Annotated in this window: 43 protein-coding genes and 1 pseudogene (2 of these 44 running past the window's edge); 17 read left to right on the top strand and 27 right to left on the bottom strand. The window is 66.7% G+C overall.

Annotated features, from left to right (window positions below; genetic code table 11):
* The 3 genes in view from OKA11_RS02065 to OKA11_RS02055 are tightly spaced (at most 37 nt apart) and all read left to right on the top strand, a layout consistent with a single transcriptional unit that may run on beyond the window.
* On the top strand, positions 1-4 hold the end of the coding sequence (locus tag OKA11_RS02065) for an ornithine cyclodeaminase family protein (RefSeq protein ID WP_267218568.1). 1,001 nt of this gene lie to the left of the window's left edge; 4 of the gene's 1,005 nt are visible here — the last part of the coding sequence; the start codon falls outside the window, past its left edge; the stop codon is at positions 2-4.
* 37 nt (positions 5-41) lie between these two features.
* Positions 42-1,052 carry a dihydrodipicolinate synthase family protein gene (locus tag OKA11_RS02060; RefSeq protein WP_267218567.1) on the top strand — a complete coding sequence of 337 codons (1,011 nt, stop codon included), beginning with the start codon at positions 42-44 and terminating at the stop codon, positions 1,050-1,052.
* Positions 1,053-1,063: 11 nt separating this feature from the next.
* Positions 1,064-2,560, top strand: a complete 1,497-nt coding sequence (locus OKA11_RS02055) for an NAD-dependent succinate-semialdehyde dehydrogenase (RefSeq protein WP_267218566.1) — start codon at positions 1,064-1,066, stop codon at positions 2,558-2,560.
* Between the two features lie 37 nt (positions 2,561-2,597).
* Here OKA11_RS02055 and OKA11_RS02050 read toward each other — a convergent pair whose 3' ends face one another.
* Genes OKA11_RS02050 through OKA11_RS02040 form a run of 3 tightly spaced genes read right to left on the bottom strand, consistent with a single transcriptional unit; the run spans position 2,598 to position 8,910 of the window.
* Positions 2,598-4,886, bottom strand: a complete 2,289-nt coding sequence (locus OKA11_RS02050; RefSeq protein WP_267218565.1) for a beta-glucosidase family protein — start codon at positions 4,884-4,886, stop codon at positions 2,598-2,600.
* Positions 4,883-6,436 (bottom strand): tryptophan halogenase family protein, encoded by a 1,554-nt coding sequence (locus OKA11_RS02045; protein WP_267218564.1) that lies wholly within the window; start codon positions 6,434-6,436, stop codon positions 4,883-4,885. Before OKA11_RS02045 ends, OKA11_RS02050 begins: the two co-directional genes overlap by 4 nt.
* A 23-nt stretch (positions 6,437-6,459) precedes the next feature.
* Positions 6,460-8,910, bottom strand: coding sequence for a TonB-dependent receptor (locus OKA11_RS02040; protein WP_267218563.1), 2,451 nt, complete (start codon positions 8,908-8,910; stop codon positions 6,460-6,462).
* 199 nt (positions 8,911-9,109) lie between these two features.
* Between OKA11_RS02040 and OKA11_RS02035 the strand changes: the two genes are divergently transcribed.
* Together OKA11_RS02035 and OKA11_RS02030 are read left to right on the top strand one after the other, a co-directional pair.
* The gene (locus tag OKA11_RS02035) at positions 9,110-10,390 is read left to right on the top strand and encodes an MFS transporter (protein WP_267218562.1); all 1,281 of its coding nucleotides are present in this window, start codon (positions 9,110-9,112) and stop codon (positions 10,388-10,390) included.
* Positions 10,387-11,418 carry a LacI family DNA-binding transcriptional regulator gene (locus tag OKA11_RS02030; RefSeq protein ID WP_267218561.1) on the top strand — a complete coding sequence of 344 codons (1,032 nt, stop codon included), beginning with the start codon at positions 10,387-10,389 and terminating at the stop codon, positions 11,416-11,418. The genes OKA11_RS02035 and OKA11_RS02030 overlap by 4 nt, the downstream gene beginning before the upstream one ends.
* A gap of 88 nt (positions 11,419-11,506) precedes the next feature.
* Here OKA11_RS02030 and OKA11_RS02025 read toward each other — a convergent pair whose 3' ends face one another.
* Positions 11,507-13,450 carry a rhamnogalacturonan lyase gene (locus OKA11_RS02025; RefSeq protein ID WP_267218560.1) on the bottom strand — a complete coding sequence of 648 codons (1,944 nt, stop codon included), beginning with the start codon at positions 13,448-13,450 and terminating at the stop codon, positions 11,507-11,509.
* Positions 13,451-13,821: 371 nt separating this feature from the next.
* Here OKA11_RS02025 and OKA11_RS02020 point away from each other — a divergent pair, with 371 nt between their 5' ends.
* The 4 genes and pseudogenes from OKA11_RS02020 to OKA11_RS02005 form a co-directional block, all read left to right on the top strand.
* Entirely contained in the window at positions 13,822-14,673 is an 852-nt protein-coding gene (locus OKA11_RS02020) for a PAS domain-containing protein (RefSeq protein ID WP_267218559.1), read from the top strand.
* The gene (locus OKA11_RS02015) at positions 14,616-15,245 is read left to right on the top strand and encodes a sensor histidine kinase (protein ID WP_267218558.1); all 630 of its coding nucleotides are present in this window, start codon (positions 14,616-14,618) and stop codon (positions 15,243-15,245) included. Before OKA11_RS02020 ends, OKA11_RS02015 begins: the two co-directional genes overlap by 58 nt.
* 223 nt (positions 15,246-15,468) lie before the next feature.
* The gene (locus tag OKA11_RS02010) at positions 15,469-15,834 is read left to right on the top strand and encodes a hypothetical protein (protein ID WP_267218557.1); all 366 of its coding nucleotides are present in this window, start codon (positions 15,469-15,471) and stop codon (positions 15,832-15,834) included.
* Between the two features lie 312 nt (positions 15,835-16,146).
* Positions 16,147-17,433: pseudogene (locus tag OKA11_RS02005) on the top strand (MFS transporter); the annotation flags it as partial.
* A gap of 59 nt (positions 17,434-17,492) precedes the next feature.
* Here OKA11_RS02005 and OKA11_RS02000 read toward each other — a convergent pair.
* Genes OKA11_RS02000 through OKA11_RS01990 form a run of 3 tightly spaced genes read right to left on the bottom strand, consistent with a single transcriptional unit; the run spans position 17,493 to position 22,166 of the window.
* Positions 17,493-18,485, bottom strand: coding sequence for a phospholipase C/P1 nuclease family protein (locus OKA11_RS02000; protein ID WP_267218556.1), 993 nt, complete (start codon positions 18,483-18,485; stop codon positions 17,493-17,495).
* Positions 18,486-18,511: 26 nt separating this feature from the next.
* A complete protein-coding gene (locus tag OKA11_RS01995; RefSeq protein WP_267218555.1) occupies positions 18,512-19,675 on the bottom strand; it encodes a YdcF family protein in 1,164 nt (387 codons plus the stop codon).
* A gap of 13 nt (positions 19,676-19,688) precedes the next feature.
* Positions 19,689-22,166 (bottom strand): TonB-dependent receptor, encoded by a 2,478-nt coding sequence (locus tag OKA11_RS01990; protein WP_267218554.1) that lies wholly within the window; start codon positions 22,164-22,166, stop codon positions 19,689-19,691.
* Between the two features lie 121 nt (positions 22,167-22,287).
* Here OKA11_RS01990 and OKA11_RS01985 point away from each other — a divergent pair, with 121 nt between their 5' ends.
* The 3 genes from OKA11_RS01985 (at position 22,288) to OKA11_RS01975 (ending at position 27,682) form a co-directional block, all read left to right on the top strand.
* Positions 22,288-23,400: an ROK family transcriptional regulator gene (locus OKA11_RS01985; protein ID WP_267218553.1), complete on the top strand. Its 1,113-nt coding sequence runs from the start codon at positions 22,288-22,290 to the stop codon at positions 23,398-23,400.
* A 327-nt stretch (positions 23,401-23,727) separates the two neighbouring features.
* A complete protein-coding gene (locus OKA11_RS01980; RefSeq protein WP_267218552.1) occupies positions 23,728-26,796 on the top strand; it encodes a TonB-dependent receptor in 3,069 nt (1,022 codons plus the stop codon).
* A 265-nt stretch (positions 26,797-27,061) separates the two neighbouring features.
* Positions 27,062-27,682: a copper resistance protein B gene (locus OKA11_RS01975; RefSeq protein WP_267218551.1), complete on the top strand. Its 621-nt coding sequence runs from the start codon at positions 27,062-27,064 to the stop codon at positions 27,680-27,682.
* Positions 27,683-27,815: 133 nt separating this feature from the next.
* On the opposite strand, the gene OKA11_RS01970 is transcribed toward OKA11_RS01975, so the two are convergent.
* The 9 genes from OKA11_RS01970 to OKA11_RS01930 form a co-directional block, all read right to left on the bottom strand.
* The gene (locus OKA11_RS01970; protein WP_207080363.1) at positions 27,816-28,304 is read right to left on the bottom strand and encodes an Lrp/AsnC family transcriptional regulator; all 489 of its coding nucleotides are present in this window, start codon (positions 28,302-28,304) and stop codon (positions 27,816-27,818) included.
* Positions 28,305-28,330: 26 nt separating this feature from the next.
* Positions 28,331-29,746, bottom strand: coding sequence for an aminotransferase class III-fold pyridoxal phosphate-dependent enzyme (locus OKA11_RS01965; protein ID WP_267218549.1), 1,416 nt, complete (start codon positions 29,744-29,746; stop codon positions 28,331-28,333).
* A 111-nt stretch (positions 29,747-29,857) separates the two neighbouring features.
* Positions 29,858-30,931, bottom strand: coding sequence for a tartrate dehydrogenase (locus OKA11_RS01960; protein WP_267218548.1), 1,074 nt, complete (start codon positions 30,929-30,931; stop codon positions 29,858-29,860).
* A gap of 33 nt (positions 30,932-30,964) precedes the next feature.
* A complete protein-coding gene (locus OKA11_RS01955; protein WP_288805422.1) occupies positions 30,965-32,431 on the bottom strand; it encodes an NAD-dependent succinate-semialdehyde dehydrogenase in 1,467 nt (488 codons plus the stop codon).
* Positions 32,431-33,282 carry a GNAT family N-acetyltransferase gene (locus tag OKA11_RS01950; protein ID WP_267218547.1) on the bottom strand — a complete coding sequence of 284 codons (852 nt, stop codon included), beginning with the start codon at positions 33,280-33,282 and terminating at the stop codon, positions 32,431-32,433. The genes OKA11_RS01955 and OKA11_RS01950 overlap by 1 nt, the downstream gene beginning before the upstream one ends.
* 257 nt (positions 33,283-33,539) lie before the next feature.
* Entirely contained in the window at positions 33,540-35,375 is a 1,836-nt protein-coding gene (locus tag OKA11_RS01945) for an ABC transporter ATP-binding protein (RefSeq protein WP_267218546.1), read from the bottom strand.
* Positions 35,372-36,193 (bottom strand): ABC transporter permease, encoded by an 822-nt coding sequence (locus OKA11_RS01940; RefSeq protein WP_267218545.1) that lies wholly within the window; start codon positions 36,191-36,193, stop codon positions 35,372-35,374. Before OKA11_RS01940 ends, OKA11_RS01945 begins: the two co-directional genes overlap by 4 nt.
* Positions 36,193-37,188, bottom strand: a complete 996-nt coding sequence (locus tag OKA11_RS01935) for an ABC transporter permease (RefSeq protein ID WP_267218544.1) — start codon at positions 37,186-37,188, stop codon at positions 36,193-36,195. Before OKA11_RS01935 ends, OKA11_RS01940 begins: the two co-directional genes overlap by 1 nt.
* Complete coding sequence (locus tag OKA11_RS01930) at positions 37,188-38,723, bottom strand: ABC transporter substrate-binding protein (RefSeq protein WP_267218543.1); 1,536 nt, start codon at positions 38,721-38,723, stop codon at positions 37,188-37,190. The genes OKA11_RS01935 and OKA11_RS01930 overlap by 1 nt, the downstream gene beginning before the upstream one ends.
* Positions 38,724-39,186: 463 nt before the next feature.
* Here OKA11_RS01930 and OKA11_RS01925 point away from each other — a divergent pair, with 463 nt between their 5' ends.
* Positions 39,187-40,377, top strand: a complete 1,191-nt coding sequence (locus OKA11_RS01925; protein ID WP_267218542.1) for a DUF1624 domain-containing protein — start codon at positions 39,187-39,189, stop codon at positions 40,375-40,377.
* A 155-nt stretch (positions 40,378-40,532) separates the two neighbouring features.
* On the opposite strand, the gene OKA11_RS01920 is transcribed toward OKA11_RS01925, so the two are convergent.
* The 3 genes from OKA11_RS01920 to OKA11_RS01910 all read right to left on the bottom strand — a co-directional run bounded on the left by OKA11_RS01920 (position 40,533) and on the right by OKA11_RS01910 (position 43,338).
* The gene (locus OKA11_RS01920) at positions 40,533-41,243 is read right to left on the bottom strand and encodes a cupin domain-containing protein (RefSeq protein ID WP_267218541.1); all 711 of its coding nucleotides are present in this window, start codon (positions 41,241-41,243) and stop codon (positions 40,533-40,535) included.
* Positions 41,240-41,908, bottom strand: a complete 669-nt coding sequence (locus OKA11_RS01915; protein WP_267218540.1) for a haloacid dehalogenase type II — start codon at positions 41,906-41,908, stop codon at positions 41,240-41,242. Before OKA11_RS01915 ends, OKA11_RS01920 begins: the two co-directional genes overlap by 4 nt.
* A gap of 152 nt (positions 41,909-42,060) precedes the next feature.
* The gene (locus OKA11_RS01910; RefSeq protein ID WP_267218539.1) at positions 42,061-43,338 is read right to left on the bottom strand and encodes an NAD(P)/FAD-dependent oxidoreductase; all 1,278 of its coding nucleotides are present in this window, start codon (positions 43,336-43,338) and stop codon (positions 42,061-42,063) included.
* A gap of 229 nt (positions 43,339-43,567) precedes the next feature.
* Between OKA11_RS01910 and OKA11_RS01905 the strand changes: the two genes are divergently transcribed.
* A complete protein-coding gene (locus tag OKA11_RS01905) occupies positions 43,568-44,740 on the top strand; it encodes a M20 aminoacylase family protein (RefSeq protein WP_267218538.1) in 1,173 nt (390 codons plus the stop codon).
* A gap of 41 nt (positions 44,741-44,781) precedes the next feature.
* On the opposite strand, the gene OKA11_RS01900 is transcribed toward OKA11_RS01905, so the two are convergent.
* Positions 44,782-45,168 (bottom strand): RidA family protein, encoded by a 387-nt coding sequence (locus OKA11_RS01900; protein ID WP_267218537.1) that lies wholly within the window; start codon positions 45,166-45,168, stop codon positions 44,782-44,784.
* A gap of 39 nt (positions 45,169-45,207) precedes the next feature.
* Here OKA11_RS01900 and OKA11_RS01895 point away from each other — a divergent pair, with 39 nt between their 5' ends.
* Entirely contained in the window at positions 45,208-46,251 is a 1,044-nt protein-coding gene (locus OKA11_RS01895; protein WP_267218536.1) for a threonine ammonia-lyase, read from the top strand.
* Here OKA11_RS01895 and OKA11_RS01890 read toward each other — a convergent pair.
* The 6 genes from OKA11_RS01890 to OKA11_RS01865 form a co-directional block, all read right to left on the bottom strand.
* The gene (locus OKA11_RS01890; protein WP_267218535.1) at positions 46,245-47,174 is read right to left on the bottom strand and encodes a 2-hydroxyacid dehydrogenase; all 930 of its coding nucleotides are present in this window, start codon (positions 47,172-47,174) and stop codon (positions 46,245-46,247) included. The two genes, OKA11_RS01895 and OKA11_RS01890, sit on opposite strands and share 7 nt — an antisense overlap.
* 156 nt (positions 47,175-47,330) lie before the next feature.
* Positions 47,331-49,478 carry a TonB-dependent siderophore receptor gene (locus tag OKA11_RS01885; protein ID WP_267218534.1) on the bottom strand — a complete coding sequence of 716 codons (2,148 nt, stop codon included), beginning with the start codon at positions 49,476-49,478 and terminating at the stop codon, positions 47,331-47,333.
* Between the two features lie 519 nt (positions 49,479-49,997).
* Positions 49,998-50,621, bottom strand: a complete 624-nt coding sequence (locus OKA11_RS01880) for a hypothetical protein (protein ID WP_267218533.1) — start codon at positions 50,619-50,621, stop codon at positions 49,998-50,000.
* A 1-nt stretch (position 50,622) separates the two neighbouring features.
* The gene (locus OKA11_RS01875) at positions 50,623-51,294 is read right to left on the bottom strand and encodes a HupE/UreJ family protein (RefSeq protein WP_267218619.1); all 672 of its coding nucleotides are present in this window, start codon (positions 51,292-51,294) and stop codon (positions 50,623-50,625) included.
* Positions 51,295-51,359: 65 nt separating this feature from the next.
* Positions 51,360-51,743, bottom strand: a complete 384-nt coding sequence (locus OKA11_RS01870; protein ID WP_267218532.1) for a hypothetical protein — start codon at positions 51,741-51,743, stop codon at positions 51,360-51,362.
* 31 nt (positions 51,744-51,774) lie between these two features.
* Positions 51,775-52,530, bottom strand: a complete 756-nt coding sequence (locus OKA11_RS01865) for a DUF4198 domain-containing protein (protein WP_267218531.1) — start codon at positions 52,528-52,530, stop codon at positions 51,775-51,777.
* Positions 52,531-52,857: 327 nt separating this feature from the next.
* On the opposite strand from OKA11_RS01865, the gene OKA11_RS01860 reads away from it, so the two are divergent.
* The gene (locus OKA11_RS01860) at positions 52,858-54,312 is read left to right on the top strand and encodes an aldehyde dehydrogenase family protein (RefSeq protein ID WP_267218530.1); all 1,455 of its coding nucleotides are present in this window, start codon (positions 52,858-52,860) and stop codon (positions 54,310-54,312) included.
* A 190-nt stretch (positions 54,313-54,502) separates the two neighbouring features.
* Entirely contained in the window at positions 54,503-57,328 is a 2,826-nt protein-coding gene (locus OKA11_RS01855; RefSeq protein ID WP_267218529.1) for a bifunctional diguanylate cyclase/phosphodiesterase, read from the top strand.
* A gap of 47 nt (positions 57,329-57,375) precedes the next feature.
* Here OKA11_RS01855 and OKA11_RS01850 read toward each other — a convergent pair whose 3' ends face one another.
* Positions 57,376-57,671, bottom strand: the 3' end of a protein-coding gene (locus tag OKA11_RS01850; protein ID WP_267218528.1) for an SDR family NAD(P)-dependent oxidoreductase. Its footprint extends 502 nt past the window's final position; 296 of the gene's 798 nt are visible here — the last part of the coding sequence; the start codon falls outside the window, past its right edge; it ends in the stop codon at positions 57,376-57,378.

The following is a 57,671-nucleotide window of genomic DNA, read 5'->3' as shown; positions in this document are numbered from 1 at the left end:
GTGATCGCCCTATTCTCTAATACCTTCGGAGAGTTCGCAGCATGCCCGTCTACACCAAGTCCGAAGCCCGTGCCTGGGCGCGCGAGAAGATGCTGGGGGTCGCCAATGTCGTGATCCCGACCGTGACCGGCGATTTCACCGCCCTCAACGAACAGGCTGCCCGCCACGATGTCGAGACGACGATCGCGCACGGCTTCGTGGGGGCGCTTGCCTGTTCCGAAGTGGTGATGTCGATGGCGGAGTACCGGCGTTTCGTCGAGGTGATGGTGGAGCAGGCGGCGGGACGGATCTTTGTGGTCCACCACGCGGTGTTCAATACGCTGGAGGAAAACATCGTCGCCGCGCGGCTTGCGGCGGAGGCGGGCGCGGAGCTCGTCCTGCTCGGCTATCCGCCGTGCTTCTATCCCCAGTCGCTGGAAGAGGTCTACGCCTATACCAAGGCGTTCTGCGATGCGACCGACCTTGCCGTGATGCTGTTCCCGATTCCGACCTGGGGTTTCGGCCGGTTCAGCCCGATCGACATGCCGGTCGATCTCCTGCGCCGCCTCGTCGACGATTGCCCCAATGTCGTGGCGATCAAGGCCGAGGGCGGCATGCCGCATATCATGGGACCGATCGAGGTGCACCGCGCCTTTCATGACGAGGTGGTGATCTCCTTCCCGATGGAGCACGAATTCATCCCGCTCGCCCAGCTGATCGACGTGCCCTTCTGCGGTACCAATTTCTCGGCCTTCTTCGGGCCGGTCCTGCCGCGCGTGTTCGCCATGATTCGCGAGCGCCGCTTCGACGAGGCGACGGCGGAATTTCACCGCATCGATCCTGCCCGCAAGGCGTTCGCCAGCGTGCCGCAGGCCGGAGGCGGCCTGATCAACCGCTTGTTGTGGAAGTACGAGGGCTGGCTGCAGGGCTACAACGGCGGCCCGCTGCGCCATCCCACCGGCCGGGTCTACCAGCGCGACATGGCGGCGCTGCGGCGCGGCCAGGAAGCGGCCGGGCTCGATCCCACCCCCGATGCCGACGCGCTGTTTTTCGTCGGTCGCAACCCCGCCTGAAAGGACGCGCCATGGAACACCCCGAAACCTTGCCCCTGGCTGATCCCGATCTGCTGCGCCAGGCGATGCTGATCGGCGGCGCCTGGCTGCCCGCCGACAGCGGCGAGACCATCGATGTCCGCAATCCCGCCAATGGCGCGCTTATCGCCCGTGTCCCGAAAGCCGGGGCGGCGGAAACCCGGCGCGCGGTGGCAGCGGCAGAGCAGGCCTTGCCCGCATGGCGGGCGATGCTGGCCAGGGAGCGCGGCGCCATCCTGCGCCGCTTCCATGACCTGATGCTGCGCCATATCGACGATCTCGCGCTGCTCATCACTTCGGAGCAGGGCAAGCCGCTGACTGAGGCGCGCGGCGAGGTGCTGTACGCCGCGAGCTTTGCCGAATGGTTCGCCGAGGAAGCCAAGCGCGTGGATGGCGAGATCATCCCGCAGAACCTCGAAGGGCGCCGGATCCTGGTGCAGAAGGCGCCGGTCGGGGTCTTTGCCGCGATCACGCCCTGGAATTTCCCGGCGGCCATGATCACCCGCAAGGCCGCGCCCGGCTGGGCGGCGGGCTGCACCGGGGTGATCAAGCCCGCGAGCCAGACGCCGCTGACCGCGCTGGCGCTCGGCGTGCTGGCCGAGCGCGCGGGGCTGCCGGCCGGGGTCTGCAATGTCGTCACCGGGGCGGCCGGGGCGATCGGCGGCGAACTGACGGCCAATCCGGCGGTGCGCAAGCTCTCGTTCACCGGGTCGACCGAGATCGGCGCGCTGCTGCTGGCGCAGTGCGCGCCGGGCATCAAGCGGACCAGCATGGAACTGGGCGGCAATGCGCCGTTCATCGTGTTCGACGATGCCGATCTCGAGGCGGCGGTGGCTGCGGCGATGATCGCGAAGTTCCGCAACAGCGGCCAGTCCTGCATCGGCGCCAACCGGTTTCTCGTGCAGGACGGCATCTACGACGCCTTTGCCGAGCGGCTGGCCGCCGAGACCGCCAGGCTCGTCGTTGCCCCCGGAACCGTGCCCGGCAGCGCGATCGGCCCGCTGATCGACGCGGCGGCGGTTGCCAAAGTGGAGGAACATGTCGGCGACGCTCTGGCACGCGGCGCGCAGCTTGCTTGCGGCGGGCATCGTCATGCGCTGGGCGGCACGTTCTTCGCGCCGACGGTGCTGAAAGACGTGCCGCGTGAGGCGGCGATATTTGCCGAGGAAACCTTCGGTCCGGTCGCCCCGCTCTTCCGGTTCACGTCGGAGGAGGAGGCGGTGGCGCTGGCCAACGACACGCCCTTCGGCCTTGCCGCCTATGTCTGCGCGCACGACATGGGGCGCATCTTCCGCGTGGTGGAAGGGCTGGAGTTCGGCATGGTCGGCGTCAACGAGGGGCTGATCTCCACCGAAGTCGCGCCGTTCGGCGGCGTCAAGGCCTCCGGCCTCGGGCGCGAGGGGGCGGCGGTCGGCATCGAGGAGTACCTCGAGATGAAATATGTGGCGCTCGGCGGCATCCGGGCAGACGCGCCCGCCGCGAGCGCTTGACCACCCGGCGACAGGTCAAGCGCAAGGCAGGTTGCTGTTACGGTCTTACGCTTCGGGCATCGAGGCGGGCGGTCGCGGTCAGCGCGGCATCGCCGGCGAAATGACCGATCCGCAGCGGATAGGCCCCGGCATCCACGCTCCAGCTTTCGGTGCCGTCGCCGGCGCGCTGGAAGCGGGCGATGACGCGCGGATCGACCGTCATCGTCACGTGGCGGGTTTCGCCCGGGGCCAGCCGGACTTTCTCGAAACCGGCAAGGCGGTAGGCGCGGGTGCCGGCGGCACTGGCCGCCTCGACATAGAGTTGCGGCACGTCGGCGCCTTCGCGCTGGCCGCTGTTGGTGACATCGAATTCGACCGTGAGCCCGGCGCCGTCGGTGACCTTGAGATTGGCATAGCCGAAACGGGTATAGGTGAGGCCGAAGCCGAACGGGAACAGCGGTTTCCGGTTCCGCGCCGCATACCAGCGATAGCCGACATCGGCGCCCTCGCCGTAGTCGACCGAGAAGGGCGCGACGCCGCCGCTCATGCCGTAGACGGTCTTGTCACCGGCATCCCGGCGTGCGTCGGCGGCGCGCAGTTCGGCAAGGCCGAGCGGCTCGGGGCGGGGCGCCTGCGCGGGACTGGCGGGGAAGGTGATCGGCAGGCGGCCGGAGGGATCGACTTTGCCGAACAGGATATTGGCGATCGCTTCGCCGCCGCGCTGGCCGGGATACCAGGCCAGCAGGACCGCAGGCACGCGGCTTAGCCAGGGCATCGGCACCGGGCCGCCGGTTTCCAGTACCACCAGCGTCTTGCGGTTGGCGGCGGCGACCGCCTCGATCAATCCATCCTGGTTGTCCGGCAGGGCCATGCTTTCGGGGTCCTGCGCTTCGGTGCGCCAGGCCCAGGCGAAGACCACGGCGATGTCCGCGCCGCGCGCCGCCTGCGCCGCGGCCTTGGGATCGCTGCCGTCGACATAGGTCACCGCGGCACCGGGGGCGAGCGCCTTGATGGCCTTGAGCGGCGAGGAGGCGTGCCAGGTGATCCGCGCGAAGGAGGCGGCGGCGCCTTTGGTGAGCGGGATCTCCACCGGTGCGCCGCCGACCGAGCGGACCTGCGACGAGCCGCCGCCGGACAGCACGCCGACGTCGGCATGGGCACCGATCAGCACGATCCGTTTCGCGGTGCGCGCCAGCGGCAGCAGGTCGCCTTGGTTGCGCAGCAGCACGATGCCTTCCTCGGCGGCGCGCTGGGCAACCTCGGCATGGGCGGCATAGTCGATCGGCTGCGCGGTTTCCGGCACGGGGTTGTCCATCAGGCCGCTGTCGATGACCCCGAACAGGATGCGCCGGACCATGTCGTCAAGCCGGGTCATCGGAATGCGGCCGGCCTTCACCGCTTCGGCGAAGCGGGCGTCGAAGAACATGCGGTCGTCCAGTTCCTGCCCGGAATCCTGGTCCAGCCCGTTGATCGCGGCCTTCTCGGTGGAATGGACCGCGCCCCAGTCGGACATGACCCAGCCCTTGTAGCCCCAGTCCCGCTTCAGCACGCGGTTCAGCAGCCAGTCGTTCTCGCAGGCGTAATCGCCGTTGACCTTGTTGTAGGCGCACATGACCGAGCCGGGCTGGCCGCACTCGATGCCGATCTCGAAGGCCAGCAGGTCGCTTTCGCGCAGCGCCGCCGGATCGATGCGGGCATCCAGTACGGTGCGGCCGGTCTCCTGCGAATTGAGCGCGAAATGCTTGATGGTGGAGACGATGTGGTTGCTCTGTACGCCCTTGATATGGGCGCCCACCATGATGCCCGCGAGCAGCGGGTCTTCGCCGAGATATTCGAAATTGCGCCCGTTCCAGGGATCGCGGGTGAGGTTGACGCCGCCTGCCAGCAGCACGTTGAAGGTCTTGGCGCGCGCTTCCGCCCCGATCATCGCGCCGCCTTCGTAGGCGAGGTGGGGGTTGAAGGTGGCGGCGGTGGCGATGCTGGCGGGCAGGGCGGTGGCGACGTCGCCCTTGCGCTGCTCGATCTGGTTGGCGACGCCGAGGCTGGCGTCACTCTCGCGCAGGGTCGGGATGCCGAGACGGGGGATGCCGGGAATGTGCCCGGCAGAAGGGATCATCGCGATCGGCGGCACGGGTTTGGCCAGAGGCGGGAAGAAGCCGTGGATCAGTTGCAGCTTCTCGTCCAGCGTCATGCCCCTGACCAGCGCATCGGCGCGGGCTTCCGCCGATTGGCTGGAGGCGGTCTGCGTCGGGACGGGGGCCTGCACGGGGGCCTGGGCCTGCACGGGGGCGCTGAGGCCGGTACCGAGGGTGAGGGCGGTCAGCAGGGCGGCAATCTTCACGGTCATCGGGAAACCTTGGCTGGAGCGGTGCCCATGCGGGCGTGATAGTGGTTCAGCAGGCTGCGGTGGTCGGGCAGGGCGCCCAGCGCGCCGGTCTGCGCGGCCCGGACCCGGGCGAACGCCTCATGGGCCTCGCGGGCACCGGGATAACGGCGCTCGCCCGCCGCAAGCCGGGTCTCGAAACCCATGCCGTAGAGGATGTAGTGGTAGCTTGGCGGCAGGAAGGTCTCGAGGTCGACGACAAAATCGAACCGCGAGGGCGGGCGGCGGCGCCACTGCGCGAGCATGTCCTGCAGGTCCTGCGGGATCGAGGCGGGATCGGCATTGTCGCGCCAGTAGGCGGTGTCGGTGCGGCGGGTGATGCAGTAGTGAAGCTTGAGGAAGTGCACGATCCGCTCGAAACGGCCGGTCATGAGCCGGTTGAAGCTGCGGGCGGCGGCCTCCCGGGCGCTCCGGTCCGCGGGCACGAGGAAGTCGCCGATCATCTTCAGCGCGGCCTCGATCAGCATGATCCCGGTCGATTCCAGCGGCTCGAAGAACCCGGCGGACAGGCCCAGGGCCACGCAGTTGCCGATCCACTGGGTTTCGCGGTAGCCGGTCTCGAAACGAAGCGCGCGCGGAGCGAGGGCGGCGCCTTGGGGGCCGAGGTAGCGGCGCAAGGTCGCCTCGGCGTCCTCGTCCGAACAATGACGGCTGGAGTAGACATAGCCGATGCCGCGCCGCTCGCTGAGGCCGATGTCCCAGGTCCAGCCCGCGTCCTGCGCGGTGGCCAGCGTATAGGGGCGCACCGGGGCGTCGGGGCAATCGTAGGGCAGTTGCAGGGCCAGTGCCCGGTCGTTGAACAGGTAGTCCGCGCAGGAGGTGAGGCCGGCCCCCAGTGTCTTGCCGATGAGCAGGGCGGAAAAGCCGGAGCAATCGAGGAAGAATCCGCCCGCGACGCGGCGGCCGTCCGTCAGCATCAGCGCCGCGATGTCGCCATCGGGCGCGCGTTCGGTGGTTGCCACCGTGCCCTCGATCCGGGTGACGCCGGCGGCGATGGAAATGTCGCGCAGATAGTCGGCAAAGCGGGCCGCGTCGAAGTGGTACGCGTAGTTCATCGGCCCCGAGAAATCGGGATCGCCGGGCCGCTTGGGCCCGCGGCCCGCGCGGATCAGCCGTTCCTGCACGGTCACCGCGTCGGCCCATGAAGGGCGGGCGGGGTCGGCGGCGGCGATCCAGTGCGGCAGCAGCGCCTCGTCCTCGCCGCCCACCGGCATGTTGAAGGGGTGGAAGTAGCTGTCGGCACCCGTGGCCCAGCCTTCGAACAGCACGCCCTGCTTGAAGGTGGCATCGGCGCGGGTGAGGAATTCCGCCTCGCCGATGCCGAGGCCCGCCAGCGTGGTGCGGATGGTGGGAAACGTGCCCTCGCCCACGCCGATGATGCCGATTTGGCTGGATTCCACCAGCACGACGTCGCGCATGCCCAGCGTGCGGGAAAGGTAGGCGGCGGCAAGCCATCCGGCCGTGCCGCCGCCCAGGATGACGACGCGACCGGAAGAGGGATAGTCGCGCGTCATGGTCCTGTCCTTTCAGCGGCCGGTCAGAAGCTGGCGCGGGCGCGCAGGCCCCAGGTCCGCGGCGGCTGCAGGTTCGAGAGGAACACCGGATCGTAACGCGGCGCACCGAAGGCGCCGGCACCGGTACGGATGTGCCCGTTCTCGATGTTCTGCACGAAAGCCTCGACCGCATACTTCTCGTCCGCCGTGGTGAAGCGGATCGAGGCGTCGGAGCGGAAATAGGCCTTCTGCTTGTCCCACGAGGTGCCGTTGGTGCCGCGATCGGGCATGTTGTCGTCCGGATCGTTGGCATTCACGAAGGGATTGGCATCGCCGTTGAAGTAGCTCAGCCAGCTGCGGGTCTCGTAGTGGGTGGTGACGCGCGGGGTGATCCGGGCGCCGCTCGCCAGCACGAAGTCATGCTCGTAGCTTGCGGTTGCCGAGAAGCGCGGGGCATGGGCCAGTTCGTTGCCCTGGAGCTGCACGATCGAGGACTGCTTGCTGCCGTCGTAGAGGCGGCCGTCGACGCTTTCGAGATCCTCCAGCCTGGTCTTCTGCAGGGTGGCGGAGACGTTCAGGCGGTCGTTGTCGGACAACGCCGCGCTCATTTCCGCTTCCAGCCCGTAAGCCTTCGCGCCCTTGGCGTTCTGGGTGATCATCTGGCTGCGGATGACGTTGCCGTCATCGTCGCGGAAGGTGACCGCCTGGTTCACCTGGTATCCCTTGAAGTCGGAATAGTAGGCGGCCAGGTTCAGCGTCAGGCGGCGGTCGAACATGCGGGTCTTGAGGCCGACTTCGTAGTTGGTCAGCGTTTCGGGATCGGTGAGGCCCGCATTGTCCTGGATGTTGCCCGACTTGAAGCCGGTCGAGATGCTGGCGTAGCCCAGCGTGTCGGCGGCGATGTCGGCATCGACGCGGGCAAGGTAGGTCAGCTTGTTCCACTTGCCCTTCACGTCGTTGCTGGAGATCGCGTAGCCGGGCAGCAGGTCGACCAGCTCGGCCGCGGTCGCATCGGGATAGGCACCGAAGATGCCGCCCTGGCAGGCATCCGCCGGCAGGGTGTCAGGGCAATGGTCGAACATGACGTTGCGGCCGCCGACGTCCTTCTTCTTGTCCGAGGTGTAGCGCAGGCCGCCGGTCACGCGCAGCCAGTCGGCGGCGTGCCACACGGCCTGACCGAAGGCGGCGCGGCTGTCGATCTGGCGATTGGCCTGGATGAAGCTGCCCGCCCAGCTGAAGGTGCCGTCGCGGTAGCCGTTGCGCTGGTCGATGTCGAAGCGGATCTTGTTCTTTTCGTGGCTGTAGTAGGCGCCCAGGATCCAGTCGATGGCATTGTCGCCCGAGGACTTGAGCTGGAGCTCGTGGCTCTGGAAGTCGTAGCGCGACCAGACCGTGGCGTTCTCGTTGAAGGCGCCGAGCGGCAGGTCGTTGCCGCTGGCGTCCACGTCGCCGGTGGGCGGCAGGGCGCCGGCATCGGCATCGGTGCGGGTGCTGCCGCCGATGCGCGACCAGCCGGCGATGTAGCTGAGCTGGATGCCATCGGTGATGTCGTAATTCATGGTGCTGCGCGCCGCCACCGAATAGCGGTCGGTATCGGGCGCCGTATCGCTGAGCGTGGACCACCGCTTGGTGCCTGCGCGCGGCGTCTGGAGCAGGCCGATCACCGGGGCGCCATCGTCCCAGAAGGCTTCGCCCGAAAGGTTCCAGCTGAAGCGTTCGCTCGGCTGCCAGAGCATCGAGACGCGGCCCGAGCGCTGATCGGCGGCATAGTACTTCTTGCCGGAGGTGACGAAGGCCGACTTGTTGATGCCGGCCACATCGGGGGCGGGCTGATAGTCGGCATAACCGTCATGCCGGTCGCTGACGAAGGCGACGCGGAAGGCCAGCGTATCCGTCACGGGGATGTTGATCGCGCCGCGCACGCCGAACCGGTCGTAATTGCCGGCGGTGACTTCGACATTGCCTTCGAACACGCCCAGCTTGGGCTTGGCCGAGATCAGGCTGAGCGCGCCGACGATGGCGTTGCGGCCGAACAGCGTGCCTTGCGGACCGCGCAGGACTTCGACGCGCTCCATGTCGTACATCAGCACCGAGGCGCCCTGCGAACGCGGCGCATAGATGCCGTCGACATAGATGGCGACTTCGGGGTCGGCCACTTCGGTATAGGCGCTGTCATTGCCGATGCCGCGCAGCGTCAGCAGCACGGCCGACTGGTCGCCCTGCTGATTGAACTGGAGCGAGGGCACGAAACGCGCAAGATCGGTCACGTCCTTCACGCCGTTCTTGGTCAGGGTGTCCTGGCTGAAGGCGGAGATGGCGATCGGCGTCGACTGCAGGGTGGTTTCGCGGCGCGTGGCGGTGACGATGATGTCGCCGTCCGATACGGTCACCGGCGCAGCGGCCTGCGGTGCGGCTGCCTCCTGTGCCTGCGCTGCGGATGCGGAAAAAAGACAAGCCGCGAGCGCCGTGCCCGCGACGAGATCGTGCCTCGTCATGAAATCCTCCCAATGTGTTTCTACTTTGTGAGGCTGCAATGACCCGATCCTGACAACGATGTCAACCGTCATTCTGACATCGTTGTCAGTTTGGCGGTTCGCCGTGTCGATTTTATCGATCTTGCGATTTGCCATCTCTGGAGCGGTGCCATAGGTCTGCACGATGCCCTGTGCCGCCTCTTCCAGCACGATCCCGGCGATGGCCTCGGACCCCGGGGAAACCGTGGTCCGGCGGCTGCTGGCGCTGTCGGTCGGGGTGTTCTTCATCGGCGGTTTCCTGAGCGCCTCGGTCAGCCTGCTGGTGCCGCAGCTCAAGTCGGTTCTGGCGCTGGATTACGGCAAGGTGCTGCTGGTCCAGTTCGCGTTTCATGCCAGCTACCTGCTCTTTGCGCTGCCCGCCGCGCTCGCCGTCGTGCGAATCGGCTACATGCGGGCGATCGCCTCGGGGCTGGCGGTGATGGCGGCGGGGTGCCTGGCATTGGCGGCGGCGCAGGGCCTGCGGGACTTCGCGCTCATTCTTGGTGCCCTGTTGCTGCTGTCCTCGGGGCAGACGGTGTTGCAGATCGCGTCGAACACCGTCGTCACCGTGATCGGGCCGTCGCGCCGCTCTGCGTTCCGGCTCAATCTGCTGCAAGGCTTCAACGCGCTGGGAACGGTGCTCGGCCCGCTGGTGAGCGCGCCGTTTCTGCTCGCCGAGGCTCACCGGGGAGAGGGGCTGGACACGGCCGCGGCCTTGCCGTTCGTGGCGACCGGCGCGGTTCTGGCGGTTCTCGCGGCGGTCTACCTGCGTCATCGCCGCTTGCTGGCGCGAGAGGGCGGCGGGGCAGGGTCTGGGGCTGGGGCTGGGGCTGGGGCCAACAGCCGCTTCCCGCGCGGCGGCGGGCGGCGGATCCTTGCGGTGCTGCGGGACCGGCGGCTATGCTGGGGCATCTTTGCCATCTTCGTCTACGTTGGCGCGGAAGTGACGATCGGCACGCTGATGACCAACGTGCTGATGCTGCCCGAACGGCTGGGCCTGTCGCCGGTGAGCGCCGGGCGGCTGGTCAGCTTCTACTGGGCGGGCGCCATGGCCGGGCGTTTTGCCGGAGCCTGGCTGATGACGCGGATTGCCGAGGCGCGGCTGCTGCTCGTTGCGGCGGTGGCGGCGGGTGTTCTGGCGGCGGCGGCGGCAGGACTTCCCGGCGCGGCGGGGGCTGCGGCGCTCATCGCCATCGGCCTGTGCAACGCGATCATGTATCCCACGATCTATGCCCTGGCGATGCCCGCCGACGCGGCCGACGCGCCGCTCGCGTCGATGTGGCTGTGCATGGCCGTGGTGGGAGGCGCGGTCGTGCCGTTGTTGACCGGGGCGGCGGCGGATGCCATCGGCCTTCTTCCGGCCTTGCTGCTGCCCGCGCTCTGCTATGCCGGGGTCGCGCTGTTTGCGGTGATGTGCCTGCGGGCAGGGATGTGCCTGCGGCCAGGAAAGATGTCGGCATGAGTGTTGTCACGATCAAGGATGTCGCGGCCCGCGCCGGTGTCTCGGCCAAGACGGTGTCGCGTGTCATCAATGGCGAGGCCCACGTGCGCGCGGAACTGCGCGAGGCGGTGCAGCGGGTGGTCGCCGAACTGGACTATCGTCCCAACGCCTTTGCCCGCAGCCTGTCGAGTTCGCGGTCCTATCTGCTCGGGCTGTTCATCGACGATCCGGTGTCGGGGTATGCGGCCGACATCCAGCACGGGGCGCTGATCGGCTGCCGTTTGCGCAGCTATCACCTGGTGGTGGAGCCGGTCGAACTGTCCGCCCGGGGCTGGGCGGACGACGTGCGCTCCGCCATCGCGGCGCTGCGGCTGGACGGCGCGATCGTGGCGCCGCCGATCTGCGACGATCCGGAATTGATGGCGATCTTTGCCGAGGCGGCCGTGCCGACCGTGCTGGTGGCGCCGAGCGCGGCGCCGCCCGGGGTGGGGACGGTGCGCATGGACGACCGCCTCGCGGCGCGGGAGATGACGGAGCACCTGCTGGGCCTGGGGCACCGTGCCATCGCGTTCATCCAGGGGCCGGTGACGCACAGTGCCTCGGCGCGGCGCGAGGAGGGGTTTCGGGCGGCGATGGCCGGGGCGGGGGTCGCGGTCGACGAGCGGCTGGTCGTGCGCGGCGATTTCACCTCGCGCGCGGGGATGGAGCTTGGCGAAAGCCTGGTGACGCTGCCCGAGCCGCCGAGCGCGATCTTTGCCGCGAACGACGACATGGCGCTGGGAGTCCTGATCGCGGCGATGAAATGCGCAATCCCGGTGCCCGAGCGCCTCTCGGTCTGCGGATTCGACGATGCCCCCTCGTCGCGCACCGCCTGGCCGCAGATCACGACCGTGCGGCAACCCAAGGCGGAGATGGCCAAGGCGGCGGTGGACATCCTGGCCGACCCGCGTTTTCGCCGCGAGGGAAGTGCGGCCGGGACGGACTACCAGATCAGGCTCGCGCATGAACTGGTGCTGCGGGGAAGCACCGGCCCGTTTTTTCCCCGCTGAGGGTCTGTCCGAAAAATGCCCGGAAGGGCATTTTGATGGCGGCACCAGCCCGATGATCCGGGCGCGGCCCGTGCCGCGGCGGTCAGCTTCACTGGCCGCCGGATGGCGGCGCGCCGAGGTAGAAGCCGGTGTGCGGCGGCTGGTTGTAGGCGGTGTTCTGCCAGGCCACGCCCGCGCGGTAGACCGGGTCCTGCATCAGCGTGATGAAACGATGCGCGGTCGGGTAGGGCGTGGTGTAGATGCGCAGTTCCCGGTTGTCGGCGCGGCGCCAGATCACTTCCTCGCGCCAGTCGCCGACAAGGTCGACCTGGAGCGTGGGCGTCGCCTTGGTGCCGTTGTTCGCGGAGAGGCCTTCCGGGGCCAGCAGCGGCGTCGCGACGCCGCGCTGCCAGTCCCACTTGGAGATCGTCGTTCCGTCCAGCAATTCGCGCAGCAGATCGCCGTCCCACCAGATCGCGAAATTGGTTTGGCGCGGGCGCGGGCCGATCGGCTGGCCCTTGACGTCGAACAGGCGATCCGAATTGGCGGCCCAGAATTCCTCGCCGTAATGGCGCGGGTCGATATCGGCGGAGAGGCCGCGCCCGGTGTCCTCCTGTGCGGATTTCGACCATAGGACTTCGCCGCTGCGCGCGTCGAGCAGGGCAGAGCCCAGGCCTCCGTTCTGGCGAATATCCTCGAAGACGCCGAACTTTTCGAGGCCCGGGCGCGCGGGATCGAGGTCGCCCACATGTATCGTGTCGCCGTGGAACAGCGGCCGGGTCCACAGGCCCTTGCCGTCGTCATCGAGCGCCATCGAGCCGTAGATCACCTCGTCACGGCCATCGCCGTCGACATCGGCGACCGATAGCTGGTGGTTGCCGCGACCGGCATAGTCGCCGTTGCCGGGGCTGGAACTGTCGAACAGCCACCGCTCGGTCAGCTTGCCGCCGCGCCAGTCCCACGCCGCGACGGCGGTGCGGGCGTAGTAGCCGCGTCCGAAGACCATGCTGGGCAAGCGCCCGTCGAGGTAGGCGACCCCGGCGAGATAGCGGTCGGAGCGATTGGCATAGCCGTCGCCCCATGCGGCGGCGAGTTGCTCGGGCGTGGGATTGCCGCCGGGATAGCGCGGCGGATCGTACGGCGCGGTGGCGAGCGCCTTGCCGGTCAGGCCCTCGAAGACGGTGAGGTACTCCGGCCCCGCGACGATGCGTCCCTGCATCGGGGCGACCTTGGTGCCGTCGGCGAGGACCTTGGCGCCGGTGCGGTCCTGCTGCGGCACTTCGCCGCCGCGGCTGCGCCAGTCCGCGGCGGGATCGCCGATCACCTTGCCGGTGCCGTCGACCGTGCCATCGGCGGTCTTCATCGCGACTTCGGCGCGGCCGTCGCCGTCGAAATCGAAGACGAGGAACTGCGTATAGTGGGCGCCCGCGCGGATGTTGCGCCCAAGGTCGATGCGCCAGAGCCTAGTGCCGTCAAGCTTGTATGCATCGAGGAAGACCTGGCCGGTATAGCCGGTGTGGGCATTGTCGTGGCTGTTGGTGGGGTCCCACTTGAGCACGATCTCGTACTGCCCGTCGCCGTCGAGATCGCCCGCGCCGGCATCGTTGGCGGTGTAGGAATAGGCTTCGCCCGCCGGTGTCACGCCGTCGGCGGGCGGGACCAGCGGGATCGAGAGGTAACCCCCGGGCCACGACATCGCAGGCTGCGGACCGGCACGATCGCCGATGCGCTCCACCGCATAAGCACTTTGCGGTGTGCCTTTCCCATCCACGAACGCCGTCGCGGCGCCGGGGCGGGTGACATGGACCGGCTTGCCGTCGCGCAGCACGCGGAAACGCGCATCTTTCGGATCGCTGGCAAGCAGGCGCCAGTCCACGAGGATGCCGGAGGTCTGGGCCGGAACGGCGACCGCGCCGCGATCCAGGCGCTCCGCCGGGCTGCGCTCACCGGCCTCACGCGCGAGGGCGGGCTGTGCACTTGCGGCTTGCGGGAGGATGGGCAGGATGGCCACAAGGCCGAGCAGGGGCGCAAACGTGCGGATCGGTGCCGCCATCTCGTACATCCTCCGGGAGCTGGATTGTTTCGATCCAAATTATAATATTGCATCCCACATATAGGTTTAATCGACGAGCGTCTAGGCTAGGCATTGGACATCGCCGGGCGGCCGGATGCGGCACCGGCATGACAATTTGTCCACACCGTGGAATGGCGGGGCAGACCTGCTATCGCTATGGACAAGAGCGTTTTTCGAACGGAGTGGAACACGCAGTGACTCGGAAAAACGCGGCAAACAAAGAATCTGGAGAGCCCGATCTGATTCAATCAGATCGGAAAACGCTCAAGGGGAGCGGCTGCGTGTCTTTGCCCGTGAAAGAAACCGGGCCTCCGGCTTGAACTTAATGCGTTTGGCGGAATTATAGCTTCATGAATTTCGAGACGCTCCTGTCCGGTTCACCGAATCCCTACATCGTGGTGGACCGCGATCTGACGATCGCCTGGATGAACGATGCCTACTTGCGCGCGACGATGCGGGAGCGGACCGATCTGGTCGGCCGCTATCTGTTCGACGCCTTCCCGAGCGAGGAATCCTCCGACAGCTACAAGTTGCTGCGCTCGTCGCTGGACCGGGTGCTGACAACCGGCAACCTCGATGAAATTGCCCATATCCGCTACGACATCGCGCGGCCGGACGGCGTGATGGAACCGCGCTACTGGAGCGCCACGCATACCCCGCAGCTCGGCAGCGACGGCGAGGTGAAATTCATCCTCCAGCACACCGTCGACGTGACCGAACTGCATGGCCTGCGCAAGCTGCGTGACGAGGCCGGTCTGGTCGGCCGCGCCAAGGCGGTGCAGGCGAGGTACTTCGATCTTGCCCGCGAGGCGGAGTGGCTCAAGGAAGTCTTCGACCAGGCGCCCGGTTTCATTGCCATCCTCGACGGGCGGGACCATCGTTTCATCGTCGCGAACCAGGCCTTTCGCGAAATGTTCGGCATCGCCATCCGGTCGGCCACCGATTGTCGGAGGTCCTGCCCGCTGACGCGGCGATGCCGTTCGCGGGGCAGATCGACGACGTCCTGCGCACCCGGCTTCCCTACATCGGCGAGAACATTCCCTTCGATCTTCACGTCGATCCGCACGCCGCGGACGCGCAGCGCCGCGTGGACGTCATCTGTCAGCCCATTCTGGCCCCAGACGGCACGTCGTCGGGCGTCTTCGTGCAGGGGCATGACGTTTCCCTGCAGGCAAGGGCGCGCGAACGTCAGCGGGAACTGATCGAAGAGCTGAACCACCGGGTCAAGAACAACCTGGCCGTGATCCAGGGCATTGCCCGGCAGACATTCCGGTCGCTGCCGGGGGCCGACAAGGCGAGCGCGGCCTTTGTCGGGCGCTTGCACGCAATGGCGGCCGCGCACGAAATCCTCGCGAGCCAGGACTGGGAGCCGGTGGCGCTGGGGCAACTGGCGGTGAAGGTCATCGGCCGCTCTTCGGCGCGAGACGAGATTTCCCGCATCACGCTTGACGGGCCGGATGTCTTCATTCCCGCCCAGATGACCGGCTCGCTGGCCCTGATCCTCAACGAACTGGCGACCAATGCCGTGCTTCACGGTGCCCTCGGCCGCGAGGGGCGGGTGGCGCTGACATGGTCGTCGGACAGTGCAGGCGGCGCGTCGAGGCTGCTGTTCGAATGGGTGGAGACCGGTTGCCGCCATGCCGCCACGCCCGTGGGCCCCGCCGGCGTCGGTACGATGCTGCTGCGCAACCTCCTGCCGTCCGGCGCCGAACCGCCGGAACTCGAGTTTCGCGCCGACGGGTTCCGCTACCGTGCGGCGTTCCTGATCGGCTAGGAAGCAGTCTGGGAATTTGTCCACGCCGCCTAGGCCGTAAACTCATAAACGGCACCATCGAGGCGTCCAAATGGCGAACAACGCGGGCCGAAGCGGCTGCCGGTCGGGCGGGAACTTTTTGCCTTCTCGCGCACTTGGCTCACGCACTTGGCGTGGTGGACATCGTGTAATGCGCATCTGTCCATGCCGCGTGATATTCTGCCAGTTTCCCAGGGACGCTTTCATGCGAGGTTTGGTTTCAAGGACGGTCATTCCGGGCGAAGTCGTAGCGCCGGGTGAGCATGTCCTGCCGATTTCGATCCATTCGCTGTCCTTGCAGGAATGCCGGATCGGCAAGGCGGATCTGCCGGAGGGCGAACTCACGATCTGGATCGGCGCGATCGGTCCAATCCGCGGCGCGCGCCAGACCGGCGAGGATCGCCTGGTGTTCGAGCGTCCGCTGGCCCCGGCGATCGTTGCGCATTACGCGGGAACCTTGCCGGACCTGCCTGCGGTGGATGTGCCGCCATCGCTTGCCGACGCGGGAATCGAAACCTCGGGCGGGATGCGTGAAGGAGGACGAGGCACCCACGCCCTCCAGGCCGCCTGACAGTTTCAGCGACAATTCCGGCTACAATTCCCGGGCAAAGTGCCGATCGCCATTACCATAGCGGCAGGCCGGATCGAACCCCTCCGCGTCCCCAAGCTCGGCGAAATGCAGGCGCTGCCGGATGCGGACACGGCCCAGGATGCCGCCCCTTCTGCAAGCGGTGAGATCCGCGCGGCCACGACGTCCGAAAACCGTCACGAACCGCCGCTAGTGGTTCAGTTCTGACATTTGCTACCCTATCGGAATGGGCGCGCTCGAATGTCGGAATCACTCTACTAGGCCCATCCGAACTTTCTGGCGGTGCGATCTTCCATGTCCATGACCGGGCCGGGCCCGAACCTCCTGATCCGAGAGGCGAAGCTGTTCGCCTATTCGTCGGGCAATTTCGGCAAGGCGCTGGTCTTTGCCGGGGTGGACATGACGATCCTGTTCCTGATGACCGATCTGCTGGGCCTCGGCGCCATGGCCGCAGGGTCGCTGATGCTGGTGGCGCTGGCCGGGGACCTCGTCTTCGATGTCATTGCCGCCGCGCTGGTGATCCGGTTGCGCCGAAGGGGGCGCGGCTATCGCTGGCTGGTGGCGGCAGGGTCGGTGCCCTGCGGCATGGCCTTTGCGCTGCTTTACGCGATGCCCGCCTATGGCCTGCGCGAGGGATGGCTGCTGGCGCTGGCGATGCTGGTCTTTCGCGGGGCCTATGCAGTGATCGACGTGCCGCACAATGCGCTGATGGCGCAGATTACCGGCGACAGCCGTGCGCGGGGCCGCGTTTCCGGCTATCGGCTGCTGTTCAGCACCGCGAGTTCGCTCTGCGTTGCGCTCGTGCTCACCCCGCTGGTCCAGCATGCCGCCCGCAGCGAGGATTTCGCGGCCCTGGCACTGTCCGGTCTTGCGGCGGGCCTGCTCTTTGTCCTGACCATGGTCCTGTGCGTGCAGACCTGCGGCGGCGAAACCGGCCAAGGCCCGCCTGCCGACGCCGCGGCACGGGACGGCATCGGCGTGCCGCTGCGCGATCCTCTGGTCATCGGCATGGGCCTGCTGGCCATCGCGACCGGCTTTGCCATGCCCACGTTCGGACGGATGGTGCTTTATATCGGCACGTACGTGGTCAAGCGGCCGGACATGGTGACAACGCTTATGCTGGCGATGACCGGCGGGCAGTTCGCGGGCGCTCTGTTCTGGACCGCGCTGACGGCGCGGCTGGACAAGGCACGGGTGCTGGCGCTGGGGCACGGTGTCAGCGCCGCCGGTTTCGCGGTCTTCGCGCTCTGCCTTGGCCTTCCGATCGCCTTGCCGGCCTGCGCGGTGCTGATCGGTTTCGGGCTTGCATCCGTCTTCATGCTGCCCTGGGGTTTGCTGGCCAATGCGGTGGACTTTGTGGCGCTGCGCCATGGGCGGCGGCTGGAAACCGGTCTCTTCGCCTTCTACCTGGTGGCGGTGAAGGCCAGCGGCGCTGCGGCGACGGCGCTGATCGGGTGGCTATTGGGATGGCTGGGCTACGTGCCCGGCGCCGAACAGGGGCCGGTAGTGGAAGCGGGGATGGTGGGGCTCGGCCTTGGCCTGCCGCTGGCCGGCGCGCTCGCCGCGATCGTGCTGTTGCGGCGTTTCGATCTTGGCCATGCGCGGCACGCCAGGGTGCGCGCCGCGCTCGACCGGCTCGCTCAATCGGGCGCCGAGCCGGTTTCCGGGTTGAACCGGGGATTGGCGAAATCGATGGGGGAGGGCTCGACCTTCGCCGGCGGAGAGGCGCTCTCCGCCCAGGCGCGGCACAGCATGTCGCGCAGCATCGTCGCGCCTGCCGCCGTGCGTTCGTAGACCATCTCGCGCACGTCCCTGTCGGCGAAATTGGCAAAGCCGTCGCGTTTTTCCAGCGCGAAGACCGCGCCCACCTTGTCGCCCGATGTGTCGAGATAGGCGAGCACGGCGTCGAACATGTCGCCCGAGGTCCGGCCCGGCTTGCCGATGCGCGGGGCGATGTCGGCTACCGTCAGCTTCATGCCGTCCACGAAGCGGCTTTCGAAGCGGCCATGGACGCTGCGGTCGGTGGTGTAGCCGTGCGGATTGGGGCCGCGCCAGCCATCGCTGCTGACCGAATCGTGCATCGGATTGGCCCCGTCGCCGATGTAGTGACCCAGCCGGATGACATCGAAGGCGCAGTTCTGCTCGGCCACCGCCGCGTCCGCGTCCGCGCCTGCGAGGTTTGCCGCCCGCACGCGGCGCATGCACACGACGATGCGGTCGTAGGCCTCGATCGCGGCATAGGGCAGGGTGCCGGTCCAGCGCACATTGGTACGCGCCGCGGTTTCGGGGTCGCTGTCCTTGATCTTCTCGTACTGCTTGTAGAGCGCGATGACGAATTCGTAGCGTGAGCGGGGAATGGGCCTCAGGAAGGCGAACTGCTCGCGGAACCAGCCGTGGTTGGGATCTTCCTCGATCTTCGAGAAGTTCTCCGCATCGCCGCGCCAGCTGTCGGGCAGCAGCGAGGATGCGCCGATATAGTCCTCGTACTTGCGCAGGAACACCGGGCCGTCATCGGGAATGGCCTCGATCGCGGCGCGGTCGATGACGGTATGGGCGGTGCCGCCCCAGGCCAGTGCGGCCTTGGGGCAAAGGGTCAGCGCGGCGAGGGCGGCGGCAAGCAGGATGGGGCGCATGGCGGGGCTCCGGTTCGGGGGCAGGTTCAGGGATCCAGCGGATCGCGGGGGTCGACGCGAAGCGAGAGGGCCGAGGGGCGGAACTCCAGTTCGGTAGGCGAGACGCGCGGACCGATCGCGCCGGGCTGGTAGCCCAGTTCGCGGTTGTTGCGCTTCACGAAGTCGGGGCTTTCGATCATCGCGCTCTGGTCCGGGTTGCACAGGATCAGCGTGGCCTTGTCCAGCGGCGCGCCCAGGGCCACCAGCAGCCGCGCGGCGTTGCGCAGATTGGTGGTGGTGTGCCGCGCGTGCGGTTCGATGACCAGGGTCTCTGCGGGCACGCCGTAGCGTTCGATGAGCGCGCGGCGCATCTCCTCGGCCTCGGCGAAGGGGGTGGCGCGCGGATGGGCATGGCCGCCGGTGAGGATGAGGAACGGCGCATCGCCTGCCGCATAGCGCTGGGCGGCAAGGCGCAGGTGGTACTTGCTGTAGGGGCTGAGCGGCATGCCCTCCACTTCCGGGCCGACCCCGGTGACAACAAGCGCGCTGTAGCGGTAGCGCGACCAGTCCATGCCCCGCGCGCGCCGGAAGGCAGGCGCGTTGAGCCCGCCCGACAGCGGCACGTCGCCGATCGCATCGCGGCGATCGGCGGCATCGAGCAGCGCCAGCGCGAAGTCGAGGCTGGGATCGAGCGCCTGCACCGAGTTCGCGCGCGGCGTCTGCGCGAGCCATGCCGCCGCCTGCAGCCGCGCGCGCGCCTCCTGCGGGTCGATCGTGCCGGCGCCGTCGATGCCGGGATAGGCCGGAACCTGCCCCACCCCATACGTGCGCACGATCGTGTTGATGCCCGCGATCTCGCGCCCGGCCTGTGCGGCCGGGCCGTCATCCATGCCCTTGCCGGGAACGGCGGCGGCGAGGATGCCGGCCTCGCCGTCGCTCCAGATCATCGCCTGGGCAAGGCAGCCGAGGTCGGCTGCGCAGGCCGCGCGCCGGTCCGACCGGGCGCGCAGCATGGCGGCTACCTCGGGGCGATCCCGCAGCGCCCGCAGCGCCGCAGGATCATGGCCCAGCGCATCGAGCGCGGGAAACAGCCGCTGAGACAGGCTCTCCGCCACCGTGTCCCTGACGGCCTGCGCCTGCGCGCAGACCGTCAGGAGCGAGAGAGCCGCCGCAGCGGCGAGGGCCGCCCTGCGCGCCGGGCCGTTACGCATCCGCTCTCCTCCCTTACCAGGACTTGCCGACGACGAGGCGGAAGTTGCGGCCGAAGATCGGGCGGCCGTAGATCGCCTCGGCGCTGCCCTGGCCGGCCAGCGAGTCGGTACGGGTATTGCCTTCGGTCAGGCCGTGCGCGTTGAACAGGTTGTCGCCCACGACCTGCAGCTGCCAGGTCCCGTGCTTGAGCGTCACGCCCGCCCCCACGGTGCCGTAGGCGGGCAGCGCGGTGTTGTTGTAGAGGTCGACGAAGCGCTTGCCCATGTAGGTGTAGCGCCCGTAGACCGACACGTCGGTGTCGCCGGTGGTGAAGTCGAAGCTCGGGCGGATGTTGCCGTAGATCTTCGGCTGGCGGACGATCTGGTTGCCCTCGGCCTGCTCCGGATCGGCGCCGGTGCTGCTCTCGAAGTTCTTGTACTTGGGATCGCTGACCGTCAGCGCCCCGTTGAGGGTGAACCACGGGGTCACGCTCCAGGCACCGTCGAACTCGATGCCCTTGACCTGCGCCTCACCGATGAAGGGCACGTTGACGTCGTTGCGGCCGGTGGTCGGGTCATAGGCCAGGAACGAGGCGTTGAGCGGATCGAAGTTGGTGTAGAAGCCGGTCACGTAGAGGTACGAGCGGCCCATCGAGAGCTTCAGCCCGGCTTCGAACTGGTCGGCGACGGTGGTGATGATCGTCGGGTTGATGCTCATCACGGTCTGGACGTTGGGCGGCGTCTCGAGATGCGAGGCGCGGCCGTAGACGCCGATGTGGCGCGAGAAGTCGTAGTTGGCGCCGACCGTCCAGTTGGTGACGCTGGGCTTGAGCTTCTGGTTGAGGATCACGCCGGTGAAGGCGCGCGTGCTGTCGTCGGCAAGCGTCGTGCCGTCGCCCAGGTTCGCCGCCTCGGTCAGCGCGGCCCAGCCCTTGTAGCTGTAGCGCTCGTGGCGGATGCCGCCGTCGATGCGCAGGCCGGGCACGATCTCCCAGGTGTCGTTGGCGTAGAGCGCGAACATCTTGGCGTCGGAATCGCCCTGGTTGAGCGTCGCCGCATAGTTGAGCACGCCGTTGTCGGTGACGCGGCCGATCTCGGTACCGGCTGCGTTGTAGGCGACGAGGTCGAGCGTGCGCGGCTTGCCGGCGACCTCGATCAGGTAGTTCTGGTAAAGCGTGCGGCTGCTCTCGCCATAGAGGCTGCCATAGAGGCCCAGCTTGATGTCGTGCGTGCCAAGGCCGGTGTCGAACTTCCTGGCGACCGAGAGGTTGGCCTGTCCCGAGTAGAACTTCGAGTGGATGTCGCGGTACTGGCCCTGCATGACGAGGCCCGAGGCGGCATAGGGATCGTAGACGGTGTTGGTGCCGGCCAGCGTGTAGCCGAAGTGGTCGACCGCGCCGAAGGCCGCCGTCGCGCGGGCGAGGTAGCCGGCGGCAAAGGCCTTGCCATCGGCCGGGTTGGTGGTCGAGTAGAACGCGGTGAAGTCGTTGCGGCCTTGCGTGTAGCCCGCAGCGGCGGTGACCAGCCAGCCGTCGAAGTCGCCTTCGTAGTGCGCGCCGAAGTTCACCATCTGCATGTGGCGGCCGTCCGAGAGGTCGGAATTGCGGCTCTGCACGATGCCATTGCCGTCACGGTACTTGAGATTGACGTTGCGCAGCGACGGCGAGTTCATCGTGCCGTCGAAGTAGTCGATGTAGCGGTCCAGCGAGGCGCCGGTGAGCGGATTGTTGGTCGGGATCGGCAGGTAGAACACATTGTGATCGTTGACGTAATTGAGGTTCAGCTTGATGAAGCCGTTCTGCGTCACGTGCTTGATGTTGGCGCGGATCTGGCCGCCCTTGTCGTTCGGGAAGCCGTTGTCGCGATAGCCGTCGTGGTAGCGCATGAAGCCGCCGACCGCGTAGTAGGTGTCCTTGGCCAGTTTGCCCGCCTGGTAGGCGTCGAGCCGGTAGAGACCGGTATCGCCGAGCGTGACCTGCACCTTGCCGCGCGGGGTCTCGTCGCCGGTCACGGTGATCGCGTTGATGATCGCGCCCGAGTAGCTCGCATAGACCGGGGCAGGGCCGCCGCGCACGACTTCGACGTGGTCGGTCATCAGATCCTGCTTGAGGATCGCGTCGCCGCGGAAGAACACGCCGTCGTTCTCGTGGAACAGCGGCAGGCCGTCCTGCTGGAAGCTCACGAAGCCGCCGTCGTTGGGCAGCCCGCGGATGCGGTAGATGTTCTGCACTTCACCGCCGGTGATCTCGGTCTGGAAGCCGGGAAGCTGGCCGATCAGGTCCGCGAAGTTGACCGGCGCGATCTTCTCGACGTCTTCCTGGGAGATCGTGTTGACCGCGTAGGACACGTCGAAGCGGCGTTCCGCACGGGTCGACCCGGTGACGATGATGTCATCGCCGGAAGCCTCGCCCGCGGCAGGAGGTGCGGCGGGTGCTTCTTCGGCGACAGCCGGCGTAATGGCGGCGGCAAGCGCGGCTAAGGCCGCGCCGGTGGCGAGAACAGACTTGAGCATGATGGCCCCTCATGAATTTCGGTGCCGCCGGGAGAGTGGGCGACGCGGGGCCAGTGCACGCCGTCTGTTACGTTTTTAATTATTGTTGTGAAAATAAATAAATGATCGTAGCGCAAGGGCCATGGCCATTCCCGCGCTCGACAAGGACCAGCGCCGCATCATCCACGAACTGCGCAAGGCGGGCGCGCTGTCGCGTTCGGGGCTGGCGGAGCGGCTGGAGATCAGCAACACCGCGCTGACCCGCATCTCGCGCGATCTGCTGACGCTGGGTGTGATCGAGGAAGTGACCGATGGTAGCGCCCAGGGCCGCGGTCGTCCGGCGATCCCGCTGCGGCTTGCCTCCGCGGGCGGCTATGCGGTGGGCGCCACGGCGCACAAGGGACTGCTCGACATCGTGCTGGTCGACTTTGCGGGCAACACCATCGCTGCCCACCGCGAAGACAGCGCCGCCATCGATCCCCGGCAGTTCGCACGGCGCGTCCGGCGGCTGACGCACGACCTTGTCGACGGGCACGGCCTGCTCGGGCAGCGCATGCTGGGCATCGGCGTGGCGGTGCCCGGTCCCGCGCTGTCGACCGAAGGCGAGCGGTGGAGCGTGGTGGAGGACATGCCCGGCTGGCGCGGTGCGCGCCTGCGCGAAATCCTGAGCGCCGAACTCGGCTGGCCGCTCTGGCTGGAAAACGACGCCAACGTCGCCGCCATCGCCGAGTTCTACATGGGCGGCTTGCTGCGCGAGTATGCGACCGTGGTCGTGCTGCTGCTCGGCTACGGGATCGGCGCGGGCGTCGTCGCGGACGGAAGGCTGGTGCGCGGCCAGTTCGGGGTTGCCGGGGAAATCGGCTGCCTGTTCCCGGGCGACCGGCCCCGGCCGAGCCCGCTCGACTTGCTTTCCGCGCTGCGCACCGCCGGGTGTGCGATTACCTCGGTCAGCGAGATCGACGTGGCGTCGGATGCCCAGCGCCCGGTGATCGAGGCCTGGATGGACCGCGCCGCCCACCAGTTGGAGATCGTGGTCAATACTGCCTTTGCCTGGCTCGATCCCGGCGCGATCGTGCTCGCCGGTGCGGTGCCGCCGGACGTGCTGGCCGGGCTGGCGACGCGTCTGCGCGGCGCATCGCTGGTGACGACCGTGGACGGACGCGAACCGCCGGTACGTGTCTCGAGCCTGCGCGGTTCTCCGGTCACCTTGGGGGCGGCGCTGCTGCCGATCCACGCCATCTCGGCACTGCGCTAGGCCGTAAACTCATAAACGGCACCCTCGAGGGTTGAGGCAAATCCGCGGCCTTTTGGGCGCCATGTGGAACATGCTCCCGAATTTTAACAGCTTTGGTCCAAATAATAGCATTGCATCCCACATATCGGTTTAATAAGTCTCCGTGTAGAAACTGATTCGGTCAGTCACCGGAAAACCGGACAAACCAGGATCGTCAGGGGAAAGAGGGGAAAGGTGATGCTTTCGCATAGCACTGAAATTGCGCCTGATTTTCAAGTAAAGCGGTTATCGTCGCATGTCCGGCGCAGTGCCTCGGGCCTGGCACTTGCCGCTGCGATGATCGTCTCGATGCCCGCCATTGCTCAGACTAATGAGGCAGATCCGGCCGCCGGAAGCCAGGCTGCGGACGACACCGCCGGTGCGCCCGACCGCAGGACCGTCGAACGCGCCATCACCACGGCCAACGACATCGTCGTGGTCGGTACCCGCGCCTCGTTGCAATCGGCGATCAACCGCAAGAAGGACGCCTCGACGATCGTCGACTCCATCGTCGCCGACGACATCGCCAGCTTCCCCGACAAGAACATCGGCGATTCACTGGCACGCATCACCGGCGTACAGCTCAGCCGCGACTTCGGTGAAGGCGTCAAGGTCTCCATCCGCGGCGTCGAACCCGACCTCAATCGCGTGGAAATCAACGGCGTCAGCCAGGTCAGCGCGCTGGGCGAGCGTGCCGGCGACTTCCGCGAACTGGCGAGCGAACTGGTCAAGTCCATCGACGTCTACAAGGGCTATGCGGTCGATCTGACCGAGGGCGGCATCGGCGGCACCGTGCGAGTCCAGACCCGCAAGCCGCTGGACCTGATGAAGCCGCTGCTGTCGGCGACCCTGTCCGGCCAGCATCTCGACACCACCGAGACCTGGCGCCCGCGCGTCTCGTTCTTTGCGGGCACGCCGAAGTTCCTGATCGACGGCCTCGGCGTCATGTTCACCGGCACTTACAGCGACGTGAACACCCGTCAGGACTACATCAGCAATACCAACTGGGCGCGCCTGGCCGATTTCGACCATTCGACCGAAAAGACCGTCGCCGACCCGCTCTATGCGAACTACAACACGTACGAAAGCTGTGCGGGCGTCAGCGGGGCGAGCGTGGCGAAGGCCACCGCCAATCGCCTGGCCTGCGAGACCCAGTTCTTCGACTGGGCGCCGCGCGTGCCGCGCTATCGCAGCCTCGTGCGCGACGACAAGCGTTTCTCGGGCGATCTCACCTTGCAATACCAGGTGGCGCCGAACTTGCGCGCTTATGCCAGCGCGCAGGTGAACAAGCGCAACCAGCGGCTTCAGGACGTCAACTATTCGGTCGATCTCACCGCGATCCAGCGCTTCAACCTCGATCCGGCGCTGGCGGCCGGAGCGGGCGGCGGCACCTCGCGTCCGCGCGTCACGCTGGGCACGTCGACGGTCAACGAGAACCATGTCGTCACCAGCCTGACCACGGCGCTCAACGCCGTCAACATCGGTTCGGCCACCACGCCCAACTGGAACGGCGCCGCCAACATCGTCGGCGTGCAGCGGCGCGACTTCAGCTACGATCAGGAATCCAAGTACTTCTCCGGCGGATTACGCTGGGAGCTGGACCGCCTGCAGATCGACTTCATGGGATCGCATGCCAAGGCGCATACGGATTCGCAGACCAACCTGATCTCGCTGGGCACCAGCGTCTCGGGTATCGTGATCGACCGCAACAATTCGCAGGGCATCCCGGTCTTCCAGTTCCCGTCGAACTTCGATCCGGCCGATCCCAACGTCTATGCCGATGCCACCCGCACCGGTGCGAATGGCCAGGTCCTGCCGATCTATGGTCCGACCGTGCAATACCGTCCTGCCGAGTATAACAATACCGAAGATCAGTTGAAGTTCGACGCGGACTGGGAAATCGACCACCCGATCGTCAGCAAGATCGAGTTCGGTGCCCAGGCGCGCCGTCAGAAGTTCCTGAACTACGCGGGCGGCGGTTCGATCCTGCTCGATCCCACGACGATGAAGTACCAGTCCAGCGCGAACGTCTCCTACACGACGCAGATCCAGGCCAATCCCACCGTTCCGCGCAATGGCAACACTTATTACATCACGCCCGCGCAGTATGCCTCGCTGATCTCGTCGCTGGGCGGGGTTACCGGCGGCGCGCCGCTTTACACCGGGCTCAAGGGGGCGCCTTCGGGCATTCCGAGCCGTCTGGCCTACCCCAACTTCGATTCCGAAGTTCTCTCGCAGATCTATGACCTGTCCGGCTTCGATCACGATCTGGTGCGTTTTGCCGACGGCTATCCGCAGGTCCCCAGCGCCAAGATCAACGAGACGGTGCTGGCGGGCTACGCGATGCTCGACATCGACACCGAGTTCCTGGGCATGCACCTGACCGGCAACGGCGGCATCCGCTGGACCCATACCAAGGATACCGGGGTCGGCACCAACGTCAGCCGCGTCACCCGCACGACCGCCACCGGCGGCACCGAAACCGTGGTGCTTGCCGCGCAGGTGGCGCAGCTTTCGAACAGCTACACCGACATCCTTCCCGCGTTCAACGCCAACCTCGAACTCCAGCGCAACCTGTTCCTGCGCGCCAACTATGCGAAGAATCTCGCGCGGCCGCTGCCGGTCGATCTGGTTCCCAACATCAACTGCCTCGATGACCAGACCATCGCCACTGCCGACGACACCTGCACCGCAGGCAACCCCGATCTCAAGCCCTACCGTGCCGACCAGTGGGAAGTGAATCTGGCCTGGTATCCCAACCCGGATACGATGCTGAGCCTGGGCTACTACAAGAAGTACGAATCGAGCTACGTCATCCGCAACGTGACGCGCAGCGGCGTGGACCTTTTCCACGACGGCATCACCTATACCGTCCGTCAGCCGGTCAACGGTTACGGTGCACTGCTGGACGGTATCGAGGGGAGCGCGCAGACGGTCTTCACCTTCCTTCCCAAGCCGTTCGACGGTTTTGGTGCAAGCGGCAACTTCACCTATGCCCGCGCCATCCGCACCAACCTGACCAACGCCGCGACCGGTGCGGAACTGAAGCAGTATCCCGGCCTTTCGAAGTACACCTACAACGCCAGCTTCTTCTACGACAAGGACTGGCTGAACTTCCGCCTCAGCTACAACTACCGCTCGAAGTGGCTGGATAACGCATCGGATTCCAACAACGGCAACAACCCGATCTATCGCAAGGGCGAAGGTTACCTCGACGGCAAGATTACCCTACGCTTCCCGAAGTACCACTTCGACGTGTTCTTCGAGATGCAGAACATCACCAAGGAATATTCGAAGACCTTCATCAACAAGGACATGCCGGTGGAGCTGTACTACCCCGGCCAGCGCATGTTCGTGGGTGTTCAGGCCAAGCTCTGATCTTCCTACGTCCGGCATAGGCCCGCCTCCAAGCAGGAGGCGGGCCTATGTCGTTCTCGGCAGGCGCTCTGCCGTGCGCGGCGCCGGTTCGCGACGGCCTGCCGGATGAGGGCCGTCCTTCGGCATCGACAGGGGGCGAAGGCGGCCAAAAGCGCAGCATTTCCCGCGCCGCCGCCGCTAGCGTGCGGGCATGCGCAATGCCTGCCTTCCTGCCCTTTTGCCGCTGCTGCTCGGGTGGCCTGCACCGGCGCAGGCGCAAAGTCAGGTGACCGGACAAGTCGATCTGTTCGAGGCCCGGGTCGGGCGAGGCGATGACGAGATCGTCTTCGACACCACCACCAATTTCGGCGATGCCAGGCAGCGCGCGGTGTTCAAGCTGGAAGGCGGTGCGGTGGCCGACGTCGATCTCGACGAAGTGGGCGGACAACTGCTCTATTCGAACAGCGTGACCTCGGCGACGAACCTGCTGGTCGGCGTGCGGCATGAATTTCGCGCCGGCAGCGATCTCAGCCATATGAGCTTCGGGGTCGAGCATACGTTCGCAAGCTGGCTGAGCGCGGAACACTATGCCTGGGTCTCGCAGCGCGGCGACGTCACCGGCGCGGCGCAAGTGGTTGCCACGGCGAACCTCTCGTCCCGCCTCTATCTCGAGCCGCGGGCGGCGCTGGCGTGGTCGGCGCAGGACATCGCCCGGGAGGATACCGCGGCAGGCGTCACCCAGATCGAGGTGGCAGCGCGCCTGAGAAGGCAGTTGGGCCGGGCAGCGACGCTCTATCTCGGCGCGATCCACCAGCGCCTGGTCGGCGGCACGCGCCGGATTGCGCGGGCGGGCGGCGATTCCGGCCGGCAGACGCGGCTGGTCTTCGGGTTCGGTTTCAACTTCTGATACCAACCTGCGTTGAGCTTGACTCATCGCAGGCTCGTCAAGCCCGCGCGGCACCGACGCAAGTGCCGGTTCGGGGATCTTTCAACCCGTCTCCGAACGCGGCGGGCGCTTCGGCAGCGCCCGCCGCGCAGGATCATTCCCCGAACAGGTTCTGGATCGGGAAGTGGTGCTTGATGAAGGGGGACTTGATGACGATGTAGCTGAAGTACTTCTCGATCCCGTAGTCGTTTTCGAGCATTTCCTCGATCAGCGACTGGTAATGGGTCACGCCGCGGGCGACGAACTTCAGCAGATAATCGTAGCCGCCGCTGACGAGGTGGCATTCGACGATCTCGTCGATCTTGGCGATGCGCGTCTCGAAGCGGGAGAAGTCTCCCCGGCGGTGCTCGCCAAGGGTCACTTCGGTGAACACCGTCAGGAATTCGCCCAGCTTGTTGAGATTGATGTGGGCGCCGTAGCCGGTGATGTAGCCCGCCGTCTCCAGCCGCTTGACCCGGGTGAGGCAAGGGCTGGGGGACAGGCCGACCGCGTCCGACAGCTCGACGTTGGTGATGCGCCCCGCTTCCTGCAGTTTGGCTAGGATCTTGAGGTCGATCCGGTCAAGTTTGGGGCCTATCGCCATGTGTTTTTCCTTATCGCAACCCGGTCTCAGCTTCTCAGCGCGCTGCGGATGTCCGGCATCTCTAGCAGCGCGTCCAGAGCACCTTCCACGCGTTCGAAGATCATGTCCATCTCGCTGTCGTTGCAGCACAGGGCCGGCGCGAAACCTATCACCGCATTTCCGAAGCAGCGCACGATCACGCCCTTCTCCCAGGTGAGCGCGGAAAGCCGGCCGCCCACGTCGAGGTCGGCCGAAAAGCCCGCTTTCGTGCCCTTGTTGCTGACCAGTTCGATCGCGCCGAGCAGGCCGCGCCCGCGCGTGTCTCCAACCAAGGGATGAGCCCGCAGCCGTTCGAGGTGCTGCGCGAAACGAATGCCCACCCGCTCGCCGTTCGAGAGCAGGCCGCCTTCCTGATAGAGCCTGAGCACTTCCAGGGCGATGGCGGCGCTGACCGGGTGGCCGGAGTAGGTGAAACCGTGCCCGATCGGCAGCGCCTCGGGGGCGGCATCGGCAATCGCGTCGTAGACGTGGTTCGCCATCATCACCGCGCCCATCGGCGCGTAGCCGGAGGTGAGGCCCTTGGCGAGCGTCATGAAATCGGGGGTCACGCCTTCGGCCTCGCAGGCGAACATCGGCCCGGTGCGGCCGAAGCCGGTGATGACCTCGTCCACCAGCATCAGGATGCCGAGTTCGTCGCAGGCCGTGCGCAGCGCCTTCAGCCAGCCCTTGGGCGGCACGATCACGCCGCCGGAACCCTGGATCGGTTCGCAGCAGAAGGCGGCGACCTTGTCGGCGCCGATCTCTTCCACCTTGGCTTTCAGCGCCGCGACGCTGGAGGCGATCACGGCGGCATCGTCATGGCCTTCGGGGTGGCGGTAGGGATAGGGCGAGGCGATGTGGTGCTGCCAGGGGCGCGGCAGGTCGAAGCCGCGATGGAAGTTGGCGAGCGCGGTCAGGCCCGCGCCGGTCGAGCTGGAGCCGTGATAGCCCCAGTCGAGCGCGATGAACTGCTTCTTTTCCGGTTTGCCGATGGCGTTGAAGTAATGGACGATATAGCGGACCGCGCTGTCGACGGCGTCCGATCCGCCCAGCGTGAAGAAGACATGGCCAAGGCCCTCGGGGGCAAGCTGGGTCAGTTCGTGCGCCAGGCGGATCGCCGGCTCGCTTCCGAAGTGGAAGTAGCCGGTGGCATAGGGCAGGCGGCGCATCTGCTCGGCGGCGACTTCGACGATGCTTTCCTGCCCGTAGCCGACGTTCACGCACCACAGCCCCGCGAAGGCATCGATCACGCGGCGGCCGTCGATGTCGGTGAGCCACATGCCCTCGCCGGATTCGAGGATGCGGGCGCCGTGGCGCTCGTGCCCTCGGAATGAGGTGACCGGGTGGATCAGGTGCCGGCGGTCTAGCTCCAGCAGGGCCTGGTTGTGGGATCGGGCGAACCGGGGATCGTGCGCTTCAGTCATGGGCACAGATTATGCCGCAGGATCGGTCTGTTGCGCTGAAACCGGGGTCTTGCGGCGTTCTGCGCACCATTTGGAGGGGGCAGTGCGGCATTTAATGCCGCACTGCAAAAGTCAGATGGATTCGGCGATTGCCTTGCCGCAATCGCGCGTATTGGCGCTGCCGCCGAGGTCTCCCGTGCGGCCTGCCGGGGTGGACAGCACGGCCTCGATGGCGGCCATGATCGCGGCGGCAGCTTCTGCTTCGCCAAGGTGCTCCAGCATCATCGCCGCCGACCAGATCTGGCCGACCGGATTGGCGATGCCCTTGCCCGCGATGTCGGGCGCGGAGCCGTGGACCGGCTCGAACAGCGAGGGGTGGGTGCCATCGGGATTTATGTTGCCCGACGGGGCGACGCCGATGGTGCCGGTGCAGGCCGGGCCAAGGTCGCTGAGAATGTCGCCGAAGAGGTTGGAGGCGACCACCACGTCGAAACGCTGCGGGTTCAGCACGAACTGCGCGGTCAGGATGTCGATATGGTACTTGTCGTGGGTGACGCCGGGAAATTCGGCGGCGATGGCTTCCACGCGCTGGTCCCAGAACGGCATGGTGATGGCGATGCCGTTGGACTTGGTGGCGCTGGTCAGGTGGCCGCGTTCGCGCTTGCTGGCAAGATCGAAGGCATAGCGCAGCACGCGGTCGACGCCGAAGCGGGTCATGACCGTCTCCTGCATCACGATCTCGCGCTCGGTGCCGGGGAACATGTGGCCGCCGACCGCGCTGTATTCGCCCTCGGTGTTCTCGCGCACGACCCAGAAGTCGATGTCACCGGGCTTGCGGCCCGCCAGCGGGCAGGGCACGCCGGGCATCAGGCGCACCGGGCGCAAGTTGACGTACTGGTCGTACTCGCGGCGGAATTGCAGCAGCGATCCCCAGAGCGAGACATGGTCCGGCACCGTATCGGGCCAGCCCACCGCGCCGAAGAACAGCGCATCGACCTTGCCGATCCGCGCCTTCCAGTCCTGCGGCATCATCTCGCCGTGCTTGAGGTAATAGTCGCAGGAGGCAAAGTCGTGCCACTGCAGGTCGAGCGCAAAGCCGAAACGGCGCGCGGCCGCTTCCAGCACGCGCACGCCTTCGGGCATGACTTCCTTGCCGATGCCGTCTCCGGGGATGACGGCAATCGAATAGCGGCGGCTGGCGTTCACGGGAGAACCTTTCGTATCAGGAATTGCTTTCGGTCAGCCTTCGAGGCCGCCGATGTGGAAGGCCTTGGTCTCGAGATATTCCTCGATGCCCACCTGACCGCCTTCGCGGCCGAGGCCCGACTGCTTGATGCCGCCGAACGGGGCCATTTCCATGGCGATCGAGCCGGTGTTGAGCGCGATCATCCCCGCCTCCAGCCCCTCGGCCACGCGGAAGGCACGGGCGAGGTCGCGGGTGAAGAAGTAGCTGGCAAGGCCGTAGGGCGTGTCGTTGGCCATGCGCAGCGCCTCGTCCTCGGCGGCGAAGCGGAACAGCGGGGCGATCGGCCCGAAGGTTTCCTCGGTGGCGAGCGCCATGCCGGTCTCGGCCTCGGTCAAGACCACCGGGCGCACGAAATTGCCGTCCTCGCGGCCCGAACCCCGCGCGATCACCTTGCCGCCGCGCGACAGGGCATCGTCGAGATGGCGCTCGACCTTGGTCACGGCAGCGGCGTTGATCAGCGGGCCGACGGTCGATGCGGGGTCGAAGCCGGGTGCGACATGGAGTGCGGAGACCGCCTCGCTCAGTCTCCGGGCGAATTCGTCATAGACGGCGTCGTGGACCAGCACGCGGTTGGCGCAGACGCAGGTCTGCCCGGCATTGCGGAACTTGCTGGCCATCGTCGCCCGCACGGCAAGGTCGAGATCGGCGTCCTCGAACACGATCAGCGGCGCGTTGCCGCCCAGTTCGAAGCTGAGGCGCTTCACCGTGCCCGCGCACTGGCTCATCAGCAGCGAGCCCACGCGGGTGGAGCCGGTGAAGGAGAGCTTGCGCACCGCGGGGCTGGCGCAGATGGCCTTGCCGATCGCCTCGGGGCGGCCGGTGACGACATTGACGACGCCCGCGGGAATGCCTGCGCGCAGGGCGAGGTCCGCCAGCGCCAGTGCGGTGAAGGGGGTGAGGTCGGACGGCTTGATGACCACCGGGCAGCCCGCCGCAAGGGCCGGCGCGCACTTGCGGGTGATCATCGCGGCGGGGAAGTTCCACGGCGTGATCGCGGCGCTGACGCCGACGGGTTCCACGAAGACCAGCACGCGGCGGCTGGTTTCCGGGCTGGCGACATTGCGTGCGCCGACGCGGCGGCCTTCCTCGGCGAACCACTTGATGAAGCTGGCGGCATAGGCAATCTCGCCGCGCGCTTCGGCCAGCGGCTTGCCCTGTTCGGCGGTCATGATCCGCGCCAGATCCTCGGCATGGGCAAGGACCAGGGCGTGCCAGGCTTCGAGCAGCTTCGCGCGGTCATGCGCGGTGCGGGCGCGCCAGGCGGGCCATGCGGCCTCGGCGGCGGCGATGGCGGCCTGGGTCTCGGCGGCCGTGCAATCGGGCACGGCGCCGATGGTCTCGCCGCTGGCGGGATCGATCACGGCCATCGCATCACCGGCGAGCCATTCGCCGCCGACGAGGGCGGCTTCGCGCAGCAGCGAGGGATCATCGAGGCGGAGCAGGGGAGTGAGCGTCGCCATCAGCCGAGCGCCTGTGAGACGAGGCCGAACAGGCGGCAATGATCGTCCACCACCGGGGCGGTGCCGCGCACCATCGTGTGGACCTCGCCGACCTTGGGCAGTCCCAGTTCGGTCAGCCATTCGGAGAACCCGCCCAGGGCGGGTACGTCGAGGCGGCAGAACGAGCCTGCGTAAGCGCCGATCCAGTGGCTGGCGAGCGCCTTGGCGCCGATCAGGTCGGGGGCGACAACCGGGCCGACCGACCAGCCGCGTCCGAAGCGGCGCATGTTGGCAAAGCCCACGGGTACATGGTCCTGCGCCAGCACCACGGCGCTGCCGGTGCGGCCAAGGCTTTCGAACAGCTTGCCCCGGCCCATGCCGCAGGCGCGGTCGTAAAGGTCGGCGAGTTCGCTGTCCGCACTGCCGAGCGGGCGAACACGCTCGCCGGGGCGAAGCTGGGCCAGCGGCACCATCGGCGCGGTGCCCTGATGCTGGTGGATCGTGCCGATCTTCTCGAAGCCGAGCTTGGCATAGAGCGGCATGCCCGCTTCGGTGGCGTTGAGCAGGACCGAGCAGCCTTCGAGCCGTCCCAGCATGGCCTCCATCAGCTGGCGGCCAAGCCCCTTGCCCTGAAAGGCGTTGGCGACGATCACCATGCCCAGCGTCGCGTAAGTCGGCGCATAGCGCCAGGCCATCGTCGTGCCGACGATGCGGCCCTCGCATTCGGCCACCACGCCTTCGCCGAGCGAAAGGTAGGCTTCCCAGTCCTCCTGCCGGTGCGGCCATTCCTGCTCATAGGAAAGTTCGACGGCCCCGTTGATGTCGTCAGGGGTCATTTCACGGATCAGAATCGTATCTTGCACAGTCGCCATTGCTGTTCCCTTTGAGTTTAGGGGCCGTGGCCGGCCTTCTGATCTTGCCTCAAACTTTGCAAAAATGCCCATATGGGCATTTTTGTTAGCGGCACCGGCCCTCTCCCCCACCCGACCTCCCAACAGGGTACACTTCGTGGGAGGTCGGGTGGGGGAGAGGGCCGGTGCCGCCAAATCCGCCTTCGGCGGATTTCCAAACGGGTTTTTAGGCCCCAGTGTTTGGCATCGGGTGCCGCTCTCGCAGCCCAGACGGTATTTTATTCCGCGCCGAGCGCTTCCACCGGGTGGTGGCAGAGCCAGGTATGGTTCTGGCCGTGGCCCTGACTCTGCCGGAGCGGCGGAGCCTCGCAATTGCAGCGCCCGCGAATGGCCGAGACGCAGCGCGGTTCGAACCGGCAGATCTCGCGGTTAAGCGGAAGGCCGGTCCCGGCGGCGCGGGCGGCGCTCGATGCCAGCCAGGCGGGGTCCATCTGCGGCACCGATTCCAGCAGCAGCCGGGTATAGGGATGGTGCGGCCCGCGTGCGAAAGCGGCACAGGTCGCGCTTTCCACCGCGCGGCCGCCGTAGAGTACCATGATCCGGTCGCAGAACGTGCGCACGGTGGAGATGTCGTGGCTGATGAACATGACCGCGATGCCAAGATCCCGGCGCAGGCTGTCGATCAGTTCGAGGATCGCCTGCCCGACGATGGTGTCGAGCGCGGAAGTCACTTCGTCGCAGATCAGCAGCTCCGGCTCGGCCGCAAGCGCGCGGGCAAGGTTGACGCGCTGCTTCTGCCCGCCCGAAAGCGCGCGGATGTTGCGCGCGGCGGTGGCGGCGGGAAGCTGGATCAGGTCGAGCAGCTCGGCCACGCGTTTTTGCGCGGCGGCGCCGCGAATGCCGTGATGGAGCGCCAGTGGACGGGCCAGCAGTTCGCCCACGGTCTTGACCGGATTGAGCGCGGTCTCGGCATGCTGGAACACCAGTTGCACCTTGCGGAACTGCTCGCGGCTGCGCCCGCCAAGGTCTGCGGGAAGCGGAGTGCCGTCCAGCAGCACTTCGCCGTCCGCAAGGGGCACGAGCCCGGCGACGACTTTGGCAAGCGTGGACTTGCCCGAACCGGATTCGCCGATCACGCCCACCGCCTCGCCGCGGCCGCAGAGCAGCGAGACGTCTTCGAGGATCGGCACTTCGGGACGGCCATCGCGGATCTTGCCGTAGCCGGCGGAAAGACCGTCGATCCTGAGCAGAGGCACGCATTCCTGCTCGGGCCGGGGCAGGCGGGTGAGGCCGCCATGGTCGGCGGCGGCGAGCAGGGCGCGGGTATAGGGATCGGCGGGGGTGCCGAACACCGTGCCGAGCGATCCGGCCTCTTTGGTGCGCCCGTTCTGGAGCACCAGCACTTCGTCGGCCATCTGCGCGACGACCGGCAGGTCGTGGCAGACATAGACGGCGGTGGCGCCGCTCTCCGCAATGGCGGCCTTGAAGGCTTTGAGCACTTCGACCTGGGTGGTCACGTCGAGCGCGGTGGTCGGCTCGTCGAAGATCAGCAGTTCGGGCCCGGTGATGAGCGCCATCGCCGCCATCAGCCGCTGGAGCTGGCCGCCGGAAAGCTGGTGGGGATAGCGCTCGCCGATGTTCTCGGGATCGGGCAGGGACAGCGAGGCGAAGATGCGCCGCGCCCGTGCCATGGCCTCCTTGCGGCTGGCGAGGCGGTGGACGAGCAGCGGCTCGATCACTTGCGCCATGATCGTGCGCGAGGGGTTGAACGCCGCCGCCGCGCTCTGCGCCACATAGGCGACGCGGCGTCCGCGAAGGCCCCGCAGCGCCTTGCCGTCCATCAGGTCGACACGCTCGCCGCCGACCTCGATGGTGCCGCCGGCGATGCGGGCGCCGGGGCGGGCGTATCCGGCGAGCGAAAGCGCGATGGTCGATTTGCCCGAACCGGATTCGCCGATCAGCGCCAGCGTCCGGCCGGGTTCGATCGCGAAACTGACATCCTCGACGATGGCGCGCTCGGCATCCGGCGGGCCGACGACGATGCGCAGGCCCGAGACGGTGATCTGCCCCCGCCTGGTGACGTTCTGGTGGGTTTCTGGTGCGGCCAGGGTCACGCCGTCTTCCCCTTCTTGAGCGCGTGGATCAGCAGGTTGGCGCCGACGGTGAGCGTGGCGATGGCAAGCGCAGGCGCGATGATCGCCGGGGCGCCCTCGGTGATGCCAGAGATGTTCTCGCGCACCAGCGAGCCGAGATCGGCATGGGGCGGCTGCACGCCAAGGCCGAGGAAACTCAGCCCCGAAAGCAGCAGCACGATGAACACGAAGCGCAGGCCAAGGTCGGCCAGCAGCGGGTGCAGCATGTTGGGCAGGATCTCGCCCAGCGCGATGCGGATAGGGGTTTCGCCCTGGGCGCGGGCGAACGTAACGTAGTCCATCGCCGCAAGGTCGAGGGCGATGGCCCGCGCGATGCGGAAGTTGCCGGGCACATACGTCACCGCCGCGATGAGCAGCAGCAGCCAGAGCGAGGAGCCGAATGCCGCCACCATGACCAGCGCGAAGACCTTGGAGGGGATCGAGATCAGCGTGTCCATCGTGCGCGAGACGACTTCGTCCACCCAGCCCTTGTGGACGGCGGCGACAAGGGCCAGCGAGGTTCCGGTCACGCTCGCCAGCAGCGCCGCGCCGAGGCCGAGGAACACGGTGTATCGCGCGCCCCAGAGCAGGCGGCTGAGCACGTCGCGGCCAAGGTAGTCGCTGCCGAGCCAGAACTTGCCAGACATCGGCGAGAACACGTCGTAGTCCACGAAGGCGCCCACGGCATAGGGGGCGAGCAGCGGTCCGGCCAGCGCGGCGAGGAGCCAGAAGCAGACCAGGAACAGTCCGATGCGCCCGGGAAGCGGCAGTGACCTTGCGAAGGAGAGGAAAAGTGTCATCAGGCGCGCTGCCTCGGATTGCTGAGAATGGCGACGACGTCGGCGATGAGCACCAGCAGCAGGTAGGCGGCGCAGAAGATCATCGCGCAGCTTTGCAGCAGCGGCATGTCGCGGCTGGTCACGGCATTGACCATGAGGCTGGCAAGGCCGGGAAAATTGAAGATGGTCTCGACGATGATCGCTCCGCCCAGGAGGTAGGACAGCGAAAGCGCGGCGGCATTGACGATCGGGCCGATGGCGTTGGGCATCACGTGCCAGAGCACGATGCGCCCGAACGGCACGCCTTTCAGTTCCGCCATCTCGACATAACCGGCGTCGAGCTGGGCGATCATCGCCGCGCGGGTCATGCGCGCCATTTGGGCGACGACCACGAACGTCAGCGTCATCACCGGCAAGGCGCAGGAGCGAATGGTGTCGCCAAGGCTCGCCTCCGAGGAGACGAGCGCGATCGACGGCAGCCAGAGCAGCTTCACCGAAAACACCAGCACGCCGAGCGTGGCGACGAGGAATTCCGGCACCGCCACCATCGACAGGGTGGCAAGCGAAAGCACGCGGTCCACCTTGCCGCCGCGATGGACGGCGGCGGCGATGCCCATGGCCAGCGCCAGAGGCACCGCGATCACGGCGGTGAAGCCTGCCAGCATCAACGAATTGGGCAGTCGTTCGGCGATGATGTCGCGCACCGGCATGTTGGCGACCAGCGACTGGCCGGGATCGGCGCGCAGTATGCCGCCGAGCCACTGGACGTAGCGGACCGGGCCCGGACGATCGAGGCCCATCTCGTGGCGGAGCGCGGCGACCTGGGCGGGCGTCGCGCTCTGCCCCAGGGTCTCCTGCGCGGCGTCGCCGGGGAGCAGACCGCTGATGGTGAAGACCACGATGGAGACCAGCAGCAGGGTCAGCAGCGCCGAAGCGGCGCGGCGGCCGACGAGGTGCAGGATCACACTGGCGCCGCGCGGCGCCTTTCGGGCGAATTGGGGGAAAGCGCCGGCCATCAGGCGTCCAGCCACACGTGCTGCGAGAAGCGGTAACCCATGAAGGCGCCCAGCGGGATCGGGTGCAAGCCTTTGATACGCTTGTCGTAGCCGTCGATCAGGCTGATGAACACGGGAATCGCGGTCCCCGCCTTGTCGTGGACGATCCTTTGCATCTCGCCGTAGATTTCCTTGCGCAAGGCCTCATCCGGCTGCGAGCGGGCGTCGGCCAGCAGCCGGTCGAAGCGTTCGTTCTTCCAGCCGGTTTCGTTCCAGTCGCCGTTGGACTTGTAGAACTGGCTGAACAGCAGGTCGGCGGTGGGGCGCGGGTTGACGTTGCCGAAAGTCATCGGGTGGCGCATCCAGTGGGTGGACCAGTAGCCGTCTGCCGGCACCCGGTTGACCGCCAGTTCCAGCCCCGCCTGCGCACCGAATTCCTGGATGATCGAGGCCATGTCGACCGACCCCTCGGCCGCGGGCGAGCAGTAGAGCGGCACACGCACGCCCTTGAGCCCGGCCTTGGCGATGTGCCAGCGGGCCCGGTCGAGATCGAGCGTGGTTTGCGGGATGTTCGGGTTGTAATAGGGGTGGAAAGGGGGGATCGGCTGATCGTTGCCGATGGTCGCATGGCCCCGGAACAGCGCGCGCTTGACGAGCGGGCGGTCGATCAGGTGCTTGATCGCTTCCACGAAGTGCGGATTGCCGGTGGGCGCGGCATCGGCGCGCATGATGAGGTCGGTATAGAGGCCGGAGGGCGTCGCCATCACCCGGTGGCTGCCGCTCGCCTCGATGCGGCGGATCGAGCGGGGATTGACCGCGTTGATCATCTGGCAGTCCCCGGCGAGCAGCGCGTTGACGCGGCTGACTTCGTCGGGGATTGCGATCAGCTCGATCCGGTCGAGATAGGGGCGGCCGGGCATCCAGTAGTCGGCAAAGCGCTCGCCCACGGTGCGCACGCCGGGCTGGAAGTGGCGGACGCGGAATGGACCGGTGCCGTTGCCGCGCGGATGGATGTCGCCCTTGCGGACGATGGCGAATTGCGGCTGCGAGAGGATCGCCGGCAAGTCGGCATTGGGTGCGGCGAGGCGGATCGTCACTTCGTGGCGGCCGCTGGCGCGGACCGAGGCGAATTCCGCCGCGATGCCTGCCAGCTTGGAGGCGGTGGCCGGGTCCTTGTGGCGCAGCAGCGAGAAGACCACGTCGTCGGCGGTGAAATCCCCGCCGTCATGGAACGTCACGCCGCGTCGCAGCTTGACGATCCAGGTCTGCCGGTCGCGGCTTTCGAGGCTTTCGGCAAGCGCCGGAACGGGCCGCAAATTGGCGTCGGGCGTGGTCAGCCCTTCGTAGACCATGCCGATCCGCACATAGTCGGTCGAGACCGAGGCCTTGGCCGGGTCGAGCGTGTCCGCCGTCGAACTGGACTGGGTGGCGACGCGGATCGAGCCGCCGCGCCGGGGCACCGCCAGCACATCCTGCGCCCGGCCGAACGCGAGGAGACCGGCTCCGGCAAGGCCGCCGGCCAGTGCCGTCCGGCGGGAGAATCCACCGCCGCTCATCGGCGCGCTTCCGGCATGCCCGTCCGGCGGCCGCAGGGGCTGTATCGGGCGGAACTGGAGCGGGAAATGGCCATGGGCGTGATCGTCTCTCTCGTGCCGTTTTGCAGAAGCAGGCAGGACGCCGGCTTGATGGTCTACAGCATCATGCTTCGATCGAAAGGTGCCTTCGATTGTGGGGTGCCAAATGCGCAGATCGGGAAATTTGGCATGCGTTTGCGGCACAGTCTGCCGCGCCGGTTCCGGCCCTTGCGCGCGGCGCGCGCGCATGTTCCTCGAACGATCTGGGAACGATCCGGGAAAGCGGCCCGAGGCAGTGCGGGAGGCGGAACTGCCCCATTGGCACCCGCGGCACTTTGTTCCATTAGGCTCCCGCAAATTGTCAGAAAATCCTCCGCGCGAGGTAAAAACGGGTGCGGAACGGACCGAGTCTCCTGTCCAATGCCTGAAAAGGAGGTTCGCGATCATGGCCACCATTGCCCGCTCTGAGCCGTTCGGCTCTGCCGCTACACCCGTGAAGGCCGCCGCCCGGCGCCTGACCAGCATCGATGCCCTGCGCGGCTTCGTGATGGTCATCATGCTGCTCGACCACGTGCGCGAGACCTGGTTCCTGCACTTGCAGGTTTCCGATCCCGTCGATGCCCGCACGGTCATGCCGGCCTTGTTCTTCACCCGCTATCTCAGCACGATCTGTGCGCCGGTCTTTGTCGGGCTCACCGGATTGTCGGCTTTCCTTTACGGACGTACGCACACGAAGGGCGAAGTCTCGCGCTTCCTGGTCGAGCGCGGGCTGTTCCTGATGTTCCTCGAACTCACGTTCGTGAACTTCGCCTGGACCGCCAAATACCCGCCCGAGACGATCTGGTTCCAGGTGATCTGGACCATCGGCGTCGCGATGATCGCGCTCGCCGGGCTGCTGCACCTGCCGAGGAAGGCGATCTTCGCGATCGGCCTTGCCATCGTGTGCGGGCACAACCTGCTCGACGGCGTGCATGTTGCCCCGGACAGCCCGCTGTTCGCGCCCTGGGCGATGCTGCACGAGCGCCAGGCCTGGGACTTCGCCGGGATCACGTTCAAGACGACGTATCCGGTGCTGCCATGGATCGGCCTGATCTCGCTCGGCTATTGCATGGGCCCATGGTTTGCCGGCGATCTTGCGGCCGAAGTGCGCCAGAAGCGCATGACGATGACCGGCCTTGCCATGCTGGCGGCCTTCGTCGCCCTGCGCACGCTCAATGTCTACGGCGATGCACCGCGCTTCGTGGTGGAAGGCGATGGCCTGCGCACGTTCATGAGCTTCATGGCGCTCACCAAGTATCCGCCTTCGCTGCTCTACCTGCTGTTAAACTGCGGGCTCGGGATGATCCTGCTCTCGGCCTTCGAGAAGATCGACGGCGGGCGCGTGTCGCAGTGGCTCTCGGTGCTGGGCGGGGCGCCGATGTTCTTCTACATGCTGCACCTCTACGTGCTGAAAGCGCTCTACCTGATCGCCTTCGCCATCTGGGGGGCGAACAAGGGCAAGTTCTTCGGCGTCGACAATCTGGCGTGGGTCTGGGTCTGGTATGTCGGCCTGATCGTGCCGCTCTACTTCCCGACGCGCTGGTTCTCGAACCTCAAGAAGCGCCGCCGCGACATCTGGTGGCTCAAGTACCTTTAAAAGTACTGAACCCAACACGGGGCGCACAGAGCGGGCCGGATCGCACCAGCGATCCGGCCCGTTTCCTTTGGGCCGAGGCAAAGGCTGTAAAAAAATGGGCCGGGCCGCTCTGGGATGCGACCCGGCCCATCGATCTGGCCCGCAGTGCGGGCGTTTCAGAAGCGGAGGATCACGAAGAGCTTGCGGGTAGGACCGATGCCCCGCCAGGAGCAGGCGCTGCCGGCGGGAATGACCACCAGATCGCCCGGGCGGGCCATGGTCTCGTTACCCTCGGCATCACCGAAGGCAACCTCGCCTTCCAGCAGCAGCATGACCTCCCAATGCGCGTAAGTCATCGGCAGGCGGTGATAGGGTGTGGAACTCCAGGTGCCGGCGTAGAACAGCGTGTCGGCGCTGCGGAAGTCCACGTGCTGGGCGCATGCCGGTTCCTTGTCGCCGACCAGCAGGTCGGGATTGGGACGCGCCGAGGGGGCGTGCGGTGCGCCGAAGTCGATGCGGGTGAGCCGCGCACCGTCCGCTCCGGGCTTCGCGGCACCGACGACGATCGCGCGCACGGCCGAGGTGGCGCGCCAGTGGAAGGTCGTGCCCGCCGGTACGAGGGCAGCCTCGCCCGCGTCGAGGCGCAGCGTCACGCCATCGGCCGTGAGCGAGAGCGTTCCCTCGCGCACCAGCACGATCTCGCTGAGGTCGCTGGTGGCGATGCCGTGGCTTTCGGCAAGCAGCAGGGCATCGATCCGCATACCGTCTTGCGGGACGGGCACGCTGACGCGCCCCGCGCGCCAGTCCTCCCCGAAGGAAGAACCGGCGGCGACTGCGAAGGCGCCAAGATCGATGTACGGTGCTTTGGCGGCGATACCCGCGCTCACAGACCCAGCAGACCCGGCAGGCCGGAGATGTCGGGGATCTCGTTGACCTCGTAGTAGCTGTTCAGCGGCTCATGCCCGCGATTGACGAAGGCCTTCATCGTCACGCCCATGTCGTAGGCGGTCATCAGGTCGTAGCGGAAGCTGGACGAGCAGTGCAGCACGTCCTCGGGATTGCAGTTCAGGCTGTCGAACATGAATTCGAAGCCCTCCATGCGCGGCTTGTAGGACTGGGCCTCCTCGGCGGTGTAGACGGCGTGGAAGGGGGCTTCCAGGGTCTTCACGGCATGGGGGATGAGGTCGATCATCGAATTGGAGAGGATCACCAGCGGGAATTCCTCGGCCACGCGCTTGAGCGGCTCGATCACGTCCGGGTGGGCGCCCCAGTGCGGAATCTCGGCATAGATCGCGGCGGTGTCGGCATCGCGGTATTCGACGCCGAGCTTCTTGCAGGTCCGGCGCAGCGCGCCTTCCACCACGTCGCGATAGGGCTTCCACGCGCCGAGCACTTCGTCGAGGCGGTAGGACGAGAATTCGCGCACGAAGGCATCCATGCGCTCGGGTTCGGGCAGGCGGTCGGCATAGGCGCGGCGCGCGGCCGGGCCCATCTCGAAGTAGATCAGCGTGCCGTAGCAATCGAACGTAATGTATTTCGGGCGCAGGGCCATCTTCGCGTTCCTTGTTGCGGATCAGGTGAGATAAGGATTGCGTCAGCAGGGGCGGGGGGTGACACCGGCTTTCCGGCTATCGAACGGCCATCCCGCCGTATCTTCACGGGTGCGCGGCAGATCATGCCGTGACCGAATCCCGTCTTTTGCGGTCAGCTTTTCCAGTCCAGGAACCGATACCAGGCGCCGACGAACGGCAGGAACCACGGCGGGCCGAGATGCCCCGGAATGGCATCGAAGGCCTTGCCCGCCAGCGGGTTCGCATCGGCCTCTCCGGCAATCACGCGCGCCATGCGCTCGCCGATGAAGCCGGCGAACTGGGCGCCGTGGCCGCTGAGGCCGACGGCATAGTGCAGCCCCTGATGTTCGCCCGCGCGGGGCAGACGGTCCGGCGTCATGTCGAGCACGCCGCCCCAGGTGTAGTCGATCGGCACTTCGGCCAGCGCCGGGAACACGTCGTCCAGCGTCTGGCGCAGGATCGCGCCGCTCTTCGCGTCGCTGGCCGGGTCGGAGAGGGCAAAGCGCGCCCGGCCACCGAAGATCAGGCGGTTGTCGGCGGTGAGGCGGAAGTAGTTGCCGATGTTCTTGGTGGTCACGCAGTTGCGCCTGCCGGTCATGGTTGCGGCGACCTGCTCGTCGGTCAGCGGCGCGGTGGCGACAATGAAGCTGCCCATCGGGATCGTGCGGCGCCGGATCCAGCGGAACGGGCCTTGCAGCGAAGGGCCGGTGGCGAGAAACACGGCATCGGCCACGACATTGCCCTTGGGCGTCGTCACCCGGTGGCGGCCGCCCGGCAGGCGCTCGATGCCGGTGACAGGGGCGTGTTCGAAAATCGCGGCGCCGCGGCGGGCCGCCGCTTCCGCAAGCCCGACACCGTAGCGCCCCATGTGCATCTGCGCGCCGCGCGGCATGACGATGCCCGCATGGAAAGCCTCGGACTTCACCTCGTCCTGAAGGGCTGCCTTGTCGAGAAAGACGAGATCGGGTTCGACCTCACGGGCCAGGAACTCGCCCGAACGCTTGAGGCCGTCGACGTGGCTGGCCTTGGCGGCCAGCTTGATCTTGCCGTTGCGCACGAAATCGCAGTCGATCGCTTCCTCGCGCACGGTCTCCTCGACGAAATCGACGGCGGAATCGTAGAGGCCGTAGAGCCGCTTCGCTTCGGCGAGCCCTACCTTGGCGGCCAGTCCGCCAAGGTCGCTGGCGGTGCCGTTGTTGCAATGCCCGCCATTGCGTCCCGAAGCCGCAGCGGCCACTTCTCCCGCTTCAAGCAAGACGGTGTCGATGCCGCGCATGGCCAGCGTGCGCGCGGCGGACAGGCCGGTGAAGCCGCCGCCGACCACGACGACCGAGGCGCGTTCGGGCACCCGGCCCTCTCGCGCCGACGAGAAGGGCTTGCGGGTATCGGTCCAGTAAGGCTTGAGCTGCATGTCGCGTTCGTACTCCGGAAAGGCCCGGATGGGATGTGCAGCCTGAACGGTCTGCTTGCCAAGGCCTCTTGCGGGAAATGCTACGGGCGCGGCTTGGCAGGATGTTCCGAATTTACCGGAGGGCCGGTCGATGCTGCCGCAATGGAGGGCATGCTCGAAAGCCTGCTGTCGCGGCGCGGATCTAGGATGAGGCAAGAGAGCCATGGCTGCAAAGGAGTCGCCCCCAACGATGCTCACCACCGAAGATCTTGGCGCAATCGCGCTGCTTTTGCCGGAAGTGACGGCGATCCGCCGCGATATCCATGCCCATCCCGAACTGGCCTACGAGGAGCATCGGACCGCAGGCATCGTTGCGGACTATCTGCGCGGTCTCGGCCTTGAAGTGGCCACGGGGATCGGCCGCACCGGGGTCGTCGGCACGCTGCGGCGAGGAACGTCGCTCCGCGCGATCGGGCTGCGCGCGGACATGGATGCGCTGGGTTTTCAGGAAGAGACGGGCCTGCCGCACCAGAGCGTGACGGCCGGCAAGTTCCACGGCTGCGGCCATGACGGCCACACCGCGATGCTGCTCGGCGCGGCGCGGCATATTGCGGCGTCGGTGGACTTCGACGGCGTCGTCCATTTCATCTTCCAGCCTGCCGAGGAAGGGCTCGGCGGCGCGAAGGCGATGATCGAGGACGGTCTGTTCGATCGTTTCGACTGCGAGGAAGTCTATGCCGTCCACAACTGGCCGGATCTTGCCGCCGGACATTTCCAGACGCGCACGGGCCCGATCATGGCGGCGGCGGACCGGTTCGAACTGACCGTGGCGGGCAAGGGCGGCCATGCCGCCTTGCCGCACCAGACGCCCGACGCGGTTCTGGCCGCCGCCGATCTCGTCATGCAGCTCAACACCATCGTCGCGCGCCGGGTACCGCCGCAGGAAACGGCAGTGCTGTCGGTGACGATGATCCAGGGCGGCGCGACGCACAACGTGATCCCCGCCGAAGTGCGGGTCACGGGCACCGTGCGCACGTTCGTACCGGCCGTGCAGGACCGCATCGAGGCCTCCCTGCGCGAGATGGCGGCAGGCGTGGCGCGCAGCCACGAGGTGGAGATCGCCGTCGATTACGACCGCTATTATCCCGCCACCGTCAATGCCGAGGCCTGCGCCGCCCGCGCGCTGGCGGCGGCCGCGGCGATCCCCGGCGTGGAGGCGTCGCGCGCGCCGGAGGCCGCGTTCACTTCGGAAGACTTTTCCTTCATGCTTCAGGCCCGGCCCGGCGCCTATTGCTGGCTGGGGCAGGGCGGCGAGGATCACGGGGCGGCGCTGCATAACCCGCACTACGATTTCAACGACGAGGTGAGCGGCATCGGCATCGCCTGGTTCGCCAATGTCGTGCGCGAGGCGCTTGGGCGATAAGGGAAAAAGGCGGATGGCGGTGGCACCATCCGCCGGAACCGTCAGCCCGGAATGGCCACCACGGCTTCCAGTTCGACCAGGAAGCCATAGTGCAGTTCGGGCACCGGAACGACCGAGCGGGCAGGGCGGACATCGCCCATCGTGGCCGCATAGATCGTGTCGAACTCGGGCCAGTGCTCGATCCCGGCGATGAACACGGTGACCTTGACGATATCCTCGCGGGTGGCGCCGGCGCCTTCGATCACTGTCATCAGATTGGCCAGCACGGCTTCGGTCTGCTCGGCGAAACCCGGGCCAACCGGCTTGCCCTCGCGGTCGAAGGGCAACTGGCCCGATACGAACATCAGGCCGCCCGCGATGCTGGCATGGGAATAGTGCCCGCGCGGATAAGGCAGGCTGTCGCTGTAGAAACGCTGCACTTTGCTCATCTTCGTTTTCACTTTCAAAAAAGACAGGGGCTATCGGGAATGAACCTTGAAACGACCACGACCACGACCACGACCATGACCACGGCCAACGGGGCGCTGGCGGTCTGCCCCGACGATGTGCGCGATGCCGCAGCCACCATCGCCGGCGTTGCCGTCCGCACCCCGCTGCTCGAATACCGATTTTTGAACGAGAAGGCAGGGCGCCGGGTGCTGATCAAGTTCGAAGGCGCGCAGATCGGCGGCGCCTTCAAGTTTCGCGGTGCCTACAACCGCCTCGCCCGCATTCCCGAGGCCGAGCGGCCGAGCGGGGTTGTCGCCTGGTCCTCGGGAAATCACGCGCAGGGCGTGGCGGCGGCGGCCCGTATCCTCGGCATTCCCGCCGCCATCGTGATGCCGGCCGATGCGCCCGCGATCAAGATCGCCAATACCCGCGCGCTGGGAGCCGAAGTCGTGCCTTACGACCGTGCCACCCAGTCGCGCGAAGAGATCGCCACCCGTCTTGCCGAAGAACGCGGGGCCGTGCTGGTGCCGAGTTTCGACGATCCGTACATCATCGCCGGGCAGGGTACGGCGGGTCTCGAAATCGTCGAACAGGCTGCCGAACTGGGTGCCGTGATCGGTCAGGTTCTGGTCTGTTGCGGCGGCGGCGGGCTGGTCGCGGGAATCGCCACGGCCCTGAACGATGTGCTTCCGGACGCAGCCGTCTGGTCGGTGGAACCCGAGGCTTTCGACGATACCGCCCGTTCGCTTATTTCGGGCCGCCGCGAAGCCGTGGCGGTAGGGGCAGCCTCGATCTGCGACGCCTTGCTGGCACCGACGCCGGGCGAACTGACGTTCCCCATCAACAAGGCGCTGCTCGCCGGCGGCCTTACGGTGAGCGACACGCAAGTGCGCGCCGCGATGCGTTATGCCTTCGAAGTGCTCAAGCTGGTGATCGAGCCGGGCGGCGCGGTCGCGCTGGCGGCGCTGCTGGCGGGCAAGGCGCCCGAAACCAAGGGGGCGACCGTAGTGGTCGTGTCCGGCGCCAATGTCGATCCGGCCTTTTTCGGGGACCTTCTGCACGGCGGTGCCGGGGCTCAATAGCCCCGTTTTCGGTCGACCTCGCCGGGCAGCGCTTCTCCGGCGAGGTCGCCGCGCACGTTCTCGATCAGCGCATGTACCGCCGTCTCGATCCGGGTGACCCCGGCGATGTGGGGGGTGACGAGGACGCGCGGATCGCTGCGCAAGGGATGGTCACCGGGCAGCGGCTCGATTTGAGCGACGTCGAGAACGGCCTCGGAAATCTGCCCGGTGTCCAACGCCGAAAGCAGATCGGCCTCGATCAGGTGGCCGCCGCGCGCCGCGTTGACGAGGCGGGCGCCTTTGGGGAGTTTGGCGAAGAGTTCGGCTGAAAGGATGCCGCGCGTCTCGTCGGTCAGCGGCAGCAGGCAGACCAGGATGTCGGTGCCGGCCAGGAAGGCGTCCAGTTCACCGGCTCCGGCAAAGCACTCGACCCCGTCGATGGTCCGTGCGCTGCGATTCCAGCCGCGCAGGCGAAAGCCGAGCGGCGCCAGCATGGCGAGTGACGCCTTGCCCAGTTCGCCCAGCCCCATCACCCCGACGCTGCGCTCCTCGCACAGTAGCGTCGGGCGCGGGCTCCAGTCGCCGCGCACTTGCGCCTGGCGGTAGAAGGCGAATTCGCGGTGCAGCGCCAGAGCGGCGGCGGCGACATATTGCGCCATGGTCGTGGTGATGCCCGGCTCGATCATGCGCACGATGCGGACATGATCGGGCAGGCGCGAAAGGTCGAGCTGGTCCACCCCCGCGCCGATGCTGAACAGCACTTCGAGCGCCGGGAGCGAGGCGATCAGCTCATCGGTCAGCTTCCAGGCGACGAGATAGCGGATATCCGCCGGATCGCCCAGATCCGGCCAGTTGCGGAACTCGACTTCCGGCAGGGCACGGCGGAACTCGGCCTGCCACAGCTCTGCGCGCTCTGCGGGGCCCACATGGAGGATCGCGGTCATCTTGGGGGAAATCCTTGGTTGCGGCTGCTGTCGCCCGGTTGCTCGCGATGGAGCAAGGCGTGCGTTGCCACAAGCGCAGGAACAGCCGGTGAGCCGAAAAAGGGTCCGCGACCGACGCCCAGGGACAGGACGCCGGTCGCGGCAGGATGGGTGAAATCAGAACGAGAAGTCGGCGCGCAGGGTGATTGTGCGCGGGGTGCCGGGCGTCACCCAGTAGCGGTGATAGGAGGCCGCGTACCAGGTCTTGTCGAAGAGGTTGGTGACGTCGAGGCTGAACTTCATCTGTTCGGTCGGCTTGTAGCTGGCCATGGCGCGGACCAGGGTGTAGCCGGGCAGCCAGAAGTCGTAGCCGGTCTCGCCAAGCCGCTTGCTGGCCGCGTTGACGCCGCCGCCGACGGTGAAGACGCCCACGTTGCCTGCGTCGAATTCCTTGGTGACCAGCAGGTTGCCCGCATGCTTGGGAATGTTGATCAGCGGATCGCCGGGGTTGATCGTCAGCCCGAAGGCCGGATCGAGCGCGGACTTGGTCCATTGGGCATCGGTATAGGCGTACGTCGCATAGAGCGTGAAGCCCAGCGGCAGCTTGGCGTTGAGATCCGCCTCGATGCCCCGGCTACGCGCCTTGCCGCCGGCGAGGCTGAAGCCCGCGTTGAGCGGATCGGCGGTCAGCACGCCGTTCTTGGTCATGTGATAGACCGCGACCGAACTGGTGATCGCATTGTCCGGCGAGACGAAGCGCAGACCCGCCTCATAGGACTTGCTGGTTTCCGGACCGAAGGCGTTGCCGTTGGCGTCGATACCGCTGTTCGGGCGGAAGCCGGTGCCGTAGCTCGAATAGATGCTCAGCGTGTCGGTGATCTCGTAGAGCGCACCGACCGAGGGGCTGAAGCGGGTCTTGGTGGTGTCGACGCCGTTGTCGATGGTCTGGTGGAAGTGATCGAAACGGCCGCCGCCACGGATCTTGAAGTGGTCGGTCACGTCGATCTGGTCCTGGAAGTAGACGCCCCAGGCCTTCTGCGTTTCGTAGGTGTCCTGCACGATGGACGCGGTGGTCGGCTGCTGGCCGTAGACCGGGTCGTAGATGTTGATCGCGTTGTTGGCCGCCGTGATCGGGCTGCCGGCGGTATAGGCGGCCGGGCGGAAGCGCATCGACAGGGTGTCGATGTCGAACTTGTCCCAGTCGGCGCCGATCAGCACGTGGTGGGTGAAGGGGCCGGTATAGATCTTGCCGGAGATTTCGGCGCGGGCGGCCATGTAGTCGGTGTCGTAGTCGCGATAGCGGCGCTGGCGCGAGAGGTAGTTGCCGGTTTCTTCCAGCGTCTGACGGCTGCCGGAGAGCTCGGCGTCGCTCGAATAGCCATTGAAGGTCGTCTTGCGGTAGTTGAAGCCGGCCAGGACGACCCAGTCGCCGCCGAGGTCCTGCTCGAGTTGCGCCTGGTGGCCGAACACGGTGATGTGGTTGGGACCGTCACCCGGCTCGCCGAAGAAGCGCGAGCGCGGCACCACGCCCAGCTTGCCATCCACCGCGATGGTGCCGCGGTCGAAGAACACGTATTGGTCGACCACTTCCATTTCATAGGTCAGCGTGGTCGTGTCGGTCGGCTTGAACAGGACCGAGGGCGTCAGCACCTTCTTGCGCGAATAGAGATAGTCGCGGAAGCTGTCGGCCTCCTGCGCGGCGCCGTTGAGGCGCACGGCGAGGTTGTCGGCCAGCTTGAGGTTGAAGTCGCCCTCGATGCGGTAGGTATCGTAGCTGCCACCGGAGATCGCGAAGCTGCCGAAGGTGTCGTCGGTCTTGGCCTTCTTGGTGATGATGTTCACCGTGCCGCCGGGCTCACCGCGTCCGAAAACCGCGCCGTTCGGGCCCTTCAGGATGTCGATGCGTTCGATGTTGGAGGCGTCGCGGGGGCCGCCGTAGCCGCGCCCGCCGTTGAAGCCGTTGACGAGGAAGCCGCTGGGGAAGTTCTCGTCGCCAGCGAAGCCGCGGATGGCGAAGGCATCCCACAGGCCGCCGAAGTTGTTCTGGCGGGCGATGCCGCTGGCAAGGTCGAGCGCGGTATCGAGCCGGGTGATGTTGAGATCGGCGAGCATCTTGCCGTCGATCTGCTGGACACTCTGCGGTACTTCCTTCAGCGGAACGTCGCCGCGATACTGTTCACGCTTGCCAGAAACGACGATGTCACCTGCAGGATCTGCAGTGGCCGCTTCTGCGACGGCGGCTTCTTCTTCGGCGAAGGCAGGAAAAGCGATCATCGCGCAGCCCGTGGCGAGGGCGATGTTCAATGCGGACTTCCATCGTGTCATGTCGTGACCCCTCATAAGGTGCGTTGTTCTGTCCTGCCTGCGTTTATTGACCGCCTTGTTCTTGTTTACGGATCATGGGGTTGTCCGTTGTATTTTGGTTGGCGGCTTTTGTTCTGTTGATGGAAGCTTATGGGTCACGGGTACGAATCTTTGATCGAAACATGCCGATCCGGCGGCGGAAAATGACGAAAAATGACACTGCGCCGCGCTTTATGCCGCCGTTTGCGGGGGCTGGGAATCCGGCATTTCCTGCGGCTGTGGAAGGCGCTCCCCATGGCCAAAAAGAACCCGTGGAAGCGGGCGCTTCCACGGGTTTGCGAAGGGTGAGCCGGATCCGGTGAGGGCTGGTTCCGGCTCGTTTTCCGCGCGGCGCCCAGGTGCGGGAAGGGCGCGGCGCAGGAGAATGGAAACGGGGCTAGAGCGTTTTCCGATCTGAGTGAATCAGATCGGGCTCTCCAGATTCTTTGTTTTTCGCGTTTTTCCCAGTCACTGCGTGTTCCACTCCGTTCGAAAAACGCTCTATTCGCCCGGCCGGAACAGGTCCTTGTAGAAGCCGGTGGTCTTCACGGTGACGGTGACAGGGGTGTCGCCCTTGTTGCGCCAGTACCAGCCGTGGGTGCCTTCGAACGGCGCGGTGAAATCACCCTTGGCGGCGGCGAGTTCGCGTTCCTTCCAGTAGCTGGTGAACTCACCTTCTGCGGCATCGGGATGTTCGCCGTGCATGTCGACCTTGAGCGGGCCGCTTGCCTTCCATTCGAAGACGAAGCTGTCGCCCGACTTCATGTGCGCCTTCACTTCCTTGCCGCTGTGCGGGGGAAGCGTGATGGTCATCGTGTCGCTGCGCATGGCGGAGGCGCGCTCGATGCTGGTGCGGCTGGGCAGAACGGCGCGGGCGGCGCCTGCCGCCGGGCTTGCCGGGGTGGTTTCGGTCTCGGCCTGGGCCTCGCCGGTGGCCATGCCGGCAATGCCCAGCATGCCGCCGATACCGGTGGGGTCGATGCCAGCCTCGGCCGGAAGCACGCAAGTCACCAGCAGCACGGCGGCAACGGCAGCCGCGCCGAGGCTTGCCTTGGCAAGCGTTTTTGCCGGTACCTGGATCGAGGACGGCGGCAGCAGGCTGGGATCGAAAGTCTGGGCCGTCATGTCAGGCTCCCTTGGTGAAATAGCCGGTGAGCTGGAAGCCCACGAGCACGAAACCCGCGCACATCAGCGCGGCGTTGGCGGTGATGGCGCTGCGGCGGAAGCTGGGGGTCAGCCGCCAGAGGTTCATCGCGATCAGGATCAGCGAAAGCGCCATGAGCTGTCCCATCTCGACCCCCACGTTGAACGCCACCAGGTTGGGCACCAGGCCGTCGCGCGAAAGCGTCAGGTCCTGCAGCTTGGTCGCCAGGCCGAAGCCGTGGAAGAAGCCGAAGATCAGCACCGCCGCCTTGGGATTGGGCGAAAAGCCGAAGACCGTCTTGAAACCGCCGAGATTGTCGAAGGCCTTGTAGGCCACCGACAGACCGATGATGGCATCGACGATGTAGGGATTGGCGCGGATGTCGAAGATCACGCCCAGCAGCAGCGTGGTGCTGTGGCCGATGGCGAACAGCGTCACGTAAGCGCCCACGTCCTTCATCCGGTAGAGGAAGAAGATCACGCCGCACAGGAACAGCAGGTGGTCGTAGCCCGTCACCATGTGCTTGGCGCCGAGATACATGTAGGGGATGATGTTCACCCCGGAGGTGCCCTGGATGAAGGCAGCGTCGTTTTCGGCGACGCCGTGAGCCTTGGCGACCGAGGCGATGAGGGCGAGGACAAGCGCGGCGATCAGCGCCGCGCCCGTTTTTGCCTGAAGCGTCAGCCTGTCAGGCAGGAAGGATAGCGCGCGGCCCACCGTCAGATCGCGGTGAACGAGGCGAAAGTCTTGGCCTGATCGCGCTTGCCGACCAGGGCGACCACCACCTTGGCGCCCTTGGGGGCGACAAGGCCCGGCGCGGAGAAGCGGTTGCCGCCGGCGGGGACGAGCGTGACCTGGGTTTTCTTGCCGGCCACCGTCACGGTGGCCTTGGCGTCGAAATCGCTGGCGGACACGGGCTCGTCCTCTTCGGTGACGAAGAAGCTCACGCCCTTGGGGCCCTTGACCAGTTCGACCAGGATTTCGCCCGACATGGCGACGATGCCGCCGTGCTGGGGCTTCATGCTGCCGTGCGCGAAGCTGGCGACCGGGGCGGAAAGAACGAGGGAGGCCGCGAGCAGGGCGGCGATACGCTTGGTGTTCATGGCAGAGGTTCCTGTGCGATCGAAGGGGGCGTTATTCGGGCAGGTGCGGCAGCACGAAGGACAGCGAGGCGCGGTGTTCGAGCTGCTGGTACTTCACGGGATTGTCGGTGGGGCTGACGAAGATCGCCATCAGCACGTTGATGCCCTGGTTGCGCACCTTGACAGTGGCATAGCCGTCCTTGTCGGTCTTCACGGCCACTTCGTCGGGATCGTTGACGTAGTCGGTCATGACCTGCGCGCCGGCTGCGGGCTTGCCCGCGTAATAGACGCGGACCTTCATCGGCGATCCCGCCTTTTGCGGAATATCAGTGCCCACCGGCACCAGCTGCAGCGTCTGGCCGGGAAGCAGGGGCACTTGGCTGGTCGGCATGCGGGTCAGATGGACGGCGTACTTGAAATTGTGCTCGCTGAGGCCCGCACCCGGCACTTCGTCGCGGCCCTTGTTGTGGAACTCGCCGGAGGCGTCCTTGGTCCAGATGCCGTAGTCCATAACCGCGGCCACGGCGGAAACCGGCTCGTCGCTGTCGACCACGGGGATGGCGCCGGCATCGCGCAGCTTGACGTCGACATCGTTCCAGTCCTCGTCATACCCCTTGACCAGCGTCAGCTTGCTTTCGCGGGCGACGGCATCGAGGTCGTCGGCGCCAACGCCGTAGATGAGCGCCAGCTGGCGCGCACGCTGGGCAAACCAGATGCCATGGGCCTGGGCGGGCAGGACGGCCGCCACGCTCGCTGCGGCGGCAAGCGCCAGGCTTGAGACTTTCACTAGGCGCATACACGTAGCCATCTTGGGATCTCCTTGAACCTGTCGAGGGTCAGACTGCGGGCTTTGGCCGGTGGATTTTGCTTTTGTGATGCATCGCGGCGGCACAAACTTGCGATTCTTGCGCCGGGATGGCGCCCTGCGACATTTTTGCAGAAAGACGGAGCGGAGGAGGTAGGACGCGGCATTTCGTCGGGCCGGGCGATTTTGGCAGTTTGTGCGGTCCACCGCGCCATTCCGGCAGAGCCCGCGCGCCGACGCGACTAGATTGGCCGGGTTCGCCCCGCCGTGCAGGCGCCTCGCAAGCTGTCTGCCCGCCGGAGCCCGCTTCCACTGCAAGGACCATCGCCAGTGACCGATCCGATCGCCCACCTTTCCGCTTCCGGCCACCTCGACCAGATCTTCGTTGACGGTTGCTGGCGTGCTCCGCACGGAGGCGGGCGGGCATCGGTGATCGATCCGGCGAGCGAAGCCGAAGTCGCGCAGATCGCGCTGGGTGACGGCGAGGATGTCGACAGCGCCGTCGCGGCGGCACGCAGGGCGTTTGACGGCTGGTCGAACACGCCGGTTGACGGGCGGGTGGCACTGCTGCGGCGCATTCACGCACTGCTGCTCGATCGCGCGGACCTGTTCGCGCGGGCCATTTCGCTGGAAATGGGCTCTGCCATCACCGCCGCGCGTGCGGCGCAGGTGCCGTTCGCGGCCGAACATGTCCGGGTGGCGGCCGAAAACCTGGCCGAATTTGCCTTCACGAGCCTGCGCGGCACCACTGCCATCGCCCGCGAGCCGGTGGGCGTCTGCGCGCTCATCACGCCGTGGAACTGGCCGCTCTACCAGATCACCGCCAAGGTCGCGCCGGCGCTGGCGGCAGGATGCACCGTGGTGCTCAAGCCCAGCGAGTTGTCGCCCCTCAGCGCGGTGCTGTTTGCCGAGGTCATGGCGGAGGCGGGGACGCCGGAGGGCGTGTTCAACCTTGTCCAGGGAACGGGCCCGGTCGTGGGGGAAGCGCTTGCGCGTCATCCCGGCGTGGACATGATCTCGATCACCGGCTCGACGCGCGCAGGCGTGCTGGTTTCGCAGGCAGCCGCTGAAACGATCAAGCGGGTAGCGCTGGAACTGGGCGGCAAGTCGCCCAACGTGGTCCTGCCCGATGCCGACCTGGAACGGGCCATTCCGCTTGGCGTGGCGGCCTGCATGCGCAATGTCGGACAATCGTGCAGCGCGCCGACCCGCATGATCGTTCCCCGCGCCCGCCTTGCCGAAGTGGAACGCCTGGCGGCCGCGACGGTGAGCGCATTCGTGCTCGGCGATCCGCTCGACGAGGCGACGACGCATGGTCCCATCGCCAACCGTGCCCAATACGAGCGTGTCCAGCGCATGATCGAGGTCGGCATCGCCGAGGGGGCAAAAGTGCTGAGCGGCGGTTCCGGCCGGCCTGCGGGATGCGCGCAGGGCTGGTACGCGCGGCCAACGGTGTTCTCCGAGGTTCGCACCGACATGGCCATCGCACAGGACGAGATCTTCGGCCCGGTCCTTTGCATTATCCCTTACGACACCGTCGATGAGGCCGTGGCGATCGCCAATGACACGGTCTACGGTCTGGGCGGGCACGTGCAGGGCACCGACCTTGAGGCGGCACGAGCCGTGGCCCGGCGCATACGCAGCGGGCAGGTCCATCTCAACCATCCTGCCTGGGATCCGCAGGCGCCGTTTGGCGGCTACAAGCAGTCGGGCAACGGCCGCGAATACGGCATCGAGGGCATGGAGGAGTTTCTCGAGACAAAGGCCATCGTCGGCTTTGCATGAGCGGGAGGGCACGGCGGGATTATGCCTGACCGCCCGGGCGGTGCATCGTGCCGGATGCGGCTCCGGGCTTGAACGCGTCGCAAGATCGGGACGAAAACCGGAAGGACGATTGCCGGCTGGGCGCTTTTTAGGGTGATTTGTTAACAAACTCCTGCAATGCAGCCCCGCAAATTCGCGGAGCCCCCCCCACTTGTCCGATATTCTCGTCTGTATTCGCGACGACCACGACCTGCGCTTTGTCGCACTTGCAGCGGCCATCTGCTGGCTCTCGGCCACGACGGCCGTGCTTTTTCTGCGTCAGGCGTCACGGAACGGCGCGCGGCAACGCGCCGGCTGGACGGCCCTGGGCGGCGTGCTTTCGGGTATCGGCATCTGGGCGACGCACTTCATCGCGATGCTGGGATATGAGCGCGGCCTGATTGTCGGCTACCGCGCCGGGGCAACCGCCGCCTCGCTGGTGCTTGTGGCCGCCATGATGGCGGGGGCATTCGTGCTGGTGACGCGGTTCCGCGGCAGGCAGGGCGTGGTGCTCGGCGCCCTGCTGGCGGGCGGCGGCATCGCGGCGATGCACTATCTCGGCATGACCGCGCTGGAAATGCCCGCCATGATCGCCTGGCGCTGGCCCTATGTCCTGCTTTCGCTGACTTTGGGACTGTTGCCGTTCTATCCGGCCTTGCGCCTTGCGATCGATCATCGCGGTGTTGGCAGCGCGCTTGGGGCCGTGCTGCTGATGACGGGTGCCATTGTCGGTTTGCACTTCAGCGGCATGGCTGCCATTCATCTTGTTCCATCTCGATTCGAGTTGCAGGCGGCGACCATTTCACCCGAGACGATTACGGTCGCGATCGCGACCATCGCGATTACTTTATTGGCCCTTTGCCTCTACGGCTCGGTGGTATCGCGCCGCGCCAGTGCCGCGGCCAAGATCAGCGAGCGGCAGTTCAGCATCCTCGCCAAGGGATTGTCAGATAGCGCGCTCTACCTGCTGGATGGCGACGGCCGTGTCACGAACTGGAATGCCGGGGCGCAGCGCCTCAAGGGATACCACGCCGACGAGGTGGTCGGCAGTCCGCTCGCGCGTTTCTATACCGCCGAGGATCAGGAGCGTGACATGCCCACCCGGGCGCTGGCAGCCGCCGCCCAGCATGGCAAGTTCACCGGCGAGGGCTGGCGCGTGCGCAAGGATGGCACGCGGTTCTGGGCCCACGTGACGATCGAGCGCATCCACGACGAGGCCGGTCGGCAACTGGGTTTTGCCAAGCTGACGCGGGATATGACGCGCCTGAAGGAAGACCAGGACCGCATCGCGACAGCCAACCGGCACCTCGATGCGGCGCTCGAACATATGCATCAGGGCCTTTGCCTGTTCGATGGGACCGGGCATCTGGTCTTGCGCAACCGCCGCTTTGCCGAGCTCTGGCAATTGTCCGAGGCGGACTGTCTGCCCGGCGCCACTTTCGAGCAGGTGGCCCGTGCGGCGATGGAATCGCGCAGCGGCACGAACATTCCGCCGGAACGCATCGAGGTCATGCGCGCCACGCTCGAACAGGTGCTTTCGGTACAGAATTCGCCCCCGGTGATCCGCGAGTTCGGCGAGGACTTCGCCGTGTCGATCTCCAGTCGGCGCCTGCCCGACGGCGGCTGGGTGACGACCTTCGAGGACATCACCGAGCGGCGCCGTTCCGAAGCGCAGATCGCGCACATGGCGCTGCATGACGGGTTGACCGGACTGCCCAATCGCACCAGCTTCAACCGCTGGCTCGATCTCGAGATCGACAATGCGGTCGCGCGCGAGAGGCAGGTGGCACTGGTTGCCATCGATCTCGATCGGTTCAAGGAAATCAACGATACGCAGGGCCACGCCGCTGGCGACGAAGTGCTTCAGAAAGTCGCGGCAGCGCTGTCCGGTGCCCTGCGCGAGGGTGAGATCGCCGCGCGCCTGGGCGGCGACGAATTTGCCGTCGCGCGCCCGCTGGCGCAGAAGCGTTCGGCCGGTGAGAGCGAGCTGGCCGAGTTCGTCGCGCGCATCGACCACTGCCTGACGTCGCTCGGCAGCGATGACCATGCCGGCGATGGCGCGGACGGCAGCGGCGGCATGGTCATCGGCGCCAGCCTCGGCATTGCCCTGTCGCCCGACGATGCGCCCGATCGCGAGACCCTGCTCAACAACGCCGACCTTGCGATGTACCGCGCCAAGAGCAGCTTCAGCGAGCATATCTGCTATTACGAAGCAGGCATGGACGAAAGTGCGCGCCACCGCCGCCAGCTTGCCAACGACTTGCGGCAGGCGATTGCGCGGGACGAGTTCGAGGTGCTCTACCAGCCCCAGCGCTCGCTGCGGACCAACGAGGTCAGCGGGTATGAAGCGCTGCTGCGCTGGCACCATCCGCGTCTCGGCACGATCTCACCGTCCGAATTCATTCCGATCGCGGAGGAAACCGGCGAGATCATCCGCATCGGCGAATGGGTGCTGCGCGCGGCCTGCGCCGAAGTCGTGACCTGGCCGGGCAAGGACAAGATCGCGGTCAATCTTTCGCCGGTGCAGTTGCTTCAGGCCGATCTGCCGGAAGTGGTCACCGCGATCCTGCACGAGGTCGGCATGTCGCCGCAGCGGCTCGAGCTGGAGATCACCGAAACCGCAATCATTGCCGACAAGACGCGCGCCCTGCACTCGCTGCGGCGGATCAAGGCGCTGGGCGTCAGCGTGGCGATGGACGATTTCGGCACCGGCTATTCCTCGCTCGACACGCTCCATTCCTTCCCCTTCGACAAGATCAAGATCGACAAGTCGTTCCTGCTGGAATCGCGTGAGAGCGATCAGGCCCGTGCGATTATCCGTGCGGTACTGGCCCTCGGCCATAGCCTTGGCATTCCGGTCCTTGCCGAGGGTGTGGAGACGCATGAGCAGTTGCAACTGCTGCTGGGAGAAGGCTGCGACGAGGCGCAGGGCTATTATTTCGGCCGCCCGGGGCCGCCGCCGCCAGGTGTCGGCCGCGCTTTGGCGGTCAACGCCTGACGAGAAGGAAAGACGGGCGCAAGCGGAGGCTTGCGCCCGTTTGCCGATCAGGCGATGGTCGGCACGATACCACCCTCGACGCGGATCGCGGCGCCGTTGGTGATGGCGCCAAGCGGGCTGGCCAGGAGGGCGACCTGCGCGGCGATCTCGTCCGCCTCGATCAGGCGGCGGATGAGCGAAAGCGGGCGCATCCTGGCGAAGAATTCCGCTTCGCGATCGGCTTCCGGGGCATCCTTGTTGTCGACCACCGAGCGGATGAATTCGACAATGCCCTCCGAACGCGTGGGGCCAGGCAGGACAGAATTGACGGTAACCCCGGTGCCGCGGGTCTGCTCGGCAAGGC

This window comes from Novosphingobium clariflavum (genome assembly GCF_026420865.1).
GTDB classification, from domain to species: Bacteria; Pseudomonadota; Alphaproteobacteria; order Sphingomonadales; family Sphingomonadaceae; genus Novosphingobium; species Novosphingobium clariflavum.
This window is presented reverse-complemented; position numbering and strand designations above follow the sequence as displayed.

Bases quoted from the DNA above. Each gene is read 5' to 3' on its own strand.
- OKA11_RS02060 (WP_267218567.1), top strand. From the start codon at position 42: ATGCCCGTCTACACCAAGTCCGAAGCCCGTGCCTGGGCGCGCGAGAAG.
- OKA11_RS01900 (WP_267218537.1), bottom strand. From the start codon at position 45,168: ATGAGCAAAGTGCAGCGTTTCTACAGCGACAGCCTGCCTTATCCGCGC.
- OKA11_RS01955 (WP_288805422.1), bottom strand. From the start codon at position 32,431: ATGGCGACGCTCACTCCCCTGCTCCGCCTCGATGATCCCTCGCTGCTG.
- OKA11_RS01940 (WP_267218545.1), bottom strand. From the start codon at position 36,193: ATGACACTTTTCCTCTCCTTCGCAAGGTCACTGCCGCTTCCCGGGCGC.
- OKA11_RS01895 (WP_267218536.1), top strand. From the start codon at position 45,208: ATGAACCTTGAAACGACCACGACCACGACCACGACCATGACCACGGCC.
- OKA11_RS01880 (WP_267218533.1), bottom strand. From the start codon at position 50,621: ATGACGGCCCAGACTTTCGATCCCAGCCTGCTGCCGCCGTCCTCGATC.
- OKA11_RS01935 (WP_267218544.1), bottom strand. From the start codon at position 37,188: ATGGCCGGCGCTTTCCCCCAATTCGCCCGAAAGGCGCCGCGCGGCGCC.
- OKA11_RS02010 (WP_267218557.1), top strand. From the start codon at position 15,469: ATGCGAGGTTTGGTTTCAAGGACGGTCATTCCGGGCGAAGTCGTAGCG.
- OKA11_RS02045 (WP_267218564.1), bottom strand. From the start codon at position 6,436: ATGACGCGCGACTATCCCTCTTCCGGTCGCGTCGTCATCCTGGGCGGC.
- OKA11_RS01970 (WP_207080363.1), bottom strand. From the start codon at position 28,304: ATGGCGATAGGCCCCAAACTTGACCGGATCGACCTCAAGATCCTAGCC.
- OKA11_RS02000 (WP_267218556.1), bottom strand. From the start codon at position 18,485: ATGCGCCCCATCCTGCTTGCCGCCGCCCTCGCCGCGCTGACCCTTTGC.
- OKA11_RS01890 (WP_267218535.1), bottom strand. From the start codon at position 47,174: ATGACCGCGATCCTCCATGTGGGCCCCGCAGAGCGCGCAGAGCTGTGG.
- OKA11_RS02025 (WP_267218560.1), bottom strand. From the start codon at position 13,450: ATGGCGGCACCGATCCGCACGTTTGCGCCCCTGCTCGGCCTTGTGGCC.
- OKA11_RS01950 (WP_267218547.1), bottom strand. From the start codon at position 33,282: ATGGCGACTGTGCAAGATACGATTCTGATCCGTGAAATGACCCCTGAC.
- OKA11_RS01870 (WP_267218532.1), bottom strand. From the start codon at position 51,743: ATGAACACCAAGCGTATCGCCGCCCTGCTCGCGGCCTCCCTCGTTCTT.
- OKA11_RS02020 (WP_267218559.1), top strand. From the start codon at position 13,822: ATGAATTTCGAGACGCTCCTGTCCGGTTCACCGAATCCCTACATCGTG.
- OKA11_RS01885 (WP_267218534.1), bottom strand. From the start codon at position 49,478: ATGACACGATGGAAGTCCGCATTGAACATCGCCCTCGCCACGGGCTGC.
- OKA11_RS01905 (WP_267218538.1), top strand. From the start codon at position 43,568: ATGCTCACCACCGAAGATCTTGGCGCAATCGCGCTGCTTTTGCCGGAA.
- OKA11_RS01925 (WP_267218542.1), top strand. From the start codon at position 39,187: ATGGCCACCATTGCCCGCTCTGAGCCGTTCGGCTCTGCCGCTACACCC.
- OKA11_RS02030 (WP_267218561.1), top strand. From the start codon at position 10,387: ATGAGTGTTGTCACGATCAAGGATGTCGCGGCCCGCGCCGGTGTCTCG.
- OKA11_RS01985 (WP_267218553.1), top strand. From the start codon at position 22,288: ATGGCCATTCCCGCGCTCGACAAGGACCAGCGCCGCATCATCCACGAA.
- OKA11_RS02055 (WP_267218566.1), top strand. From the start codon at position 1,064: ATGGAACACCCCGAAACCTTGCCCCTGGCTGATCCCGATCTGCTGCGC.
- OKA11_RS01965 (WP_267218549.1), bottom strand. From the start codon at position 29,746: ATGACTGAAGCGCACGATCCCCGGTTCGCCCGATCCCACAACCAGGCC.
- OKA11_RS02035 (WP_267218562.1), top strand. From the start codon at position 9,110: ATGGCCTCGGACCCCGGGGAAACCGTGGTCCGGCGGCTGCTGGCGCTG.
- OKA11_RS02050 (WP_267218565.1), bottom strand. From the start codon at position 4,886: ATGACCGTGAAGATTGCCGCCCTGCTGACCGCCCTCACCCTCGGTACC.
- OKA11_RS01865 (WP_267218531.1), bottom strand. From the start codon at position 52,530: ATGGCTACGTGTATGCGCCTAGTGAAAGTCTCAAGCCTGGCGCTTGCC.
- OKA11_RS01995 (WP_267218555.1), bottom strand. From the start codon at position 19,675: ATGCGTAACGGCCCGGCGCGCAGGGCGGCCCTCGCCGCTGCGGCGGCT.
- OKA11_RS01915 (WP_267218540.1), bottom strand. From the start codon at position 41,908: ATGGCCCTGCGCCCGAAATACATTACGTTCGATTGCTACGGCACGCTG.
- OKA11_RS01930 (WP_267218543.1), bottom strand. From the start codon at position 38,723: ATGAGCGGCGGTGGATTCTCCCGCCGGACGGCACTGGCCGGCGGCCTT.
- OKA11_RS02040 (WP_267218563.1), bottom strand. From the start codon at position 8,910: ATGACGAGGCACGATCTCGTCGCGGGCACGGCGCTCGCGGCTTGTCTT.
- OKA11_RS01990 (WP_267218554.1), bottom strand. From the start codon at position 22,166: ATGCTCAAGTCTGTTCTCGCCACCGGCGCGGCCTTAGCCGCGCTTGCC.
- OKA11_RS01910 (WP_267218539.1), bottom strand. From the start codon at position 43,338: ATGCAGCTCAAGCCTTACTGGACCGATACCCGCAAGCCCTTCTCGTCG.
- OKA11_RS01980 (WP_267218552.1), top strand. From the start codon at position 23,728: ATGCCCGCCATTGCTCAGACTAATGAGGCAGATCCGGCCGCCGGAAGC.